The organism is Flavicella sp. IMCC45537, assembly GCF_057197705.1.
On sequence record NZ_CM170067.1, the window covers coordinates 346029 to 403699 of the forward strand.

Sequence of the window (57671 nt, forward strand, 5' to 3'; positions counted from 1 at the left end):
TCTTTTTTGTTTACGATATCTGATTCAGGTGATGAGCCACCAACAGGTCTGATAGAAATAGAAACGGTGTAATCCTCTGCTATTTCTGGTAGTTCGGATAAAGAAATATTTAAAATAGTTGAAGAGTTTTCTGCGGATACATTTTGTTTTGCGTTTCCTAGCCATTTTCCGGTAGGAGAGTTTAATATGGCTACCAAAAGACGATCTTCTAATGTGTTATATTCGATTTCTATTGGAATTGTTAGACTTGGGTTAATCGTGTTCTTAAAGTTTACAAAATTTATGTCTTCTTGAAATAGAGCGGTGTTAATTGTTGCTTTACTCCAAGATTGACCAAAGTGAGCGCACCAGATAACATCTTCATCCACAGGGTCAGGTTTTAAGTCAGTAATGTGATCAGGCCTTCCAATATTGTTGTTTATTTTATACCAAGTTAGTCCGGCATCTCGGGACATATAAGCCCCAGGATTTATGGGGTACGATCCTCTATTTTCATGTTGTAATGGTACATTTACTAGAATAATATTAGAGTTGACCGGAGATACTTCCGTTTGCCATACATAAGGCATGTCAAAAATTTTACTCCAAGTAGTACCGTTGTCTTTACTTACCCAAACTCCACCTGCATTAAGTTCTCCTTCCTCATCTCCACAGGAAATAAAAATATGAGCAGTATTTCTGTCGATGAACACATTGTTTACAGCTTTTATGTTTTCAGGGATGTTTATTTCTGTCCATGTTGAAGCTTTATCGATGGATTTGTATAAGCCTCCATTACCTCCGTTTTTTCCAATATTTAAGGCTGCATAGAGGATATCAGGATTTTTTGGATCCATTTTCAATCGTCTTACGGAAGCATCACTAGGTAAGCCATTATTTTCTATTGTCCAAGTATATCCGCCATCTGTACTTTTGTAAACTCCTGTATCGGTAAAATCCTCTGGCTGCTTAGAGGAAGAAACTTCTGCAATAGGATTTGCTATAGACGTAAAATAAATATTATCAGTATCGTTATAATCTACAAGTAATGAGTATTGAAATAAGTTATCACCAGATATGTCAGTGTCAGGGTACACTAGGGGTTGAGAGATATTGGTCCAGGTTTTACCTGCGTCAATTGATTTTCTAAAATAGCCTCGGTGCGATTGCCTGAATTGTAAAGTGTAAATTATATCTGGGTTCTTAGGGTCCACGGCCACTGTAGCTGTTGAATGTGCTCCTCCTTCATTTACTTGACCTTCTAGTTGTTTTACGGCTATTTTGGTGTCATTCGGATAATCACCTAATGGAGCAGATTCCCATAAGCCATGTTCTCCACTACAAAATAGTTTTCTATCTGTAACTCCTGTTTCGAGTAGCATAAACCTACCTGGTAAATTACTACCCCCTCTACCGATCCAATGTCCACTATCTTCTGTTGTTTCTTTGTCGTCAATTTGTTCCCAGCTGGTTCCGTTATTGGTGGATTTTAAAATTTGTTGATCCAAACAAATGAACACATGTCCTTGAGAGTTGATGTTTAAAAATCGATTCCCCCATGTTTCTTGGTTTCTGTCAATTTCTGGTTGTAAATGCGCAAATTTTGTGTTTACTTCCATGGATACGGAGCGACTATCCCAATAATCTTTGTTTTTTTGTTCAGACCAGTACGGACCTGTTTTCGCACAAGGAAACCATGTGGTACCACCATCTTCGGTTTTCCAGATATCGCCAGGTCCAAAAGACTTATCATGTTTTACGTTGTTACCAATATAAATTTCATTTTTATTTAAGGGATTTACAACAATCCTGTTGTAGTTGGGTAAGATGGAAGTTGGGTAATCTGGGTATTCGGTTTGGATGTATGATTTCTCTTCTTCTAACCAAAAGGCTACTGTTTTATAATATTTATCTCGAGTACTGTGGTTCGTTACTTGTGTTAAATCCAAAGCTAAGTTACCTGTTATGCTAGACCATGAATTTCCGGAATCTGTACTTTTAAAAATTCCACCTGTTGATGAAATTGTGGTTCCAGACGGAGAATAAACTGCTTGCTCAACCAAATACAAAATGAATTCGTTGGTGTCAGGATTGTAATAAGAAGTAAGATCTTTTGGTAGGTTGTTAGGCAAACCGTTGTTTGTACTTTTTGTCCAATTGATTCCTTGGTTATCGCTAATATATAAGCCACTTTTAGCTATGAGTACGATTCTGTTTGTATTGGAGGGGTCTATTACAATTTGTGCAACATCTAAAGTAGAAGGTAAGCCAGCGGTAATTTTTGTCCATGTTTCACCCTTATCTGTACTTTTATAAACGTGACCGTATTCGGCATATTGATAGACATGACCTTGAATATTGTTAACGCTTCTGTGATATTCTTTTACGTCCCAAAAAGTTCCGGCACCTATATACCATATATCATCATCGGTTGGGTCAACTACTAACTTGGAGTGTCTTCCGCCAAAATCAATTGGTTGTAATATCCAATTTTTACCTTTATCTGTAGTTTTTAAAAGGTTTCCTCTTGTGTCAATTGCATATCCAAAGTTTTCATCTTGATGGGAGAAGGTGATATCTCGAACTCTTTTCATGAGTTGGCCTGTTCCGTCACTATCTTTAAGTGTGTTCCAAGTGTCTCCGCCGTCAGGTGTGTAATAGGAATCAAACATATCTGGACTCTGGTACATGTAATTATCATCTGTAGGATGGATCCAGAAATGCTCACAATAACCAGCCATTCCGGGACCGAATTGAACCCAGTTGACAGAATTATGCGAAATAACTTTTTCTGTTCTCAATTTCTCGAAGTAGTCCTCGTCTAATTGAGCATGTATGCTTAAGGAAATAAATAATAATGTGAAAAATACGTTGTAAGTTTTTATGCGTTGCATTGCTTTTTAGTTTGGTTACAACGAATAAAAATATAATTGTCACAATGATTTATGACATATGTGTAAACTTGTTTTCAAAATACATATAAGGTTGTTTTTAGCACATATCTTGTACAGAACAAGTAAATGATTAAATTTAATCTAGTTAAAAAACAAAATTATTAAAAGAATTAACCAGAAGTAAAAACCATCCAATAACTAAAAAAAGACCACCCAAAGGAGTGATTGGACCTAGTAATTTTATCTTTTTGTTTTTGGCTGCGCTCAAGACCAATCCATATATACTGAATGAAAATAAAAAGGTTCCAATAATAAAACTATAGGAAATGTAATTTTCTATAGCCTTATTGAAACTAAATTGAGTTGAAATATATAATAATACAAGTGCGTGATACATTTGGTATTTTACACCTGTTTCAAAGCTTTTAAGCAGATCTTCTGATAATACTTTTTTTAAAGCATGAGCTCCGAAAGCTCCAGAAATAACTGCAAACATTCCGTAAAAGCTTGCAAATAATAAGGTAATATGATTCATAATGGTGTTAATAATAGTTGTGATTAAATTATTTATGAGCTGCAGGATAGCATTGAGCATCCAACTTTATTTTTTGCCCAATCAGGTCGTTTAGAAAACCATTTTTTAAAATTTGGTTGTTCGTCGTATGGTTTTTTTAGTAATTGATATAACTCATTAATTAAAGTGTAATCAGCATTATCTGCAGCATCAATTGCCAATTGAGCCATGTAATTTCTTAAAACATATTTAGGGTTTACAAGATGCATCTTGGTTTTTCTGTCAAGATCACTTATTTTTTCTTTTTTTAATCTAAGAGTGTAATTTTCAATCCATTGAATCCATTTAGATTTATGGGTTTTATTGACTTCAGATAGATCATAAAAAGCATCAGATATTTTTTTTAAGGCTAAATCAGGCGTGTCATTTTTTGATATATTACCTAGGTTTCTAAAAAATATAGTCATATCCGTTTCGGTCAAATGCAATGTGTTTTCAAGCTCAGTAATCAATTGATGGTCTGTATCCATGAGGTTTTCTAGACCAATTTTTGAGCACATCATGTGGTGGTATTTCTTCTCGAAATCTGATTTGTAATTTTCTAAAACAGATTCAAGTGGAGCTGTTTCTTCAATAAGAGGATAAATAGCATTTGCTAATTTTAATAAATTCCATAAGCCCATATTGGCTTGGTTTCCGTACCTGTATCTTTTATTTTGACGATCTGTTGTGTTTGGAGTCCAGTTGTAGTCATAGCCTTCTAACCATCCGTAAGGACCATAATCTATAGTGAGACCAAGAATAGACATATTATCTGTATTCATTACTCCGTGTACAAAACCAACTCGTTGCCAATGAATGATCATGTCAAGTGTTTTATCCGCAACCTCTTTAAAAAAATCGAGATACACAGCCTTAGAAGGTTTTCCTAAATGTGAATAAAATTGGTTGATAGTATAGTCGAGTAGTGTTTTTAATGTGGGAATTTCCTCTCGTGCTGCGAAAATTTCAAAGCTTCCGAAACGAATAAAGGTTGGAGCTACTCTAGAAACTACGGCACCTTTTTCATAAGCCGGATTTCCGTTGTATAAAATATCTCTAAGTACTTTATCTCCGGTTAAGGACAAGCTTAAAGCGCGTGTTGTTGGAACGTTTAGATGAAACATAGCTTCACTACATAAGTATTCTCTAATGGAAGATCTTAAAACAGCTAGCCCATCTGCTGTTCTTGAATAGGGAGTTGGTCCAGCTCCTTTTAGCTGGATTGCCCAGATTGCGTTTTTGTGTTCTATTTCACCTAAGTTGATTGCTCTACCATCCCCTAATTGACCTGCCCAATTTCCAAATTGGTGACCACCATAACACATGGCATAGGGCTGTGTTCCATTAATAATTTTGTTTCCTGTAAATACTTTAAGAAACTCATCTGACATAGCATCTTCTTGAGTTAGGCCTAAAAGCTCCTGAACTTCAGTTGCTGTATGTACGATTTTAGGTGCTTTCGTTTTTATAGGGTTCACAAAAGAAAAGCAAGCGTTTGAGACTTGTCTTCGTGAATTTTCTAAAATAGGATCCGATGGTAACTCTTTGTTAAAGGTGTCTCTTAGGTTCAGCTTCATGTATACAAAGTTACTATATTAGAAGTAATCGAGCCGACTTTGTGTATCTTAAAATAAAAAAGAAGGTCATTGGACCTTCTTTTTTATAATAGGGGGGAGAATTTTAGTTGATTTGAATAATGTCTGGCCTATAGGCTTCAGGCAGTTTTACTGCAGGATCATCATGTGTTTCAATACTATAATTACGCACATCATTGTAAAAAAGAATATAATCTAAACTACATCCTTGCGCTCTTCCCGAAATGGTTAAGGTGTAAGTCTGTCCAGCAGAGAGATAGTAAATGGCTTTGTTTAGCTTTTTAACGCCGTTCACATGACCTTCCATTTTATGAGCCGAACCCCATTTTCTGACACCACGGCCCCAAAATTTATGGTTATGCTTTAAGGCATCAGTGGGAAATACACAGGAGGAAGTAAAAGTTCCAGTTAACTTTATCCATACATCATTTCTTTTATCTCCTTCTTCATGATCGTTTAGTGGTTGGTACATACGCATTACTATTCTGTATTTACCTGTCTTTGGACAAACAAAGTTGTAGGTAAGTGGAGATTTAGCGGAGCCTCCATTGAGGTTGTTTCCTGTAAACTCTAGATAGCCATTGTTTACAGGTGGTACATTTCCGGCGTGATAATTAGGGTCTCCGGGCACACGTTTCACCCATAAGCCTAAATCGGATTTTGTTATTTCTGGTTCAAAAACAATATAATCTTCACCATATTTCACACCATCTTTTGTGTATGGGTATTCGATAGTTTCTGGTTCTTCTTCAGGAGTTTCGTCTTCAATAGGATTGTCTTTAGGTGTTTCTTTATTATCAGTTTCTGAAATGTCAGTATCTGAGTTAGAATTACATGCTTGAATTGTCATGGCTATTAATAATAGCATTAGAAGTTTTGTTTTCATAGGTTCAGTTGTAGTAGTGTTTAGTTAGTTTAAAACTAGTTGTTTAATTCAAGTTGTTGTAGAACCATGGTTTTTAAGGTTAGAACATATGTTTCAGTTGACTCTGATATAATTGTTGTAGAATACTTACTTCTATTAGTACCGGTATATGACAATAATGGATGAAGATCGATGTTGAACATCGTATAATGAATTTATTTTAAGGAATTGACTAATAAGAAAGAATCATATTTGTTTTATGGTAAAAATTAAGGCAAATACTCTTGGTGTATTTTTAGCGATAATTGGGGTGGTGTTGTTTTCGGCAAAGGCAATTATGGTAAAATTAGCCTATCAATATGAAATTGATTCGGTAAGTTTATTGTTACTTCGGATGTTATTTTCGTTGCCCGTTTACATTATTATCGCTTGTGTCACTTTTCGCAGGTCAAAAAATAACATAAAAAAAGCAGATTATTTATGGTTGGTGTTTTTTGGATTTGTAGGGTATTATTTAGCTAGTTATTTTGATTTTGAAGGATTGCAATTTATAAAAGCAGGTTTAGAAAGAATAGTATTATTTGTGTACCCTACTTTAGTGTTAATTATTTCTCGGGTGTTTTTGAAAACTAAAATTTCTAGAATTCAAATCTTTGCAATTTTTCTAACTTATATTGGTGTTCTTACCGCTTTTTCTGGTGAACTTGATATGTCTAGTGAGAACTTGTTTTTAGGGGTTGGATTGATTTTTATGAGTGCGTTAACCTATGCAATGTATTTGGTTGGTAGTGGTTGGTTGATACCCAAGTTTGGAGTGGTACGTTTTACTTCCTATGCGATGATTGTTAGTACTGTTTGTGTTTTGTTTCATTATCTTTTTACCCACGAAATTGATTTATTGGGGTATCCAAATGAAGTATATTATTTAGGAGTTGGCATGGCTATTTTATCAACGATTATTCCTTCATTCATGGTTTCTAAGTCGATTGAACTAATTGGCAGTAATAATTTTTCAATTATAGCAAGTATAGGTCCAATTTCCACAATAGTATTGGCATATATAATTCTGGGAGAAGAATTAACTTTGAGTCAAGTTTTAGGAACTGTAGTAGTTATTTTTGGGGTTTCACTTGTGTCTAAGAAAACAGAAAGATAATTAATTGATGATAAGTTTTTTTGTAGAGCTTCCTTTTTCACTTGTAAGTTGGATATAATAAATTCCTTGGGCAAGATTTTGAGTGTTTAGATCTAATAAATCAGAGTTTTTTTGTGAGGATAGAATACTTATACCTGTAGCGTTATAAATATTTATTTGACCTTTGCTTTCAGAACTAATTTGTATATAATCTTGAGCTGGATTAGGAATTATTTTAAAATCTATTTGTTCCTTTGTGGTGCTAATTGAAGCCGTGTTGTCATTTTCAAAAACAATATCATCAATATATAATAAGGCACTTGAGCTTGAAATATCCTGTCCTCTTAATCGGATAGAAAGTCTATCTCCATCTGTTAAGTTAGTATCTGATGCCGTGGATCTATTGAATGTTTTAGAGATGTTTTGCCAAGCCCCTTTTTGAACATCAGCCAAATCGATATAAATGGTTGTGCTAGGGTTTTTAAGTTGGCAATAGATTCTATCAATTTCTGTATCTGGATCAATCCATATTTTCATCGATATTTTATTGCTTCCAGAAGGTAGATCTAGTGAACCAAACGGTGCATCAGCATAAGTGTTCGTAGCATAAGGAGTTGCTTTTTCAAACCGTAGTGAGATATCTCCACTTGCTGCTTTTTCGTCCTTTAATCTAAAACCAGAATTGGGATTTGTAGACCAGTTTCGGCTGCGACCTTGGTAATAAAAAGGACCTTCGAAGCCTAAAGAATAAAAATCGGGACCAATAATTTCTTTTTGCCAAATTCTAACATAATCAATTTTATATTCGGCATCAGGAGTTAAGTCGGCTAAGGTCGGCATACCATACCATGAAAACACTTCAGAATCAAGCCAAAGTTCTTGTGGATATTGATGTCTCCATTGGTCGTTGGCTTCTAGTTCAGCTCTTGTAGCGGTTCTTAATAATTCTCCTTCAAAATATATTTTTATATAGTCTTCATCCCATTCAAAACCATAAACAAAATAGTCGCTTGCAACTCTAACATCAAGTGTAGATTCTACTTTGTAATTTGTATGATCATCAGCGGCATCAGGATCCCAGCTTATCATATTGGTACGGTATTTTCTTTCTAATTCTTCTGGTCTATTTTCTGGATTTCCAATAGGTCTTTTACCATAATTCTCAGTCATGTCAATTTCAGAGTGGTAGCCAGTTGTCCAGAATGAAGAGGTGACAGGTGCATCGGCTGCAATACATCTTATCTCCATGTACCCATACTTAAAAAAGCGTTCACTTATAATGGCAGCTTGTGTAATTGGTTGGCTTTTGTTCTCTCCTCCATAGGGAATATCTCCTAAAGATTCATTTGCAAATTCAAAATTTGGATCCCATTTAGAGTATAGTATTAATTCGTCGTTGACAACTGATACATTATAGGCTGCAAATTGAGCTGGAGCACGTCCTTTCCATTTATTTCTATAGTCATCGTTTTCTCCAAGAATCCACCATTTGTCCTTGTCTAATGTGTTTCCATCAAATTCATCACTTAAAGCTTCATTTAAAATCCAACCGTCAATGTTTGTTGGATCAGATGTTGGATAGACTTGCCCATATAATAGATTGACAAAATTGGATAATAAAACAAAAATTGTAAGCTTTACCTGGCCTTTTGTGGATATATATTTCATTGTTTTCTTTTAGTATCAAAATAGGGTTAAAATCAAAACAGGTAAAAAGTAACTGATCTGAATTACAAAGTAACTTATTGTGATTCAATTTTTCAGTAACGTTTTTACCTGTTTGTCTGACTATTTTAACCTATTGCTAGAAAGCAATCAAATAATGGATGGCTTTTATTTTTGGATTCCGAATTGATAACTACAAAAAGAATAATACTCTTCTCCCGGGTTTAATAAGGTTGTAGGGTATTCTGATGTATTTGGGGTGTTAGGGAAATGTTGTGTTTCAATACAAAAGGCATCTTGGTTAAGGTACGTTTTGTTTTGTTTTCCTGTTCCACATCCTGTTACCCAATTACCTGTATAGAATTGAGCTCCTGGCTCGTTGGTATAAACGGTCAATGTTCTTTTTGAGATCGGATCAATTGCGAATGCAGCAATTTCTTTTTTATCTTGATTTGCGAAAACAAAGGTGTGGTCATATCCATGTGCCATTTCTAATTGTTTATTAGAATCGTTGATGTTTTGACCTATTGGTTTCAAAGTTCTAAAATCAAAAGGAGTGTTTTCTACATTTTTAGGATTACCGAGTGGAATGGCAGTTTCATCTGTAGGTAAATAACTGTTTGCATTTAACTGTAACAAGTGATTTTTTATAGTTCCAGAACCAGCGCCATTTAGATTAAAGTACGAGTGATTCGTAAGGTTCAAATGAGTTGCTTGGTCTGTTGTTGCTTTGTATTCAATTTCCAATGCATTGTTATCTGTTAGACTATATAAAACAGTAACTTTTAAATTACCTGGGTATCCTTCCTCTCCATCTTTAGAAATATAACTCAATTCTAGTTGAGATTCATTTAGTAATACAGCATCCCAAACTACATGTGAAAAACCTTTTAAACCACCGTGTAAATGGTTTGGACCATTGTTAATAGCTCCATTAAATTCTTTCCCATTCAATTCAAATCTTCCTTCAGCGATTCTGTTTCCGTATCTTCCAATAAGTGCTCCTAGATAAACTTCACTAGGAGGTGTTATATAGGTTTCTAAATTATCATAGCCTAAAACGACATCTTCAAAGTTGCCATTAGCATCGGGAGCCCAAAGAGAAACTACTCTTCCTCCGAAATTGGTGATTTGAGAAGTGAGACCGTTATTGTTAGTCAAGGTAAAAAGTTGCACATTTTTACCATCAATGATTTTTTCAAAATTGTTTGGGTTCACTAAGTTGAGGCTCATTTTTTTATTTTTTTTTTAATAAAGATTTCTTCAAAGGTAGCAGATGAATCACATCTTTTAACCAACAGAGAAACTTCCATGTCTTTTAGCTCTCCATTGATTTTGTAGGTTTGACATGGTTTTTTCGTATCAGTATCGCTTTCGGAAAAGTCTACATCACTTTGCGTTAATAGATACTCCATTTGAATAGAGTCTAAATTATATTGAGTGTAGGCTTTTTTTGCTTGATCAGAAAAAAAACGTTTTTCTTTAACACGAATACTTTTTAAGGTCCTTGCATCAGGTCCATATGGAAATTGTATGTTCTTTTTTTTTGCTAAAAATAGTACAGCAATAACACCTAGCGTTAGTCCGAAAAAGAAATATATGAAGCGATTAGCTATGTTCATAAGATGATTTTAAGGCGCAAAAATACCATTATAAAGCGAAAAACATAAAGAAAAACAGATATTTATAAGATTAACAGATTGATATCATTATAAGGTAAGTTGAACCATTCTCCAACGGCTTTATTCGTTAGAATTCCATGGTAGTAATACATTCCACTTCTTAGCGTTCTTTCTTTTCTAAATGCTTGTTCAAAACCTCCTTCATTGGCAATATGTATTAAAAAAGGTGTTAGAATATTACTTATCGATACAGTTGCTGTTCGAGCATACCTGGAAGGAATATTAGGGACACAATAATGTACAACATCATGTTTGTTAAATGTTGGATGACTATGTGTTGTTACTTCTGAGGTTTCAATACAACCACCACGATCAATACTAACATCAACGATAACGGATCCTGGTTTCATTAATTGAACCATAGCATCTGTTATTACAATCGGGGCTCTAGATTTACCTCTAATAGCTCCAATTAGAACGTCACATCGCATCAATGCTTTTTGTAAAGTTCGAGGTTGCAGGGTAGAAGTGTAAATTGGTTGGTTTAGGCTTTTTTGCAGACATCTTAGTTTGGAGATGGAATTGTCAAAAACTTTCACTGAAGCACCGAGTCCAATGGCTGATTTTGCAGCAAATTCTCCTACGGTACCAGCTCCAATAATAACTACTTCTGCCGGAGGAACTCCTCCGATATTTCCAAGTAGTAATCCGTTCCCTTTGTTTTGAGTACTCATTAACTCTGCTGCAATAAGGATAGAGGCGGTTCCAGCAATTTCACTAAGTGATTGAACTACTGGATACATTCCTTCATGATCTTTAATGAAGTCAAAGGCAATAGCAGTAATTCTTTTGATGGCTAAGGCTTCAAAATATTTTTTTTCCTGCGTTTTTAATTGGAGTGCAGAAACTAAAATAGTCTGCGGTTTGATCATTTCTATTTCCTTAAGTGTAGGAGGTTCAATTTTTAAAATAATATTACAACCAAATACTTCCTTAGGGTTATAAGCGATTTTGGCTCCAGCTTCAGAATAATTTTGATCTGTAAAATTTGCTCCTTCACCAGCACCTGTTTCTACTACGATTCTATGACCACATTGAGTCATTGCCGCCACTGCATCAGGGGTGAGACAAATTCTTTTTTCTTCAAAATAGGTTTCTTTGGGAAGTCCAATAAAAAGTTCTCCTTTTTGTTTTTGAGTTTCAAGTTTTTCTTCTTGCGGCATTAATTCTTCTTTGCTGAATGGGGAAAAATGTTGACTCATATTTATTTGGTACGTAGGTTAGCAGTTTTTTTGCGTTAATTTTCTATACTTATCGTTCTAGAATTGTCATCATTTTTGGTGATGCGTAGCTTAACACTTTCTAAAGGTAATAAATTTTCTAGTACAGAAGGCCATTCAATAAAACACCAAGCGTCATTATATAAATATTCTTCTAGGCCAATGTCATATGCTTCTTCTTCATGATTTATTCTATAGAAGTCAAAGTGGTATAGCTTTTCTTTGCTATTTGTAACGTATTCATTTACTAGAGAAAATGTAGGGGAACTAGCCTCTTCTTCAACACCTAGTTGTTTTGCTAGTTCCTTGATCAATGTTGTTTTGCCCATTCCCATTTCACCGTAAAATAAAAATGTTTTATGTTTTGCATTTTTTAGGATTTCTTGTGCTGTGTCCTTTAAGTTTTCTAGGGTGTATTCTAATTCCATGATGATTTTAAAAGAAAATTATTTTGGTTCAAAGATAGCACATGGAATGATCATTTCCTCTAAAGAAATTCCTCCATGTTGGTAGGTGTTTTTATAATATTTCACAAAATGATTGTAATTATTTGGATATGCAAAAAACAGATCTTCTTTTGCAAATATAAACGAGCTATTCATATGTTGTGTTGGTAGAAAAATATCTTTTGGGTTTTGGACAGCATAAACATCTTTGTCTTCATAGGTTAAGCTTCTACCAGTTTTATACCTAAGATTGGAACTGATGCTTTTAGTTCCGATTACTTTTGTTGGTGTTTTACTATTGATAGTCCCATGATCTGTGGTAATTATTAACTGCATACCCGCTTTTTTTGCTTTTTGAATTGTGCTAAAGATAGGACTGTTTTTAAACCAACTTAGTGTGAGAGATCTATATGCTTTTTCATCACCAGTAAGCTCTTTTATGACATCTAGTTCTGTTCTAGAATGTGATAACATATCCACAAAATTATATACAATCACAGAAAGATCAGTCGCCTTTAAACTATTGAAATTGGAATCTAATTCTTTGGCGCCTTTTAAAGTTGTTATTTTGTTGTAGTCAAATGTAAGTTCTGGTTTTAATCTTTTGATCTGAGCAGCTAGAAAATCTTTTTCGTGCAAGTTTTTACCCCCCTCATCCTCATCATTTTTCCAAAATTCAGGATATTGCTTTTCCATGTCTAATGGAGTCATTCCTGAGAAAAAAGCATTTCGTGCGTATTGCGTTGCTGTGGGTAGGATGCTAAAATAAGGGGTTTCTTTTGTTTTTTTATAGAACGGACTGATATGCGTTTCAATGGATTTCCATTGATCGTACCTAAGGTTGTCAATGACAATTAATAAAGTTCCATTTTTATTGGTCATTTCAGGAAGTATTTCCTCTTTAAAAAGTGTATGAGAAAAAGCTGGCCTGTCATTTTCTGTTAAAAGATCCTGATAGTTTTTTTTAATAAACTTAAAAAACAAGCTATTAGCTTCCTGTTTCTGACTTTCTAAAATACTTAGCATTCCTGAATCACTGATGTTTTCTAACTCCAGCTCCCAATGCAGCAGTTTTTGATACAGTTCAATCCATTCTTCATAAGAGTTAACCATTGCTAAATCCATTGAGATTTTTCTAAACTCCTGTTGGTAATTTGAAGTTGTTTTTTGAGAAATCAATCGAGAGTGATCTAAGTTCTTCTTTAAACTTAACAATATTTGACTAGGGTTAACTGGTTTTATAAGGTAATCTGCAATTTTAGAGCCTATAGCATCTTCCATGATATACTCCTCCTCACTCTTTGTAATCATTATTACCGGCAGATTTGGTTTTGAATTTTTGATCTCTGTCAATGTTTCAATACCTGTCAATCCAGGCATGTTTTCATCTAAGAAAACAATATCATAATTGTTTTCAGCGATTAAATCAATGGCATCCGCTCCATTTGTACATTTTGAAACCTCATAGTTTTTACCTTCTAGAAATAAAATATGAGGTTTTAATAATTCAATTTCGTCATCAACCCAAAGAATATGTATGTTTTTCATTTTTTGCCTTTCGTGTTATTTAAAGCAATCATTTGCAATAGAGCTAATAATTGAATATTTGGTTACTGTTTATTAAAGAATGTTATATTTGTTACAATCAAAAAAACAAAATTTTGAGCGCCAAACAAACAAATAAATTAAAAATATTAAACGACCCAATTTACGGATTTATTGCTATTCCGAATGCATTAATTTTTGATTTAATAGAACACTCTTATTTTCAGCGATTAAGACGGATTTCTCAAATGGGACTTTCTTATTTGGTATACCCTGGAGCGCATCATACGAGATTTCATCACGCAATTGGATGTATGCATTTGATGCAGAGTGCCGTTCAAACGTTGAGGTCTAAAGGTGTAGAAATATCTGAGGAGGAGGCAACAGCTCTTTATATAGCTATTTTATTACATGATATTGGGCATGGTCCATTTTCACATGCACTAGAACATAGTATCGTTACAGGAATTAGTCATGAAGAAATTTCTTTATTTTATATGAAGGAATTAAATAAAGAATTTGAAGGGCAACTAAGTTTAGCTATTGAAGTGTTTGAAGGAAAATATCCAAGAAAATTCATGCATCAATTGATTTCTAGTCAATTGGATATGGATCGATTAGATTACTTGAAACGAGATAGCTTTTACAGTGGGGTTGCTGAAGGAAATATAAATTCTGAACGTCTGATCGCCATGTTATATGTAGTGGATGATGAATTGGTACTGGAAGAAAAAGGAATTTATTCGGCTGAAAAATTTATTGTAGGGAGACGGTTAATGTATTGGCAAGTATACCTACATAAAACAGGTGTAGTTGCAGAAAAAATGCTTGTCAATTTACTGAGGAGAGCGAATGAATTATCGAAAAAAGGAAATTCTTTAAGCGGAAGTAAGGCATTTAGTTTCTTTTTAGAAAATCAAATATCGGAGAATAATTTTGATTTTGATGTACTAAAAACCTTTGCCAAATTAGATGATTATGATATTCTTTCAGCCATAAAAGATTGGATAATTCATGAGGATAAAGTACTATCAAGCTTATCTAAAATGATTATTAATAGAAACCTGCTGAAAATTGAATTGAAAAATGAACCGATTGATGAAGACTATTTCAATTCGGTATTTCAATCGAAACAAATGGAATTAGGATTGTCAGAGGAAGAGTTGAGTTATTTTGTTTTTACAGATTGTGTTCAAAATCAAGCGTATGACTCTTTGAAAAGTAAAATAAATATTTATTTCAAAAAGGGAGACATAAAGGATATTACTGAGGCATCAGATCAATTAAATATTCAAGCCTTGACCAAACCTGTGGTCAAATACTTCATATGTTATCCAAAGAAATAGGATTGGCAGAAACCATATTAATTTTATACTTTTGCAAGCAATGAAATTTACAGCAACGCAAATAGCAGAGTTATTAGAAGGCGATATTGTGGGAGATCCCAATGTTGAGGTTTCTAAACTCGCAAAAATAGAAGAAGGGACAGAGGGAGCTTTGACCTTTTTATCTAATGAAAAATATACCTCTTATATATACACAACAAACGCCTCTTTGGCAATTGTAAATAAGAGTTTTGAGCCAACAAAAGAAATTTCGGCAACTTTAATAAAAGTTGATGATGCTTATGCGGCTTTTACCAAACTGCTTACTTTTTATAACGAAGTAAAGCAGAATAAATCAGGTAAAGAAGAACCGCATTTTGTAAGTGATTCAGCTGAGATAGGAATTAATATTTATTTAGGTGCTTTTGCCTATATAGGAAACAATGTAAAAATAGGAGATGACGTAAAAATTTATCCTCACTGTTACATTGGTGATAATGTTACTATTGAAAGTGGTACGACTTTATTCAGTGGTGTAAAAGTGTACTCAGATTGTAAAATAGGAAATAATTGTAAAATTCATTCAGGTGCTATTATTGGTGCTGATGGTTTTGGGTTTGCTCCAGATGAACATAAAGTATACACGGCTATTCCTCAAATTGGGAATGTAGTTATAGAAGATAATGTAGACATTGGTGCTAATACAACAATTGATAGAGCTACATTGGGATCTACAATTATTAGAAAAGGTGTGAAATTGGATAATTTAATTCAAGTAGCTCACAACTGTGAAATTGATGAGAATACCGTTATCGCGGCGCAAACTGGAATTTCAGGTTCTACTAAAATTGGTAAGAGAACAATGATTGGTGGTCAAGCAGCCTTTGCTGGACATATAAAGATTGGAGATGATGTAGTTGTTTCAGGATTTTCTGGGGTGCGCAAGAATGTAAAGGATAAGGACATTGTTATTGGTTTTCCTGCGTACAATATTCAGAAATGGAATAAGTCATCTGCTATTGTTAGGAACCTACCATCATATGTCGAGAAAATAAACGAATTAGAAAAAGAAATTAAAGCATTAAAAGAAAAATAGAATGCAACGCAACCAACAAACTATAGAAAAAGAAATTACTCTTAAGGGTATTGGATTACATACAGGAAAAGAGGTAACGTTAACTTTTAAACCTGCACCTGAAAATCACGGGTATGCTTTTGTTAGGGTTGACTTAGAAGGTAACCCGAGTATTGAGCCAAAAGCAGAATATGTTACGGATACACAAAGAGGGACTAATTTAGAGAAAAATGGGGTAAGTATAAATACTTCTGAGCATGTTTTAGCGGCAGCTGTAGGATTGGGAGTTACTAATTTAATTATCGAATTAGATGCGTCTGAGCCACCAATTATGGATGGTTCTTCTAAGTTTTTTGTGCAAGCAATTGAGGAAGCGGGTATTGTATCACAAGAAGCTATTGTTGATGAGTATATAGTAAAAGAAATTATCAGTTACCGTGATGAGGAGTCTGGTAGTGAGATAATGATTGTTCCTTCAGAGGAGTACCAAGTAACTACAATGGTTGATTTTGGGACTCAAATTTTAGGTACTCAGAATGCTTCTTTAGAGAAGATGAGTAACTTTAAGTCGGAAATTGCAAATGCACGTACTTTTAGTTTTCTACATGAGTTAGAGATGTTATTGGATAACAACTTGATTAAAGGTGGAGATTTGAATAATGCTATTGTCTATGTTGATAAAGAAATTTCAGACAATACCATGACAAAATTGAAAAAAGCATTCAATAAAGATGCTATTTCAGTTACGGCAAATGGTGTTTTAGATAATTTAACCTTGCATTGGGCAAATGAAGCAGCGAAGCATAAATTGTTAGATGTAATTGGTGATTTAGCTTTGGTAGGAACACCTATAAGAGGGAAAGTAATAGCCAACAAGCCAGGGCATTCAATCAATACTAAATTTGCTAAAAAATTAGCAAACATTATAAAAAAAGAGAAAAGAAATAAGGTGCCTCAATACGATTTGAATACACCTCCTTTGATGGATATTCATAGAATTATGGAGATTCTTCCTCATAGACCTCCTTTTTTATTGATAGATAAAATATTGGAGTTGACGGATACTTATGTGGTGGGTTCTAAGAATGTTTCAATGAATGAACCATTTTTTGTTGGACATTTTCCAGATGCACCGGTGATGCCAGGAGTATTGCAAATTGAAGCAATGGCACAATGTGGGGGTGTTTTAGTATTAAGTACGGTACCAGATCCAGAGAATTATCTTACGTTCTTTATGAAAATGGATAATGTTAAATTTAAACAAAAAGTATTACCAGGTGATACCTTGATTTTTAAAGCCGAATTAATATCTCCTATTAGAAGAGGTATTTGTCATATGCAAGCTTTTGGATATGCAAATAATAAAGTAGTAGTAGAAGCTGAATTAATGGCACAAATCGCAAAAAAACAATAATATGAATCAACCGTTAGCATATATTCATCCTCAAGCAAAAATTGCTAGAAACGTGGTAATTGAACCGTTTTCTACAATTCATAATAATGTTACTATTGGTTCAGGAACTTGGATTGGTTCTAATGTTACCATTATGGAGGGGGCTGTAATTGGTGAGAATTGTAAAATTTTTCCTGGAGCAGTAATTTCTGCAATGCCTCAAGATTTGAAGTATAATGGGGAAGAAACAAAAACAATTATAGGTGATAATGTAACCATAAGAGAATGTGTTACAATCAACAGAGGAACTTCTGACAGATTGAAAACTGTGATTGGTAATAACTGTTTGATCATGGCTTATTGTCACGTTGCACATGATTGTATTGTGGGTAATGATTGTATTTTTTCAAATGGAAGTACTTTAGCTGGGCATGCTAATATTGGAAACAGTGTAATTTTGGCAGGAATGACAGCAATTCATCAGTTTTGTTCTATTGGAGATCATGCTTTTGTAACGGGAGGATCTTTGGTAAGAAAAGATGTACCACCATTTGTGAAGGCAGCAAGAGAACCTTTATCGTACGTTGGTATTAATTCTGTAGGACTAAGACGTAGAGGGTTTACAACTGAGAAAATTAGAGAAATTCAGAATATATACAGAATTTTATTTCAAAGTAAATACAACAACAGCCAAGCGATAAGAATTATTGAGGCTGAAATGGAAGTATCAAACGAGAGAGATGAAATCATAAGGTTCATACAAACTTCACAAAGAGGTATTATGAAAGGATATTTTAATAGTTAAAAGAAAACATATAATGGCATCAACATCAGATATTAAAAATGGATTGTGTATCAAGTATAACAGTGATACGTATAAAATAATTGAGTTCCAACATGTAAAACCAGGAAAAGGACCTGCTTTTGTAAGAACAAAATTAAAAAGTTTAACAACAGGGAAAGTAATTGATAATACCTTCTCTGCAGGTCATAAGATTGAAGAGGTAAGAGTTGAAACTAGAAAGTATCAATACTTATATGCAGAAGGGGATATGTACAACTTTATGAATACAATTGATTACAATCAAATTACTTTGGAAAAAGCGATTTTAGATTCTCCAGGATTGATGAAAGAAGGAGAGGTTGTAACCGTAGTTGTTAGAGCAGAAGATGAATTACCATTAGCTGTAGATATGCCAGCAAATGTAATCTTAGAAGTAACGTATACCGAACCTGGAGTAAAAGGGAATACGGCTACGAATGCTACAAAACCTGCTACTGTTGAAACAGGTGCAACAATTAATGTACCTTTATTTATCAACGAAGGAGACAAGATTAAAATTGAAACGACGAAAGGTACTTACCAAGAGCGTATCAAGGAGTAATTATAGCGGTTAGAAATTACAATAAAACAATCATAAAGGAATCTTACGGTTAACTAATTCTAGTTGAGTAAGGTTCCTTTTTCTTTTAAAAGTAAACAAGATGAAATTCAAAGAACAACAAGAATTGAAAGATATTGCTACAATATTAAATTGTAAATACGTTGGACCTGATTCCTTTCCTGTTTTGGGAATGAATGAAATTCATGTTGTAACGCCAGGAGATATCGTTTTTGTAGATCATCCGAAATATTATGATAAAGCTTTAGAATCAGCAGCGACTGTTGTTTTGATTAATAAAGAGGTAGCTTGTCCAGAAGGAAAAGCACTTTTAATCTCTGAGGATCCTTTTCGAGATTTTAATACATTGACGAAACATTTTAACCCATTTATAGCCAGTACAGCAAGTATAAGCGCATCTTCTGTAATTGGAGAGAATACTGTTATTCAACCAAATGTGTTTATAGGAAATAATGTAATTATTGGAAAGAACTGCCTGATTCATCCGAATGTAGCTATATATGATAATTGTATTCTTGGTGATAATGTAACCATACATAGTGGTACTGTATTGGGTGGAGATGCCTTTTATTACAAGAAAAGAGAAACAGGTTTTGATAAATTAATATCAGGAGGAAGGGTTGTTTTAGAGGATAATGTTGATTTGGGGGCACTTTGTACTTTAGATAGAGGTGTGACTGGTGATACCTTGGTAAAAGAAGGCACAAAAATTGATAATCAAGTTCATATTGGTCACGATACCGTGATAGGGAAACGATGTTTGATCGCTTCTCAAACAGGTATAGCAGGATGTGTGATTGTAGAAGATGAGGTTACTTTATGGGGGCAAGTTGGTGTCACTTCCGGAATTACCATTGGAGAAAAGGCGGTTGTATTAGCACAAACAGGTGTTTCTAAAGGATTAGAAGGAGGGAAAACTTATTTTGGGTCTCCTGTATCTGAAGCAAGAGAAAAGTTAAAAGAAATTGCTGGTATAAGAAAAATACTGAAAGATACTCATATTTAATAGTTACCTTTTGTAAGTAATGATTGATGTATCGAACAAATAGAACAAATTATAGAAAATAAGATTCATGAAGATCGGAATTGTGTGTTATCCTACTTTTGGTGGGAGTGGTGTAGTAGCGACTGAATTAGGAATGGCTTTGGCTCATAAGAACCATGAGGTACATTTTATTACTTACAATCAGCCGGTTCGCTTGGATTTTATTTCTAGTGGTTTGCATTTTCATCAAGTGCAGATTAAAGAATACCCTCTTTTTGAATACCAGCCCTACGAGTTGGCATTATCTGCCAAAATGGTAGAAATTGTTTCAAAATTTGATTTAGAAATATTGCATGTGCATTATGCTATTCCACATGCTTATGCTGCGTTTATGGCGAAGCAGATGCTAAAGGAACAAGGGATAGACATAAAAGTAGTAACAACCTTGCACGGGACTGATATTACTTTGGTGGGGAGCCATCCAAGTTATAAAAAATCAGTAGAATTTAGTATCAATAGTTCTGATGCGGTAACAACCGTTTCTAACAGTTTAAAAAATCAAACGTTAGACTTGTTTGATATTAAAAAGGAAATACATGTCATTTATAATTTTATTGAATTAGAGAAGTACCCAGATATTCTTCATGAAGAATGTCAAAGAAATTCAATAGCAGAAGAAAATGAAAGAATACTTACTCATATAAGTAATTTTAGACCGGTTAAAAGAACTTCTGATGTTGTAGAGATTTTTTATAAAGTTCAAAAAGAAGTACCCTCTAAATTATTATTGGTGGGAGATGGACCAGATTTGCATTCGGCAAGATTGAAGGCCAAAGAATTAGGGATTTATGATAATGTATTAATATTGGGGAATAGTGTGGAATTGGAAAAAATTCTGTGTTATACTGATTTGTTTTTGCTTCCTTCAGAAACAGAAAGTTTTGGATTGGCAGCGCTAGAAGCAATGGCTGCAAAAAGTCCAGTTATTTCAAGTAATTCCGGTGGGTTGCCAGAGGTTAATGTAGATGGGGTGACCGGTTATTTAAGCGATGTAGGAGATGTAGATAGTATGGCTAAAAATGCGATTTATATCCTTAGTGACTCTGAGCGTTTAAAGAAGTTTAAAAATAATGCTTGGTTACATTCTAGGAAATTTGCGATTGATGAAATATTGCCTTCATACGAAAAAATATATGCAGATTTGGATGCGGAAAGAGATAAGTAACTAGTGGTCTCTTTCTAAAATTGCAAGTCCGAATTTTATGGTGTTGTAAGAAAGTTCTTCTTTAAAATATTCGTAATATGTCTTTAAACTTTTGGAGTTTTTAAGGTCAATTTTGGCATTTTCTAAAAGTTCTAATTCTTTGCTATTTACAAATTCATTTAAATCTATATCGTGATTTTCTTGATATAGTTTGATAAAATGTGTTTGAATGGTCATTAAATTAAGTTTTCTTTCTTTTGAAATTTCTTCGGCAGAAAACCCTTTTTTATATAGTTTTAAAGTTTCCAAAAGTGTATCTCCCTTGTTTTTTTTTACTTTCTTTTTTGTAATTGTTTTTTCTTTTTGAAAAGCTATAATTTCTTTGATAAAATCAAATCCAAAATCTTCAAACTTTTTTCGTCCGACACCATCAATGGCTAGGAAGTCCTCATCGGTCATCGGTCTTTCTTTTTCCATTTGTTTCAATGCTGCATCATTAAACACTAAATAGGCTGGAATTTCATGTTCTTGAGCTATTTTCAATCGTAACAAGCGTAATCTTTCAAATAGATCAGTAGTAGATTTTTTCGTTTTAGCAGCTTTAGCAAGCTCCTTTTTAGTCAATGGAACAGGTAGCACTTTTGTTAATCTAACTTTTTCTCCTTCAAAAAGGACGTTCTTTGCAAGTGAACTAAAGTTTAAAGCATTGTTTTGATGAAACGCAATTTCACAATACCCGAGGTTAATTAACTGTATGATGTACTGCTGAACATCTCTCCAGGGTACATCTTTGGCAATTCCATAGGTTTTTAAATTTTGATATCCTTTATCATAAATGACTGCATTTTGAGAACCTCGTAAAAAATCAACTAGAGTTCCGATTGGTTCACTTTCCTTAAGTCTGAAAACTCCAGAGAGTATTTTTTGAGCTATGACAGTTCCATCGAAAAATTCAGGTGGGTTTTTGCAGACATCACAGTTGCCACAGTCTTTTTCAATGAATTCTCCAAAATAACTTAATAAAATTTTTCGTCTGCAGCTCAGTGCTTCTGTATATTGCTGCATTCTTTCTAATTTAGAAAGTTGTACTTCTTTATTTCCTGAGTTTTGGGCAAACTTTTGAAGTTGAATAACATCAGCGTAGCTATAAAATAAAATGGTTTCTGAGTTAACACCATCCCTACCAGCTCTACCAATTTCTTGATAATACCCTTCCATGTTTTTGGGTAAATTATAATGAATTACCCAGCGTACATTAGATTTGTCAATTCCCATTCCAAAAGCAATGGTAGCACAAATTATTTGACTTTTGTCGTAAATGAAATCTTCTTGAATTTGTGCTCTTTCCTCATGTGGTAGTCCCGCATGATAGGCTTTAGCTTTGAATCCGTTTTTAGATAATCTAGCAGCAACTTGTTCAGTAGCCTTTCGGCTTAAACAATATATGATTCCAGAGGTGTTAGGTCGTTCTTTTATGAATTTTACAATTTGAATTATTCTATCCTGAGCACTTCTAACTTCAAGGGAAATATTTGGTCTGTCAAAAGACGCAATATGTCGCTCGGCATGAGGAAGTCCTAATTGATTAAGGATATCTTCTCTTGTGGCTTTATCAGCGGTAGCTGTAAGTGCCACTATAGGAGTTTGAGGGAGTCTTTTCTTTAAAAAACCTAGCTGCGTATAAGCAGGTCTAAAGTCATGCCCCCACGATGAAATGCAATGCGCCTCGTCAATTGCGATTAAGCTAATTTTGATTTCTTGCACTACCATTTCAAAAAAGGCCAAACTTTCTGGAGCTAGGTATAATAATTTAATGGCTCCTTTTTTAAGTTTGTTAATGATAATTTGATTTTCTTCTTCAGTTTGAGAACTGTTTAAAAATGCAGAGGGGATTCCGTTGGCATTTAACCCATCCACCTGATCTTTCATTAAAGCGATTAAGGGAGATATCACTAATGTTACACCTTCTAAGATAAGGGCAGGTAGCTGAAAACAAACAGATTTACCACCACCAGTTGGCATTATGACAAGATTATCGTTACCATCTAGAATGGATGTAATTATTTTTTCTTGATGAGGTCTGAAGTTTTCATAACCAAAATATTCTTTTAAAGTACTGTGTAATAATTCTTTTTGAGACATCGAAAAAATAAACTTTTATAAGCCAACAAATATAGTTTTTTCGTCCCTATTCTTAATTTTTTAGTGCATAATTAAAAAATAATTTTGACTGTTTTTAGCTGTTAAATCTTTTGTATCTTACTTTGAAATAAAGAAAACGTTGCTTGATAGAAAAATAATATTCTTATTGGGAGTTCTGTTTGTTAACCATTCGTTATGTGCTCAGGAGTGGAAAAATTTGAAAGCCTATAACCGTGAGATGGGGTCAACTTTGTTAACAAAGGGATGTTGGTTAAAAGAAGATAGAAAAAAAAATACAGAACGTTGGAAGAAGGCTAACTCTTTTAACCTTCAAGATTCATTAGGATTTAAAAAATATAAAAGTGTTTCTGAAATAAGAGATTTTTACATATGGTTTGATGAGGTTCGGAAAAAAAAAGGCGATGAAATAGAGTGGGTTGGTTATGCTGCAATAGCATCCAAACAGTTGTCAAAAATTGATATTGATATTATTCGATTTTTGGTAGTTAGAAATAAAGAAATTGTTGCATTTATTAAGGCTGGGTCCTTTAGGGTTCTTGAATTTTCGTTTCCATTACTTAAAGAAGTATATAATAGTCCGATTCGAATTCAAAATGATCAGGCGCTTCAATGGGATATCGATTATGGGAGAATTGAGCAATGTGAAATCATAGAACCTCTGTATCATGAACTATCTCCTAAAGCCTTAAAAAAGTTAAACAGAATGGCTGGAGGGAAAGGTATTTATGCTTTTGGTGTCCCAAAAGAAATTCGTTTTGAAGGGACTATTGAAAACTGTGAGAACAGAGTTGAACATATCGAATTGAAAATAAAGCCATTTTACAAAAGCAATTCAAACAGTCAAAGTCCATAAGAACAAAGTATTTTTTGGATTGAATAGTTATAAAATGTAAATGGAATTTAGATCGGCCTTACCTCTTTTTAAAAACTATATTGTTTATAAAATGTGTACTTAGGTTAAAGATTTAATTTAGATAATACATGTACAGTTTTAATAAAACGATTAACATTTGTTTGTTTTATTCTTGTTGAAGTATATAAAGGAGGTGTTTTGTAATAGAATAAACCATACATTGACTATACATCTAAGTTTTATCCTGAGTTATTTTTATTCGCTATTGCGTTTTTACTCCTTTAAATACCATTGTTTACTGGAGTTTTTAAGATGTTTTAGAGTCGTAGGATTTCTTTCTGTAATGTAAGGTTTGTGTAGTGTCGTAATTATAGCTGGAGGTTTCAGCTTTTATTAATTTTGGTTACAACCAAATAAATTAAACCAAAACATAATTATGAAGTATTCTCAATTAAGGTACACAGGTTTCATCTTGTTACTATTTATAAGCTATACTCAAGGTATTTTAACCGCGCAAACTGTAGGAGTCGGAAGTGGTAGTTATACCAAAACTTTTCCTGGAGTAGATGAGGCGGGAAGAAATGGATATCCAAGTGGTGCTCCACAATTAAGTGGTGAAGCTTTAGGAAAACCAGTGCCTACAAATGACTGGTGGTCAACTGTGGTAAAGGAAGATCATGCCTCAAACTTATTTACCTATCCTATGACCTTGAAAACTACTGATGCTGGACTCGTGGTGACTTATATTCCTTGGGGGGTTATTGGTGATTCTGCTCCAATAATTATTGGTCTTACTAATTTAAATACTTCTAAGACTACAGTTTCAGATTATTCTGACTGGACTGTTACTTTAGATTGGACGGATGGTTCAAGAAATATGAAAACCACTGCAGGTATTGCAATGCCTTTTTTGTATTTTGAAAAAGATGCTAGCTCTGAAGTTAGAATTCAAGTGGTTTCAGGTACGACAACGGTTTCAAATGAAATGCTATTAGTTGAAAATGCTAGTCATGGAGCAGACTTTGTTATATATGCACCTGTAGGAAGTCAATGGACTGTTTCAGGAAACGTATATACTTCTACACTAAATGGAAAAAATTACTGGTCCGCAGCAATGCTACCTCAAAACGCAACAAATCTTTCGACTATAGCGAATGAATATAAAAAATATGCCTATGTATTTCCAGTAAATACTGAAGTCAATTGGGATTATAATCCTTCAGAGGGGACGGTTGTGACCGATTTTAGTGTTACTACAGAAGTGAAAGAAGGAACGGATACAAACATGTTGTTAGGTTTGTTACCCCATCAATGGAATAATTTAGCTGTCGGGTCAAACACACCAGAAGAGCATAGTTATGAATCGGTTAGAGGAGAAATCAAGTCTATGAGTGGTAACAATTTTACAGTATCAAACGATTACAGTGGAATTCTACCTACGTTACCATATTTATCTAATTATAGTGATAGTTTTAGTCCTTCTGAATTGTCTGAGAAGATCAGTCAAATTGAAAACGATGCATTGGCTACTTGGACGGATTCTTATAATGAGGGTCAAGTAATGAATCGATTGATTCAAACCGCAAGGATTGCAGATCAAACGGGGGATATAGAAGCGCGTGATAAAATGATTGCAACCATAAAAGAAAGGTTAGAAGATTGGTTGACCTATCAATCTGGAGAAGTGGCGTTTCTGTTTTATTATAACGAAACTTGGTCAGCAATGCTAGGGTATCCTGCAGGTCATGGTCAAGATTCAAATATTAATGATCATCATTTTCATTGGGGGTATTTTATTCATGCTGCTGCATTTATGGAGCAATTTGAACCTGGATGGGCAAATGAATGGGGTGAGTTCATAAATATTTTGGTGAGAGATGCCGCAAGTGCAGATAGAAATGATGATAAATTTCCTTTTTTAAGAAATTTCAGTCCTTATGCAGGCCATTGTTGGGCTAATGGTTTTGCCTCTTTTCCGCAGGGGAACGATCAAGAATCAACCTCAGAGAGCATGCAATTTAATTCTTCATTAATTCACTGGGGAACCATCACTGGTAATGATGAAATTAGAGACTTGGGTGTTTATTTGTATACCACAGAACAAACTGCTATTGAAGAGTATTGGTTTGATATGGAAGAACGTAATTTTAAAGACGATCAATTGTACGGATTGGTTTCTAGGGTTTGGGGTAACTCATATGACAATGGAACTTTTTGGACTTCAGATATTACCGCATCTTATGGAATAGAGTTGTATCCTATGCATGGAGGATCTTTGTATTTAGGTCAAAATCAAGATTACTTACAGAAAATTTGGGATGAACTTCAAGCGAATACAGGTATTTTAAGTACTAATGATACAAATCCAAATTTATGGCACGATACCATATGGAAATATCTATCGTTTTTAGATCCAGAGAGAGCAATTGAACTGTATGATTCTTATCCAGATAGAGTAATGAAGTTCGGCGTTTCGGATGCGCAAACCTATCATTGGATTCATAGTATGAATGCTATGGGGCAATTGAAAAATGAAATAAAAGCCAATTACCCAATCGCAGCTGTTTTTGAAAAAAACGGTGCCAAAACCTATGTAGCTCATAATTATTCAGATCAAGAGTTGGTGGTTTCGTTTTCTGATGGATTTCAGTTGACGGTGGCTCCAAATTCAATGGGAACAAATAAAGATGTTCAAATTACAGGTACCCTTGCTTCAAGCTTTGATAGCGCTTATGCAAATGGAAGTGTTGCATTAACGGTTGAAGTAGGGGCAGGAAATGTTTCTAAAGTTGAGTTTTACGATAATGGTAAATTGATTGGCGAAGATGCTACTGCACCTTATGATATAGAGGCTACAAATTTGAGTTTAGGGAAACATGGAATGTATTCTAAAATTTATGATGGAGCCAATTTTAATGTATCGAATACTGTTGAAGTAATTGTAGGAGAGCAGCAACCATATAGCGGTACCCCATTTTCGATTCCAGGTAGTTTTGAAGCAGGACATTATGATAGTTTTGAAGGTGGAAATGCAAGTGGCATCTCTTATGTTGATGTTTCTACTGTAAATGAAGGGGATTTTAGATTGGATGAAGCGGTAGATGTGGCATCTGTGAATGGAGAAGGAGCCACGATAGGTTGGATTTCATCAGGAGAGTGGGTTGAGTATACAATAGATGTTGAAAGTTCAGGATTTTATGATTTAAGTTTGAGATATGCATCAGGTAATGCCAACGGCGGTGGTGCATTCCATTTAGAGGTGAACGGAACAAAAATCAGTTCTGATATTAATTTGAATTCGACAAGTAATAGCAATTGGTCTACTTTTACTAGTAAAACGGTAAATGCCATTCCGCTATATAAAGGTAAACAAGTACTGAGGTTGAATTTTGACCAGGGAGAATTTAATCTTGGGAAGTTGACATTCTCAAGAACGGGTGATTTAAATTATGCTGCTCCTTATGCAAATGCAGGTGAAAATGTGGTGGTGGTATCTCCTGTTAGTATGGCTACTTTAGATGGCTCTGCTAGTAGTTCTGTTTCAGAGGGAGCAAGTTATTTATGGGAACAAATATATGGACCAACAGTAGTAAGTTTCTCAGATCAAACTAATATGTCTCCTATCATTAACAATTTAGTTGATGGAGTATATAAATTCAGGTTAAAGGTAAACAAAGGAGTGAATGCAGCAACTAGTGATGTGTTGGTGATTGTTTCTGCAACCGGGAATACCAACCCAACCGTAACAATAACATCTCCAGAGGCGGGAACTACCTTTAAACAAGGACAAAATATAGAAATTAATACGTTGGCTAGTGATCTAGAAGGTGAGGTTGTTAAAGTTGAATTTTATGATGGAGAATTAAAATTAGGTGAGGATTTAACAGCTCCATTCGAATTCGTTTTTCAAGAGGCTAGTGTTGGGAGTCATACGATTACAGCAAAAGCGTTTGATCAAGATGGTTTGGAAGGTGTTTCAGAAGCAGTGGTTATTGCTGTTGAAGCTGTTAAATTTTGTGAAGAAACTTCCTCTGAAAGTCAACAAGGTAGTTTTTCAGTAGGTTATAAGGCAACATTTGAATCAGTTGGGGAAACCGTAACAATTTTCTTCGAGTTGTTAGATTTAGACAAGCTAGGAGCTGCTGCTTATCTATGGAAAGAAAGTCCGTTTGAAGAATCGGAAATGGATTATTTAGGGGATGGAGTTTATTCTAAAACAATAGCAGGAGTGAGCAATGGTGAAACCATTAGTTATGCATGTAAGTTTGCTTTTAATGGAGGACAGGCAGTAACAAAATATCTTAGCTATGTGGTAGGTACTGATTGTAGTGGAAATGGTGGCAATGATACAACGGCTCCAACTAACTTTACCGCTAACTCAGCAAGTGTTACTGGTAGTTCAGTGGTTTTAGATGCATTTGCAAATGATGATTCTGGTGTAGTCGTGTATACAGTAAACTACGGAAATAAAGAAGTTGTTGTATCTGCTGAGTCTGGTAAAACTGAGGCGATTACGATCACGGCGTTGAATCCTAATACAGCCTATACTTTTAATGTTTCTGCCGCTGATTTGGCTGGAAATATTGCATCCAATGCTCCCATTGTTGTTTCAGCGACCACATCTGTAGATACAAATACGGATTGTGAAGGACAGAAATCAGGTGCAATTGAAGGAAGTTTTGGTGTTGGGTATAATTATACATTTGAGACCATAGGAAACGATGTTAAGATAACATTTGAATTGTTAGATGATAAAGATGGTGTGATAGCGTTTTTATGGCAAAAAAGTCCTTTTGTTGAAACTCAAATGGATTTGGTTTCTGGAAAAAAGTTCTCCAAAACGATTAGCAATGTTAGCAACGGAACAATTTTGAATTATGCTTGTAAGTTCGCTTTTGCAGGAGGTTTAGCGGTAACGGATTATTTAACGTATGAAGTTGGTCAAGATTGTGAAGATACAGGAGGTGGTTTAGATAGTGATGGTGATGGTGTGGTTGATATTAGCGATTTATGCCCTGGTACTCCGGAAAACACAATGGTAGATGCCAATGGTTGTCCTACTGATTATGAAATTCCATCAAATAATTTTACGATTAAAACTATTGGAGAAGGTTGTGTAGGTAAAGGAAATGGAGTGATTGAAATATCTGCAAATGAAAACTTTAATTATAAAGCTAGTTTGAATTCAGTTCAATACGATTTTGAAGATAATAAATTAATGCTTGAAGATTTGGATCCTGGTGATTATGAAATTTGTATTGAAACCATTGGAATGAATCATACTCAGTGTTTTAATGTAGCAATTGAAGCTGGTGTTTCTGTGGCAGCAAAAAGCGTTACTTCAAATAAATATACGACCATTACGATGCAAAAAGGAACTGCACCTTATCAAGTCTATGTGAACGATGCTATAATTTTGAAAACAGATTTAACCACTTTTACTATTCCAGCGGGTCAAGGGGATATTGTATCTGTGAAAACCGACGCTGATTGTGAAGGGGTATATGAAGAAAAAATTGATTTATACGCTGATATTAAGACCTATCCAAATCCAGTGAAGGGGGAGCTATTTATCTATACACCAAACCTTGAGGATCAAGTACAAGTATATATCTATACCACCTATGGAGCTCTTATGTTTTCAGAGAAAGTTTCTGTGGAAAATCAACGTATCTCATTAAAAGTAGATCATTTATCTAAAGGTGTGTACTATGTGCAGTTGGAATTAGATGAAACGGTTCAATTAAAAATTATTAAAGAATAGATTATGAAAAAAATAATATATATCATTGGGCTAGCTGTTTTGTTTTATAATTGCGGGAAAGAAGATTCAAATAGTGCACCTACAATTCCTGAGCTGGTGTTCCCCAAAAATAATCAAGCATGTACAGATTTAAATCTAATATTGCAATGGGAACCATCGGTTGATTCTGAAGGTGATAAAGTTTCTTATTTATTAGAGGTTTCCAATACAATGTCTTTTTCTCAATTAGTGTATGAAGAGGTGGTTGAAGAAGCAACAAAGCCGATTACTGTAACTGGTGATGCTTTTTATTATTGGAGAGTTCAAGCAAGAGATAATTCTGGTGCATCAAGTGAATATAGTAGTGTTTATAGTTTTTATTCAGAAACAGAAGGAGTTGAAAATCATGTTCCTTTTGCTGCAAATTTGTTAGAGCCTTCTATGAATGGGAATGTTATAGCAGGTGACATTAGATTGCAATGGCAAGCAGAAGATTTAGACGAAAATGAGGTTTTAACTTTTGATGTGTATATGGGAACTTCTCAAAATATGTTACAGAATGAGGCCATGCGTATTTCTAACAATTATTTTGAGGTTAGTTTAACAACGGGGACATATTTCTGGAGAATTGATGTTAGCGATATTGATGGAGCTCAAGCTATTGGACAAGTTTGGAAGTTTACAGTAGAGTAGAGATTAGAATTCACAGTTTCTTGTTTGTTATTTTTATCTTATTTTGCCATAAATAATTCTTTTATGGAAGAACTTAATGAACTATTAAATTTTGAATTGTATGTGTATCAAGAACACTCCTTGACGGTATTTGAGGTGGTCACAGCAATTATTTTGTTTTTTGCTACAAAATTAATTTTGTGGTTGATAAAAAAGGCATTAGATAGAGAAACTAGAGTTCATAATATTGATACAGGTAATTCATTTGCCATGTTTCAAATAATAAAATATTTTATTTGGATTGTAGTGGTGATTTTGATTCTCGAGATTGTTGGAGTTAAAATAAGTGTTTTATTGGCTGGATCTGCGGCATTGTTAGTGGGTATTGGTCTTGGTTTACAGCAAACATTTAATGATATTCTGTCTGGGGTACTGCTACTTTTTGAGAAGTCGGTAAAAGTAGGTGATATTTTAGATATTGATGGAGAGATTGTTATTATAGAAGAGATAGGATTACGTACTTCACAGGCGAAAACAAGAATGAATATTGTAATTCTTATTCCAAATTCTATCATCACAACAAACAAGGTGATCAATTGGAGTAATCAGACAAGAAAAACACAGTTTAGTATTTCTGTTGGGGTTGCATATGGGAGTGATGTGAATTTGGTAATGCAGTTGTTGTGTGATGCCGCTTCTAATCATATTGAGGTTTTAAATGATGGAAGTATTCAAGCTAGATTGTCAAATTTTGGAAATTCCTCTTTAGATTTTACACTGCTATTTTCGAGTGTAAATATATTTGAAATTGAAAGGATAAAAAGTGATATACGAATTGCAATTGAAAAGAAATTCCAAATAAATAACATAAATATTCCTTTTCCTCAGTTGGATGTACATATGAGAAATATGGAATAAATAGAGTAAACAGTTAAATGAAATTATAAAATGCTCATGATTATCTCATGAGCATTTTAATTATCCGTAACAGTTATTTATTGGATTAGTGTTCACCATCATTATAACCTTTTAATGTGCCAGGTAGTGCGGCGTAATTTTAAACTTTTTCAAGCAAGTAGTTTAAAATTGTTTTTATAGATGGAATTTTAGAATAGATTATTTTGTGTAGGTAGCTTAGTATTTTATTCCCAGGTTACTGTAAATAAAATGTAATAGCCAACCTGGACCTACTAGTAAAAATTGCAGATCTTTAAAAAATGATGGTTTTTTACCCTCAACTTTATGCCCATAAAATTGCCCAATCCAAGCAAGAACAAATACGATCAAACTTATTTGCCACAAAGGAAGTTGAATGTAAGTTTCTAAAAATTCACACAAAAAAATGCAAATAATGCTAAACACAAGCATCCCTATGGCTAGTGATTTTGAAAGCGTAACATAATATATGAGTACCAAAAACAAGGAAATAGTGGCCCAATTAGAAAATGTACTAACTCCTATTAGATTGTGTAAGTGTATTTTAGGAATACTGTACAATAATGCAACAATAGACCAAAAAATTAAGGGAACACAGATCCAGTGAATAGCTTTGTTGGTTTTATTTTTGTGACTTTCACCATATTCTTCTAATAGCGCATCAATTTTCCTAGACATAGTAGTAACTATTTATTTTAAAAGTTACTGAATTTCAACCAAAATTAAAAATACTAGGTAAAAGTAGTTTCTGTAATTCTATAGGGGTTTATATCATTCTGGCTTATAAACTCTAATCCAATCAAAACGGGCAGTAGACCTGGCTTCAGAGCGAACAGATGGATCTGTAAGGTAATTGATACCTTGGTTCGCTCTCCATGGCTGTGCAGCGGCACTAATTATTAAAAACATAGGTTTCGTCAATCCATTTCCGTTCGTATGATTTCTAGGATCAATTTCGTTTTTTGGTGTTGTCCTTACTAGTTCACCATCCACATAATATTTTAAAGTCCATGGGTCTTCCCATAAAACCCCATATTCATGAAAATCATCAGCCCAATAAGTTCCTTTTCCGTCTGCGTAATAAGTTTCCGGTCCAGAAGGTTGATAGTCATCAAAAGGGTCTCTGATAAATGTATGATGACTTAAATGTAAACGTTTGGAGAAGTAGTCATTTGTTTTATCTCCATACGCTTCTAAGTTGTCGATTTCTTGAGTTGAATCTTGACTTAACATCCATACTGCAGTGGCTAATGAAGATTCACTAATTTTTGCTCTTACAACCATATACATTGGATATTGTACGGAATTTTTAGAACTGATGCATCCTGTCTTAATAGTCTCACCAACTATTGTGGCTTTGTATATCATTTCACCATTTGTAATCGTTGACTGAGAACCGCTGTATTGAGTCATACCTGGTCCAGTCCAAGCATTTATATAGCCAACTTTCCAATCATTATTAAATTCGTCTGTTTCTTTTCCTTCATAGTTGAACTCATTAGATAACTTTTCTTGCAGTACCCATTTTTTATCATCTGGTAATTCAGGTAGATTGTTATTCTCTTCAGATTGCCCTTCCTCATTATCATCTTCTTCAGTTGGAGTTGATGGCACTTCAGTTTCCGTTTTTACATCATTTTGATGGATGTCGTCATCGCTACTGCATGAGGTCATTATATTGAAAGTAAATATTAGAAGTGAAATTAAGCTGATCATATTGGTTTTCATATTATGATATCTAAGTTTATTAAGGTGTCAAATTTAAAACACTACATCTTTGTGAAATCAGAACTATACTTGATTAAAAATAGACAAAAAATAAAAATGAATCACTAGAAATGTCATGAGTCAACAACAGAAAGCAATAAACTAGACAGTTTTGAAACTATTTTAATATTAGTTTTTGAATAGTCAAAAGTTTTGAAAACGTACTTAATTTTTAGATCCTAAAAGTTGCGCTGTTTTTTTAGTAAAAGGTAAAAGAATACAGGCAATCGCTATATTGAAAAATAAGTGAGCAAAAGCTACTTGATAGGCTAGTGAGTTGGTTAGTGATTCTACTAGTATAACAAAGTAGGAGGAAAGAGGTAAGTATATTATAACTCCAATACTGTTGAATATTAAGTTAGCAACTGCAGTTCTTTTTGCAGCGTGTTGTAAGTTTATAGCGGCCAAAAAAGCGGTACTTGTTGTTCCTATGTTGGAACCTACCACAATGGCAATGGCACCACTAAGATCTAGAACTCCATTCGAACATAAAATAATGGCTAAACCTATAGTGACCGAACTAGATTGACATATTGCTGTAACAAAAGCACCTATGAGAATACCAATTAACGGTATGGTAGCATAGGAAAGTAAGGTTTCCAATAGAGGGCTGTTTTTGATTGGATCAAGGTTTTGACTGATTAGCTCTAAACTAAATAAAATCAGACCTAAATAAAAAATTGGTTTTGAAACTACAGATAGTTTTCCTTTAAAATAGCCTAAAATAAAACCTAAGGCAATTAGAGATACTCCTAAAGCTTCTATCTTAAATGAAACCAACCAGGCGGTTACCGTCGTTCCAATGTTACTCCCAAGTAAAATGGGTAAGGAATTCCCAAATGAAATAACCCCGCTGTCCACAATGCTTATAACAATTGCAACTACGGCGCTACTAGACTGAACTAATGCTGTAGCGGAAAATCCAAAAATAATTCCTTTGAATCTATTTTGAGTAAAACGTTCAATGCTGGTCTGCATTGTACCACTTAAATATTTTAATAGATTTTCAGAAAAACTTTCGAGACTATGTGTGAAAAGACCTATCGCTGCAATTACTGATACCAAAACTTTCCACCAAATTATTTCCATTGCTTTTTTTTATGTTATGGTAAATTTAGAAAAAAGGAAGCAATTATGTTTTTTTGTGTTTATAAAAATAGCGAAAAATAGAAGCATTTTCCATCATGTGGATGAGGAGAATTGAAATCGAACTACAAATAAAAAAACCAACGAACATAGGAAGGGCTGTTGTATCTATATTTCGTCCTATCCATAGTGCTATAGGGACTGCAATTACCGTAGATAAAAAACCTGATAAAGCTGCTCCAATTCCTGCTACATGTCCAATAGGTTCCATAGTAAGTGCCCTTATGTTCCCAAAAATAAACCCAAGACATAGAAATAGAAAAGATAAATAAGAATACAGTATAATAGTATGTGGATTTGGTTGTTGGTAAAATAGGACTACATAAGATAAAGAAACAGTTGAAAATACATACAATGCAAGATTTGAAATTTTTTTCATACCTAGTTTTAAAACTATGCTTCCGTTAAAAAGTGTGGCAAGTCCAAGAAAGAAAGAAATTGCAGCAATGATGTAAACATAAGCATCTGTGAATCCGTATTGGTCCTGAAATATTTGTTTTGAAGCACTCAAAAACACCATAAAACATCCTGTAATGATCCCAGTGATAGCTGTATACAACAGGGTGCTTTTGAATTTGAAAAACTCTTTTGTACCGTTGATAAAAAGCACTTTTGTTAGTTTTAGTCTCTTAGATTTTTTTAAAGTTTCTTCTTGGCGTAGGATAAACCATAACAGGACTATCAAGGCAAAAAGTATTTGAAAATAGAATATTCCTTGCCAATTAAAATAAATTATAATTTGTTGTCCTATGATAGGGGCTATCATTGGAATAAGAATAAAAATTACAGTAACAAAAGACATGATTCTTGCCATATGGTTTCCTGTGTATTTATCTCTTATAATTGAAACACTGATAGTTCTAGGAGCGGAGAGTCCAATTCCTTGAAGTACCCTACCTATGAGCATTGTGGTTAAATCTTTAGAAAATAGGCAAATAATACTCGCAATTATAAAAATTGAAAATCCGTAATAAACAACAGGTTTTCTTCCCAAGCTATCTGAAATTGTACCGAAAATTAGTTGACCGATACCTAAGCCTAGAAAGATCATTGTAATAAGTAACTGCAAGTTTGTGCTGCTAGGATTCCCAATCGAATTTCCTATTTGTGCAAGTCCCGGTAATATAGAATCTATAGACATGGCAACATTTGCCATTAGTAAGGCCATTAATGCAATAAATTCTAATTCTGAATATTTTTTATTTGCCATATAACTTTTTTAGTAGGTTGGTATGGCTTCCATATTAGGTATTTGAAATCCTGTTGCAAAGTTACATTTGTATAGATGGTTAAATGTTAATTTTTTTCAAATGTTTTGAAAAGTATCCTGAGGTTAAGTTGTTAGTGTTTATTTAAAAAAAAAAGAGAAACCAAAGGTTTCTCTTTTAACTAAACTAATCGTATGAAATCAATTACTTTTTCCAGTATGAGTTCATTGCCTTCATTTTTTCTGGACCTACTAGGTCTTTAATTTTTTTAGTTGCTTTTTGTTTAGCTTCCTTAATTTGAGCTTTTTCCTGGTCTTTTGGTAATTTTTGTTTTCTTATGGCTTTGATTTCTTTTGTCTTTTCAGCATTGATTTTATTAGCTTCTACAGTTTCTTGTTCTGTAAAGTTAGCATGCTCTATCGCACCTTGAAAAGTTTTTTTCTCTTGAGAGAATCCACTTACTGCTACAAATAGGAATAAAACAAAGAATACTTGTGTTACTTTTTTCATGTTATAATGTTTATTGGTTATTATTGTAGTACAATATTATTGCTTTTTACGAATAAGGACTTGTTCAAATCGGTTAAGAATTAGAACAGATGTTCAAATTTTTTTTTTTTAAGCTGTTAGTTTTTATCTATCAAAAAAGCCGCTTTGAAGAAAAAAAGCGGCTTTTGCTTGGGACTTGTATACCTATTTTATAATTAATTTAGTCACTATTTTTTTTGTCCCTGTGTTTATTTCAACAAAATACATTCCCTTTTTTAGGTTTTCTGTAGTCACTGTTGAAATAGTATTATTATGGCTACCAAAATAAACTTGTTTTCCGTGGATATCGAAAATTCTAACCGTTGCGTTTGAATTTTCGGGTAATGCAATATTAATTTCACCAATTGACGATGGGTTCGGGTAGATATTAATTTTATCTGATGCTATAATTGGATCGCTGTTTTTGATTATTCCAGTTTTTGCTGAGGTTCCAGAGATGTATTCAAATTTCCACTGCGTCCAGTCCCCAGAATATGTTGTAGGCCTTTGGAGTAAAATTGAATTATCAGAATTTGTTTCTGGTCTAAAGTACATTCCTGTAGTTCTGTTTTGCAAATAGAAATATCCATCTGTAGTATTTGTTTTTTTCCACTGAGTATAGTTTCCAGTATAATTTGTTGGTCTTTGACTCAATGCATCTCCATCGTTCATATCATCAGGTCTAAAATACATTCCCGTCTCTACATTTTTTAAATAAAAGTAATCATCACTCGTTGCAACAGTTGTCCACCTCGTATAATCACCAGTCCAAGATGACGGTACTTGTATTAGGTTGGCACCATCTGTGTTATCGGTTGGACGAATTTTTTTTCCAGTTTGTTTATTTATGATGTAAAATTGTTGATTGTTTTCGGGAGTAGCAGTACTTGTAGGGTACCATTGACCTCGATACCATCCACTACCTAATTCGGATAGCCAAAAAACATTTTCGTTTTGAGGGTCAGTTTTAATGTCTGTTATTCTATCATGATTGGCAAGGTTTTTACTAACTTTAATCCATGTGTTACCTCCATTTCTTGAAATATAAGCTCCTCCGTTAAGAAAATTCTTATGTCTACCTACAGCGGCTACTATAATGTTGCTGTTTTTTTGAGAGACATCAACATGCCAAACTTGAGGCATTTCAAATATTTTTGTCCAGGTAACCGCTTTGTCAGTACTTTTCCAAATACCTCCTTGCGCTGCAGAAGCACTGTAAGTTCCACATGCAATGTAAATATCATTGTTTTTTGAACTAATAAAGACATTGTTTACTGAGGTAATATCCGAAGGGAGGCTGTTGATTTTATTCCATGAACCACCATTGTTATACGATCTATATAAGCCACCCTTTACGCCATTTCTGCCTTGGTTTAATGCGGCATAGACAGTATTGTTATTTGAAGGAAAAAGTGCCATTCGATTCACACTGCAACCGGAAGGTAGTCCGCTGTTTGATAGACTCCAATTTGCTCCTCCATTAGTGCTTTTGTACACTCCAAATTTACCATGATCTAATTTATTAAAACCTCCTACTTCGGTAATTGGATTACTCGTTAGACAAGCAAGCATGTTATTCGGATTAACTTTATCAATTAACAACGAACTCCAATGCATCACATCTTGTGATAAGTTTGAATTCGGGTAATCAATAATTTCACCTGCTGTTTTCCAAGTTTTACCACCATCTGTAGATTTTCTTAAATCATCTCGGAAATTTTGACGGTGTTGAAGTGTAAAAATAATGTCAGGATTATTAGGATGGACTGCTACTGTAGCGGTAGAATGTGCTCCTCCAGGATTCACTTGTCCTTCAAGTTGTTTTACAGCAATAGGTCTTTGGGTAGATTCTGAATTTGCAGATTTCCATAAACCATGCTCACCACTAGCAAACAGTTTTCTACCGGGAATTCCTGTTTCAACAAGCATCATTCGACCGGGCAAATTACTACCACCTCGACCCGTCCAAGCTTTACTGCCAGGACTTGATTCTATATCATCAATTTGTTTCCAGTTGTTTCCATTGTCAGTAGATTTTAATATTTGTTGGTCTAAACTTATAAAGAGGTCACCATTAGAATTGATCGATAAAAACCTACATCCCCAAAGCTCTTCTCTAATATCCATTTCATGTTGAAGATGGGCGAACTTTGTGTTTATAGTTGTCTTTGGTGTTTTTCTAATATTGTTCCAATAATTTTTGTCTGTTTCGTTTTTCCAATAAGAACCAGTTCTAGTTGCAGGAAACCAATTTTTTCCCCCATTTGTTGTTTTCCAAACATCCCCAGGTCCAAAAGAATAATCATGTTTTACATTGTGTGAAATGTAAATTTCTTTTGAGTTTTTTGGGTTTATTACGATTCGGTTGAAGGTTGGTAATATACTTTTAGGGTAGGTATTACTTATGTCGGATTGGTTTATTCCCAACCAATGAGCAACCGTTTTTTTGTAATAGTTTTTTGTTAAATTACTGTTGATTTCTGTTAAGTCAATTGCCAGATCACCAGTAATGGAGGTCCAGCTATCTCCCATATCTTCACTTAGATATATTCCGCCTGTAGAAGTATAGGTGTTACCAGATTTGTAATAATTAGTTTGTTCAATCAAATAATACTTTAAAACATTAGTTGCTTTGTCGTAGTAATAGATCATATCCTTTGGTGCATTATTAGGAAGACCGTTTCTGCTTGAACTCCATGTTTTACCGCCATCTAAACTTTTATAAACACCGGTATTAGCCGCCATTAGTACTTTGTTTGAGTTTTTAGGGTTTACTAAGATTTTACAAACACTTAAAGTAGAAGGAAGTCCTGCTGTTATTTTTTGCCAACTTACTCCTTTGTTGGTAGAGCGGTAAATGTGCCCAGTTACAGCAGTTGACCTTTGTTCCCCTGTTTTATCGGCCTTGGTTCTGTGGTTTCTTTTAACATCCCAAAAGGTTCCGGCTCCAATAAACCAATTGTTGTCGTTTGATGGATCTACAGAGATTTCATTGTGGGCTTTGCCTAATGAAAAACTTTGTTTCTGCCATGTTTTTCCCTTGTCAGTGGTTTTGAATAATCCACCTAGTTCATCGGTAGCAAATCCTAATTTTGCATTTTGTCGAGAGAATTCTATATCATAAGTTCTGCTCATATCTCTTGGGTTCCCATCATAATCTAAAATAGTTTGCCAGGAGTTTCCACCATCGAAAGAGCCATATGCATTGAACATATCAGGTGCCATATGAATTGTAGAGGGATCGGTAGGGTGGCACCAAAAAAACTCGGTATAACCTGAAGTTCCAGGACCGAATTGAGTCCAGACTAACTTTTCTGAAGAGGTGACCCTTTTCGTTTGTAATTTTTGAAAATAGTCTTCATCTAATTGTGCAAACATTGTTGTACTGGAAATAAAGAACAACAAAAGTTTAAATTGTTTGTTTTTTAACATTTGGTTTGGTTTAGTTAATGAAAGTCACAATTTAAGGTGTAAAAGAGCTTTTTTTAGGGGTGTTTTTCCTTTTTTAGAGGTGAGTTGTACAGATTATCACTTTGTCTAGTTTTTGTAATAGTGTGATAAATACAGGGTTTGCAGCTTTTTTAAAGGGGGAATTTAGTTTTGGTTTGTGCCATAAAGATGATTTTATGTGTAGAATGAAAATCATTTGTTGCACAATCTTTTTTTTTAGATTTTGATTTGAAAGTTTACAAACCCTTATTAATATTGAGAATTAACTATTGTTAAGGAGCTATGTTTTTTAATTAAAAATGATGAAAGTTGCCTGATTCATATCTAAGTATAAAAAAATCACTTGTTTATTTGGTTTGAAATTACCCAATAGACAAGTGAATTTTTCTATGAAGATCTTACTTTGATTCAATAAGTTTTTTAATTGAATCAGTTTACATTTGTGTATGAAATAGTTCAGGATGTTGTTTGGGGATGTTTTCTTTCGAATCTCCTATGATCTCTCTAATGTCAATTTCAATTCCTCTAGAAATTGTTGTAATAGGAACATCATTACTCATTCCTTCAAAAGGATTTTCTGAAACATCACCAACACGCTCCATCAACATAAATACCATGAAATGATAATGTTAAAAGGGATGGTAAGCCATACAAAATGTGATGCAATAAAAGTATACATGGGGTTATTTGAGTTTGTTTTAAGTAGTTCTTCTCCAATTTGATCAAATTCATTCATCAATCCAAAGGGAAGTAGTAGTACAAAAATCCACACGAAAAAATTATTAAGGGTTGCGAATTGCCTTGGATAGGGGAAATTTTTTATTCTTTCTGCTTTTCCCTGTAAGGCAAAGAATTCTTCTATTAAATTTTTAAATTCAATATGTCTAAAATCATCAATTAATCCAGCGAGTTTTAGTTCTTTGAAATGGTTTGATTGAAGTTTTAAGCAACCGACTTGTTTGTTCGTCATGCTAAGAACGTCATTGGTTTCACTATCGGATAAATATCCTTGTAATTCCTCCTCTAATGAGAATTCATACTCCCTTACTTTTATACCAGACATATGTTCTTTATCTGAAGTATTCGTATGGGTGGTTTCCCATCCTTTTTTTGATCTTAAAGCGTGTCTTAAGCAGGTCATCCAAGCGATATGTCTTAAAATAATTGCTTTCTTAATTTGAAAAAAATCTTCCTCAGATCTTGGCGTCTCCGTGAATTCATTCGTAAGGAAGTCGTTTAGCATTGTTGCTAATAGCCTCGAGCTGTTGACAATTCCACCGTAAATTTTTCTGGCCTCCCATAACCTCCCGTAAGATGCATTGTTTTTGAAACCACTAATAAATGCCAGTGCGGTACCGATTAAACTAATAGGCAACCAAGGTAGGTGAAGCCAATTCCAATCAAATAGGTCATAAAGGATTACAGGAATTAAAGAAATGGGTATAAAATAATAAATATATCTCCTGGTCCATTTTATTACAGTTGCTACGGGGTATATTTTTTTAGTAAACATAAAGCGAAAATTTTTATTTAAGAAAGGTACTACTATTTAGAAAATAATGTTTTTGATTTGAATGACATTTTTTTGTTATTGATGAATAAGAACAGGCTTACGAGTTTTTTTATTGAAATGTCATATATAAAACAGTGTGCGTTTCATTACTGTTTTCCATTTGTTTATTAGATATATGCTCTGTTTTTTTTAAGTGGTTTATTATTAACCTGTTGAGGTCGTTTCTATCGGGGCTAACTTGCCGAAGATATATTAATTGTTCAATAAATTTAAAATATATATACGTTTGCTGCTTTTAGTTTGATAAACTAAGTATAACTTTTAAAAAAATTACAATGAAAAAAACAATGAAGATCACAGGCCTATTTTTATGTACAACCTTGTTATTAGGTTTGCAGTCTTGCAAAGAAGATGTAATCGAAGAAAATAGTATTACAAAAATTTCAGACCCTACAGTTAAAAGTAATTCTTTAAAAAGAGTTTCAGAAATATGTTTGTTTGATGATTTGAGTTTCCAAAGTAATTCAACGAATCTTGTATCGTGTATTTGGGATTTAGGAGGAGCGGTTGTTATCCTTGAACCCAATATAAATTTTGTTTTTAATGGAGGAGATATAGTTAATGGTACTTTGGTTTTTGATGGTGGAGGATTGGATGGTGCTTTATTGAATTCAACTTTGAATATTGAAGGAAACGTTTCTTTGTTATCAAATGAATATAATTTTGAAGCAGCTAGATGGAATGTTACAGAAGGTATTGTTGAGGATTCAATAGCTAGTAAAAATACCTTACAGATGAATAGGGCTATTGCAACGGTAAAAGGATTGAATGGTAGTTCTATGTATATTGATGATCTTGACGCATTTTTCAATGTAGAAACAGCATTTGCAAATAATGTAAAAATGACTGAAAATTCAATTTTAATACCTTCTAATTTCCATTTGAGACTAGGGGAGATGGCTTATATCAAAGTACAGCCTACCCATATGCCTGCTTATGCTTTGATATCCATGTACGATACGGAGAATTCTTCAATTACTGGCGGGCATCTTGTGGGAGATAGAGCTGCACATGATTACAGTCCTTTTACAAGTGTTTATGGAGTTTCTAGAGATACTCATGAGTTTGGTTATTTGTTAAATATAATTGGCGCTCATGATGCAGTTGTTGAGGGAGTTAAGATGAGTGAAGCTATTGGTGATGGAATCATGGTAAGTCAAAGTAAATTAAGAAATACGGATGGAAGTTTGACAGATGGAAATAGGACTACTGAAAGATTGCTTATTACCGAATGTGAAATATTTAGTGTGAGAAGAAATGGTATTTCTATAACTGATGCATACGAAACTAGGATTGAAAATTGTCATATACATCATGTAGGAATAGGCAATCAACATTATGATAGTTCAGGAAATTTGGTTTACAGTAGTGCAGGTGTAGCTCCTAAATATGGAATTGATCTAGAAGCATATCGTGAACGTACTGCTGATGGTACTTTATTGGAATATCAAAAAGTAGAGGGTGTTGTGATAGATAATTGCGATTTGTATGAGAATGAAGCTGGTGACATTGTTAGTTATTCTGCAAGTTATGTGGTTATAGAAAATAATAGAATGGATAAAAGATTAGGTACGGGACATTCTAATAATGTTGTTGTAAAAAACAATGTATTTGTAAATAGGGAAGCGGCATCTGTAAATGGGATTTTTGCGATAAATGTGAAGTCTAAAAAAATATTGGGAGAAGAAATTGTTCAAAATATCATGGTTTCGGGAAATCAAATTACAGGTTATTATACAGGATTAACCTTGGGTGGAAATAACATTAATGCTGAGAATAATACAATTACGGATTGTAGAAATGGGATTTCTTTAGGAATACTATCTAATGCTTCCGTTTTGAACAATGATATTATTAGCAATTTGGATATCAAATGTTATGGTTTTATTGGATACAAGTCAGAAATATTTAACACGGTGGTTGATGGTGGTCATGTTAGTGTTAGTCATGCATCTATGATTCTTCAAAAAATTAACGAATTTAGTACTACTACAGCTTACGATTTGACGTTTCAGAATTTAACATTGGATTCTAATAAAAGTTACAAATACACACTTATGTATGATAGTAAAAATATTTTATTTAAAGATATAATGAGTAACACAAAATTGTACAAACGTAACTGTACAAACATCGGTAGAGATAATGCTCAGTTTCAAAATTGATGTTTTTTGGATTTCTATTCAGATCCGAACAGCCGTAATTGCTGTTCGGATTTTTTTTGAAGTTTTTTGAATCAATATTTCAAGATGCTTTAGTAAAATATGTTTGTTTTATTACCGTAGTTGTAAGGGATTTCTCCAAATAGAATTTCACAGATGTCTATGATTGTTGTTGGTTTTTAATGTGTTTGTTTACAGTGTTTTATTTGTTTTTAGGGTTAGGGTTTTGCTATTAAAGGTAAGAGTGAAAAAGTCATTAAATGGTATATAAAGTTTTAATCAAGTTTTTTACAAGTCCTTAAAAACATATGTTCTAATTGGAAATTCATTTCGAATGCAAAATGCTTTTTTGTTCTTATATATTTGATGAAAAATATTTTATATGATGATTTCAAAAATTTGTTTAGCATTTGGAGCAGTATTAAGTTTATCTAATATTGCCTGTGCAAAAAATGAGGAGAATAATAATTTAACGACAGATAATGTAAAGCCAACCATTGAATGTGTCGAAAATATAGAGATACAAGTTTCTGAAGGTGTAAATTCGGTAATTGTTAATTATGTAGCACCCAAAGGGTATGACAACAAAGCTGGAGCGGTAACAAATCAAACGGCTGGTTTGAGCTCAGGATCTCAATTTTCAATTGGTACCACTAGAAATGAATTTAGAGTTATAGATAAAGCGGGTAATATTACTTCTTGTAGTTTTGAGGTAATTGTCTCGGTAAAAAAAGAGGGACCTTATGCTGTTCAAAATGGAGTAGGGGTGCCAGACGGAAAGAAATGGGTGAAAGTTGAAGAACTTTCAGATGAGTTTAACGATGCTCACTTTGATGATGATAAATGGCATCGTGATCCAGCAACGGATGGTTTTCGTTGGTATGGTAGGGAACCTGCCTTGTTTGAATCAAAAAATGTTTCAGTTAGTGATGGAAATTTAAATGTAACAACGTTGAAATATGAAACTCCGAAAAGTTTTAGAGGTGTTGATTGGACGCATGGAGGTGCAATTATTAGATCTAAAGTAAAAGCTGAGCCAGGTAGGTATTATGAATGTAGAATGCAGGCTAATAAAACAATTATGTCGTCTACGTTTTGGATTGCAATGCAACAGAATTGTAACAATGGACCGATACGAAAATTAGAATTAGATATTCAAGAATGTGTAGGACGTGTGCATAGTGGAACTCACTCATGGGCAAAAAAATGGGATAATATATATCATTCAAATGCCATTCGTCATAAAAGATCTTGTGATATTAATGAGGAAACAAGAAAATCTGGAGTTAAAAATCTTACAGAAAAAAATCATTCTCGATTTTTTGTATATGGTTGCTGGTGGAAATCGCCAACAGAATTATTGTTTTATTTAGATGGAGAATACATGTATACGGTTACACCTACCACAGATTTTGATATTGCAGGATATATAACAATGGCAATTGAAACCTATGATTGGAATCCAGTTGATGAAACGGGGAGTATTTTTGAAACAGCTTCATGGGATGATAGAACTACAAAATATGACTGGGTGCGTACCTGGGTTTTAGAAGATAAATAGTTCTTTTTAAAAAATTAAAAGCACCTTTGTTTTATTGAATAAAGGTGCTTTTTTTATTTCAGGTTATATCAATAAACAACCTTGTATTTTAATTGTACAAAATCATTTTCAAAGACAGAAACTGATGGATTTACGAGTGTTATATTTTTAGAAGTTTTACCAAACAATGGTTTCCCTTCACCTAGAAGCAAAGGAACTCTTGTAATGGTGATTTCTTCGATGAGCCCTAGATTGATGAAGTTTTGAATTGTTGTTCCACCATCTATATAGGCGTGTTTAAAACCATTTTTTTCTAAGGAATTTGTTAGTTCCAAAAGATTACCGGAGTAATATTCTATTTTACCAGTTAAACTTTCAGGAATCTTTGTAAGTGTGTTGCTTAGAACAATTATTTTTAAATTTCTATAGGGCCATAGTTCTTCAGTAAGATTCATGTTAGCAATTACTTCCATACATTTTCTGCCCATGATAATGCAATCAACGGAGTCTAAGAATTTTCCAAATCCCATATCCGCGTTTTCAGGTTTTAATTGCTTTCCATTTCCTGCAGCATGTAGCCAATCAATATTATCATCTTTGGTGGCAATATAGCCATCTAAACTTGTTGCAATGTATGCAGAGCATTTCATAAATTATTTTTTTAGTTTTTTATAAATTTCAATATTTTGAAAGAGGGTATCGTTAGAAATGTAAGTGTTAATTTGTTTGTAACTATTTTTATTTAATTCAATAGGAATAGAATACGTATTATTGTCGCTTTTCATCGAATTGGACATAGATGTTAACTTTTCGGTAAGGGTATCATTAGAAAAATTATAGGTTCCAAATCCGTGCCATTCATCATTTTTATGTGTTGGACTCACATTCCAAATAACATAGCCATCTAAATATATTTTATGCTGTGTTTTTTTTGTATCAATAATCAGTGTATCCCCATTTGCAGTATGATAAAAATGAGTTAATTCCCAAACCCCTTGCATTGGATCTTGATTTTTATCTTTTTTAATTTCACATGATTCAAATGTAAAAATAAAAATGGAGCTTAAGAAAAAGATAATAATTAAAGCTTTTGCGGAATTGTTTTTAAGGAAACTCATAGCATAATTTTTTAGTTATGTTAAGTTAGGTAATTAAATAATAAGAAGGTGGTTTATTCTATTTTCATTGCATAAAAAAAGCTATCCAAGAAATTTGGATAGCTTTTTTTTTTTGAAATAATAATTTGATTAATTTTTAATAAACTTCAACGTTTTAGAGTTTTCTCCTTTTAGGATCAGAATATAAACTCCACTCGCAAATTGAGAAATATCAACAGTTTGATTATTTACATCATTTGATATTGTTTCTTCTAAAATAATCTGACCATTCAAGCTTAATATCTGAATAGAAGTATAGTTGTCATCTTCATTAAATGAAACCGAAATTTTATCCATAGCAGGATTGGGGTATATATTGGTTAATTTAACTTCTTTTTCTATGTTCGATTGTTTACCGAATTTTGCACTTGTACTACCCCAATTGAAAGTCTCCCAACCTTGTATATCTGGTCCTACTGCAGCTAATGGAGCATCCGTAAGATGTAACCTAGCTTGTACATATTTACCATTTGCGTTGGCTTTTAATGCAACTTTTCCGGTTCCTTGACTCTCCCAAGAAAATTTTTCCCAACTACCAATGTAAGTCTGAAACGCTCTTATAGGACTTCCGCTTACATCAATTCTTGCACTAACATAGGTGTTAGTTGAGTTCGCTTTTAATGCAATTAAACCATTTCCAGCATCTTCAATCGTAAATTTTTCCCAAGCCCCAACTGTATTTCTGTCCGCTTCTAGTGGGTTGTTTGTTACTGATTTCTCTGCACAAACATATTTTCCAGAACCATTATTTGCTTTTAGCCAAATGGTTTGACCGATAGGAGCATCGGAAACATTGTTAGAAACAGGTTTATAAGTTCTCACCCAATCAACGTACATTTTATTTTTATTATTGTTTGCTAAATCACTGTCAGATGCAACAATACCGGCATTTGATCTCCATTCATGATCTTCAGTGTCTAATATCATAAACATTTCCTCACTCATGTTGTATTGAGTTTTATCCAGAATAGCACCCGTGTAATCTTTGTCCTTCATAATAGCATTTTGCCAAGAACCAGACGTAGATTCTACTCCGTCAATAAAGAAACGAACTTCTGTTGGACTTTTCCAATAAACACCATATGTGTGCCAAGTGTCGCTCCATTTACCATTGTTTGGGGCAGGAATATGGTTTTGAGCATTAAAGTCACTAATGATTGAATTATCGTTATTATCTCTATAAAAAACGTGGAAATTCGTTGACATGTTTTTCGCAAACCATTCTGAACTTGCTCCTCCATAAACTTCTAAAACGTCAATTTCTCGTTTTGAGTTTTCACTTAAGAACCAGAAATTAGAGGACAGTTCTAGTTTATTTACCAAAATTCTAGACTCCATATAGACTGGGTATTTTACTTTGGTTTTAGAAGTAATGATTCCAGTGTTTACTTTGTTTGTTCCCGATTTTCTGGATGATCTTAGAATTAAGTTGCCATCAGCAACCCAAGAATGATTGCTAGCCCATTCAGTAAGACCAGGTCCTAGCCAGCCATTGAAATAACCATCCTTCCACTTATTTGTGAAAGCTGTTGTTTTTCCTGTGTAATTAAATTGATCTGAATGAGACTCTAATAGTTCCCATGTTTTTCCTGAGCCTGCAGAAACAGGAATAGGAGTGTTGGACCAATCTTGAGCCATAAGACTCCCGCATCCAAGTAGAAAAATACTACTTAGAGTTTTTAATGTTTGTTTCATATTGATTTAGTTTAGTTGATGGTAAACTTATATAAAACAAGTGTTAATGCTTTGTTTGGTAACTAGATAATACATTGATGAAGACTCAATTTAATCTAGATTTGGCTTTTGATGTTTGGTAGGGAATTTTGAAAGAATGGTAAGGTTCAATTATTGTTTAGCTCTTTTGTGCTGTTTGTTTTACCCAAATAAGTTCGTTTGTGTTGTAACCAATTTCCTTGGCAATTTTTAGATATTTATTCTTTATAGTTTCAGGAATAGTTGTTTCTCTGGAAAGGAACCATAAATATTTTAAGGATCCTCCACCAACTAAAGCATATTTATAATCATCATCGATAGATAGTATATTATATCCACCATAAAATGGTCCAAAAAATGAAACCTTGAGCATTGCTATAGAATCTGCGGTAACAAATTTAGCTTTGCCAATGGCTTGTTTCCATTTCTCTTTTTTTATATCATATCCCTTATTGACCACTTTAATTGTTCCGTTGTTGTTAAGACTATATTCTGCCGTTGTGTTGTTTAAGTTTTTTTCAAATTTAAAATCTAACCGAGCAATTTCATACCATTTTCCTAAATAACGTTCTTTTGAAAATGGTGTTACTGTTTGCGCTGTTTTAGGGATAGTCGAACATGATAGTAATAACCCTAAAATTAAAAGAATAGAAAAATTTTTAAATTTCATTTTTTTGATTGGAAACGGTTTTGGTTTGCGATTATGGGAGTGTAAATAAAAAAAATGTAAAACAGGATTGTAAATTTTATTCTTTAATACTGTCAACGATTAATAGGGTAGGGCCACCCTCTATAGGATAGCCTTGAGCAATTTTTGCAGAGATTGTAATGGTCTTGTTTAAATAATTTTCAAGCTGGATCTTTTCACTTTTAACGACATAACTATTGATACGATGTGTTCCATATTGAAAGGTCGTCATTCCTAATTCTTCTAGTTTACCTGTTACTTTGATAACATCACTTTTTTCATTGTTCTTGGAACAGCTTGGAAGCCCTAATCCAAAAATCAAAATAAATAAAAATAATTTGATGTATTTCATATGGTTCAGATTTATTCACTTGCGGCCTTGAAAGGATTCCATTCGGGAACTACCTCCATTATATTATGTTCTTTGGCATAGGATAAATATAAATTTTTCATATTAATAAATTTTTCAGGCATACTTGCTTCTAAGGGGTTCATTTCAGATGGATCAGAAACAACATCATACAAATGCCATTTACCATCACCAAACATCCCTTTTCTAACTTTTATTACTTTATAATTACCTTGCATTAGATACCCATTTCCAAAAAGTTCAAATGCATACCATTGATCTTCCGATCGTACATGTTTTTTTTGTCCTTCTAAAAATGGTCGAGCACTAACTCCTGATGGTGCTACAATTTCTCTGTCTTTGTATTTTGTTTGTGGGTGCTTGATACCTGCATAATCTAAAATTGTCATTGGTAAATCTTTAACAGAAATTACAGCATTTGAAATATGTCCTGCTTTGCTATAATCGGTTGAAAATGCTCCTGGTGGAACAATCATCATAGGAACTCTAATACCTCCCTCACCGATAAACCATTTCCACCATTGAAGACCACCTGTTGCTGCATTTGCCCAAGAAACCCCAATTGTATGTTCAGAATTAGCGCTACCTATTGCTTCAAAACTTTGATCAAATTGTGTTTCAATCCATTTTGCCATTTCAGGATTTCCTGTTTTCGGATGGGTAGCTTCGAAACCTTCAGGGCCGTTGTCAGTAAGGTATATAATTAAGGTATTGTCAAGCTGCCCAGAGGTTTTTAAATAATTTAAAATTTGTCCAGTTCTGTCATCTTGATCCTCAATCATAGCAGCATAAGTTGCCATTACCTTAGCCTGTATTTCTTTTTCTTTTTGAGATAAACTTTCCCATTTATGGGTAATATCATTAAACAAAGGTTCTGTGGCTGTTTTAGTTATTAACCCCTGTTTTTTTAAACTTTCGTATCGTTCTTTTTTGAGACCTGAAAATCCTAATTTTAAATATTTTTTATAGTGCTTGTCAATTTTATCAGCCGGTGCTTGAATAGGAAAATGTGCTGTTGTAAAAGCCATATATGCAAACCAAGGCTTGTTTTCAGAAGCACCTTCTTTTATGAACTCTAACATTTGATTTGTGTATAGCTCTCCTGAGTATACACCATTTGGCCTTTCAAAATGTTTTCCATTTAGAGTAAAATGTTCTTTTCTTTTTACGTTTAATCCATTTGGATCACTAAAATCTGGTGTCATTGCCCAGTTATTCCAGTGGTTTGAGCCACCTGATAAAATACCAAATTCTTTTGTGAATCCCCATTCTAAAGGGCCGTATCCACCTGCTGCTTCTCCACCTAAATGCCATTTTCCGGATTTATATACTTCGTAGCCGGCATCTTTCATTAATTCAGAAATTGCAACTGCATTTTTAGTTAAATAACCTTCGTAACCCGATTTTCCTTTTGTAGGTGGGTAAAAGGAGTAATCGAAAGAACCTAATCCAATTTCAATATTGTTACAACCAGTCATTAACATCGAGCGAGTAACACTACAAACAGGTGAGGCATGAAAATTTGTAAATCTTACACCAGCTTCTGCAAGTTTGTTCATGTGGGGTGTTTCTATTTCTGATCCATATGAACTTAAGTCTCCGAAACCAATATCATCTCCTACTAACAATAAAATGTTTGGTTTAACCGCCTTAGAAGGAGTGTTTTTTGGGGTACAACTCATTAAAAATGACCCAAAAGCAAATAATACGAGAATATTTTTCATTTTTTTATTTTTTTTAATTAAAAGATACAAAATTTTAGCTGTTATATTGAATTTGAGAAAGGGCAAATTTTCTTTTAAATATCAGGTTTTCTTAAATTCTTTTTTTGATAAATTAATTTCATCACAGAAGATGAAAATTGAATTCCCTTCATCTATTTCAAATTGATAGTAGTGGTGTTAACTCTCACCGCTGCAATGAAAGAAATCTGGTTTGTAGAATCATAAAGTTTGTTTAATTAACGTTATTATAAGGATTACTGTTGTTTTCTGAGCCAATACTGCGTTCTTCCTAGAAGAGAAAAGCCAATAAAACCTCTTACTTTAAGCTTGTTGTCTTCAACTAATTTTAAATAGCATTTGTAGATATCACCAGATTCAGGGTCAAGAATAGTTCCTCCGTCGTACTCATCCTTATTTTCTCTTAGGTTTTCTATGATTACAAGGCCAATTATCGGTTGGTTTTTTTGAGCACCTTCACATTTTTCACACACAGCATTTTCATCTCTAACAAAATTTTTGACGATTTTGGCAAAATAAGATTCGTTCTGTTTATAAATTTCTATGATGGCTTTTTTCTCATTTGTTTTGTCATCATATGTTTCCCATTGTCCGATAATGGTCTGTGCCTGTGATTGAAAAGTTATAGCAAATAGAAGTACAAGAAAGATTGTTTTTTTCATAAGTTAGTTTTTTTCTAAGTTATAAAAAAAATGAAAATTAAACTAATGATGATAAATCCTTTCCTTTTAATTCTTTAAAATTGTATAATTTTTTATCTAGTAAATGTGACGGAAATACATTTGATAATGCATTCATCATGATAGAGCTTCTGTCTGGAAATTCGGATTCCCAATCTGAAATCATCTGTTTTACTTTTTTTCGTTGCAAATTTTCTTGTGAGCCACAAAGGTTGCAAGGGATGATAGGGAAATTCATGTGACTTGCATATGCTTCTATGTCACTTTCTTTGCATAAAGCGAGAGGGCGTAGCACTTCTAAATCCTTTGCGTCATTTAAAAATTTAGGAGGCATCGTTTCAAGTTTTCCTGAGAAGAAAAAATTAAGTAAAAATGTTTCTAGAATATCATCTCTATGATGTCCAAGTGCAATTTTATTACAGCCCAAATCTTTGGCCGCTTCATAGAGTGTTCCTCGCCTTAGTCTCGAGCATAAACTACAGGTGGTTTTCCCTTCTGGAGTTTTCTCCATCACCACTTTATAGGTGTTTTTTTCGATAATTTTAAAAGGGACGTCTAATTTTGTCAAATAGGTAGGTAGAACCTCTTCTGGAAATCCAGGTTGTTTTTGATCTAGATTGACTGCTATAATATCAAAATTAATAGGAGCAACTTTTTGAAAGTGCATTAACATATGGAGAAGGGTGTAACTATCCTTACCGCCCGAGAGACAAACCATTATTTTATCTCCATCTTGAATCATTGAGTATTGCTCTATAGATTCTCCAACTGCCCTGTGAAGTTTTTTTAAAACCGACTTTCTGTTTTCCATGTCGGCAAAAATACTGCTTACAAATAAATAAAACTAATCCGAAAAAATAATTATCAAATACCCCCTATTTAATAGTTATTCGGATTAGTTTTAAAATCTAACTTAACCTTAATTTACGAAAAGTCTTAAAAATGAAACTAATTCGCGTTTAAACAATATTTTTTCCCCCGATCCATATTGTGCGAACTAGTTTCAATATTTATTTTATGTTTTTTTGTGCTCTGCTTATGCTATTCCCATAATGGCGGTATCCTTCGGATTCATTAATTTCAGGAGCTTTACCTTCTTGGAAAAGTAAAATCACATCAGATCCTCCAAATTTGAAGTAACCAAATTCTTCTCCTTTTTCAATCACTGTATCCGGCGTAGCTAACATATGCACAGATGAGATTTGAGACATTCCAACTGGAACTACAGCTACTAAGCCCATGTCTCCATAAGGTGAGTTTCTTGTGTCTAATATCAAGATTCCTCTAGATTGAGAAAATTGATAGCCATTTGCTGTATTACTAGTAGTATTAAATTGTCCGTTGTATTCAATGTTTACATCCAAAGAAGTCAAACCATAAACAGGATAACTTTCTTTTACTAATCCACACACAGGAGAGTGGAATCTGTGGTAAGAATAGGGACCTAAAAAGTAATGAACAAAAGTCCCATTAGCAAAAGAATCTTTGTATTTACTATCTTTTAATAGGTCTGGAATGTTATTGAATATATGAGTTTGTTTTATGGTGATCTCTTCTATTTCGGAATTTGAATTTATAGAGTATTTCTTTTTAAAGGTAGAATCTGCAGGACTCGTAACAATTGAGTTATCCTCTGGGCTATCTATTTTTCGTAATCCAGGATTTAATTCTCTGGCAAAAAAATCGTTAAAGCAATTCCATTTACTATTGGGTCTTCCGTTAATTAAGGAGTCTTGTACGCGGTATTGTGGTGAGAATTTAATGTGCTCTGTTAAAATGACATCATTAAAAGATTCATTAGTGTCTAGGAATGATCCCCAGTTTTCCGAAAAATGAAGTAAAAATTCCGTAAACCATTCAATATTTTCAGATAAAATACCAATTCCAGTTTGTTGGTCTACAAGGAAATAAAAATGACACAAACGATCATATACTTCTTGGCTGTGTGGTGTACCAGGTTTTTTCCAAACTTTAGAGTTACTTTGTTGTGGTACCCATTTTTGGAAACTTTCTAAGTAATTTAAATAAGAAGTTCTGTCTAAAGGCCAGTCTAAAGCATCGAATAAATCCTTATCAAGATTTAAATCAGCCTTAAACTTTGCCATGATTAAGGATTCCTCAATGTAATTCCAGTTGTCAAGTGAAACATTTTTCGTCAAAAAATTAATAGCATCTTGTGACGATTCAATTTGGGTTAATAGTGAATTCATAGTCAGTATAATTGGTAGTTGGTTGAATAAAACGTTGTGAAAAAATCATTTTACCTTTAATTTATGTGAGGTAGTCATAAATTAATTTCCGTCAATAGGCTATGAAAAAAAATATTTCTAAATGAAATGTCAATTCTTTGTTTGAAATTTTTCAAACAGAGTCAAAACATTGTTTCATTTAGAAATATTCGTAATGTTAATAAGTTCCTTTTCATAGCATAGTAAAGATAGGAAATAATTATTCATAAAAACAACAAGTATCTTAAAAAAAAATGCAATTATTTTAACCTGTATTTAATACATTTAATTTTTAAGTTGTTGTTTTGTAGTGTTTTGTGGTGTTTTTAATGGAAAAACACTAACTGATTTTTTATTGCGCAGACTAGCAGTATTTAAGGATACTACTTAATAGTTTTTAAGGATGATTCTTGACTTTCAAATTGTTGAAAAGTTGAGTTGCGACTCTCTTTTGTATAAAATATTTTAGTTAATGTTCTACTTCTACTAAATTAAGATGTTTTTTTAGAACTCCTGATGGCGTTTCACTATTTTCATCAAAAATACGTGTGTCACCAAACAAAATAAAACTATCTCTCGCTCTAGATACTGCAACGTTTAGCATATTAGGTTTGTTATCTCTATCAAAAAATAAAGTTCCTTCGTCTTCATCAGTGTAAACCGAGCTGAATAGTACGATGTTCCGTTCAGCTCCTTGCAAAGCATGTACGGTTCCTAGTTTGATATCATTTATTTTGTATCCTGAGTCGGTTAGCGCTTTGGAAAGTTCGCTTTTCTGACTTGTAAAGGGAGTAATTATTCCTAAAACTTTTTCTACAGATTCTACATTATAAGCCTCTTTAATGGCTTCTTTGTTTTTATTTAGCCAAGAAACAATTGACTTTACTTCAATAAGATTACATCTACTGTTGTATTTTCTTTCACTTACACCCTCAATATGATAGGCCATCATTGAAGGGAAAATTTGATCAGGCTTGGCGGTACCCTTCATAGGTTTTAGGATTCCACCATAGGCAAGTTCATTGCAAAAACCGATAATTTCGTCATTACACCTTCTGTGTTCAAGTAATAAGAGACCTTTTTCTTTTTCAGCTTCCTTAATTAATGGGGTTTCAAACTCACAAGCATTTTGAGCCATTTTCATGATGCTTCCACTTGATGAAAGGAAACCCAGGTTTTCTAAGTAGCTGTTTTCTTCCTTTGACGAAGTGATATTTTGATTACTCAAGTTACCGGCATCAATGCCTGGAGGAATCATCCAAATAGGTTCTATTTGTTTTAAGTCACCTACTACAATCGCTTTACTTGCTAAAGAAAATAATGGAATACTTACCTCTGGAGTTACTTGTCCGGCTTCATCAATAATTAATAAATCCAAGAAATTATAAAGTGGGAGGTACTCAAATATAGGATTTCCTTCTTCGTTCTCACCCTGAAATTGGCTGTAAACAAAATGTGTTGGAGCCATGTAAAAAGTAGCTACAAAACAAGGAGTTAACATCGCTCTTCTTTTCCATTTTTGTTGAATTACTAGTTCCCCTGTTCCTTTCTCGGTGTTTTCCTCTAACATTTCCAGCGTTGCACTAATCCATCTTGCTTCCCAGTAATGAGTTGCCAACAAGAATGCTTTATGCCTTAATGTGATATCAATTTCATCATAGAAAAATCGCTGAGAAAAATCTTTGGTATCCATTTTCTCATATTCATAATTCCACATTTCTTCTTCAGAAACTAAAGGGAACCCTTTGATGTTATTTTGTTCTTTCCATTCTTTTAATCGAGCGAAAGAATTCAACACGCCATTCAGGTCAGAAATTACTTGTTTTATAAAGTTCAAAGCAGATTCTATGTTTTCAAGAATGTCTAACGGGATAATAAATATTTGAGAAGCACCAATTTCTTGTGATTCCGATACCTTAAAAATAGTTGAAATTTGATCTTTAAAATCTAGATCTTTAGATTTGGATTTTAATGCTGTAAGCGATTTTCTCCATTGTTGAATTTTTAAGACATTGACTTGATCTTTTTTGATGTATTGTTGGTCATCAATTAAAACGTTATTGGTTTTATTGATGTATTGAATAAATTCTCTTGAAATATTAACCCCATTGATTAGATTGTCTTCAACAATTGTTATTTCTTCTTGAAGATGGTCGCAGGCATCCTCAAGTGAGTCGGCTTCAAAACCAAAGTAGTCATAGTATTTGTCAAAGAAAAAATTTTCAGCATCATATACAAATGTTTCGTTTTCAAGATCACATAAGGTTCCTTCATGTCCAAATAGATTTCCTTTTAAGAAATTTATATTTTTTAAAGTTTTTTCGCTCTTTGAATTAGAAGGTAGGTAAGTTGCATACCCATGAAAACCTGGGATCCAGCGTTCAGAAAGGTCATCCATAGTACTGACAGAATTTATAAAACTATCAATAATATTTGTTACAGCTTGGTTGTTCGTAGAGCAGGCAAGTATCACTGGGGCTTCTTCACCTTTTATCGCAGATCTAACAACTTCGGTGGCAACTAGACTTTGTAACAACGTAGTTTTTCCTGTCCCAGGAGGGCCGTTTACCGCAGTTACTGAATTGGCTTCTGCTGTGAGGTACGATAACAGTGTTTTTCTTTGACTTATTGAGAGTGGGAATTCATTGGACATTTGCCCTAAATGCAAGTGGTTGTAATTTAAAAAACCATCATCAGTAATTGCAGTTTTTCTTTCTCTATCAATTGGGTCTACTAATTTCTCAATTAATGGAAAATCAATGGTTTCGTTGAGAAGATTTTCATACAAAAAAAGAATACTTTTAGCAGTAGCAATTTTTGAGCTTTTGGCAAAATAAGTTACTTTGTGTCGTGTTGTGTATCCTTCAGCATTAAAATAATTCATGTCGCTAAAAGCAATAGCTTCAAATACATCATTGATATAAGCCCAGTAAATATCCCAAGAAACAAGTTCTTCATCATCTAAAAGAAAAGGTTCTTCCATTTCTCTCGCTTCTTCAACAAGATCCATTTTTGAAAAAATAAAATCGTTTCCTATATCAGCAATAGGAGCTAAATAGTTTCTTACGATTAGCGGAAACATGTCTTTTGGAGCCGTTAATTGACCTGATCTATTCACTCTAGCTCTGATCCAAAAAGGGTGGATTGGAGCAGCTTTAAAATTTGAATTTTGTAATTCCAACTCAAAGGGAGCAATGATGATTTCAGTATCTGTTACTTCGTACCAGTTCGGACTATCTTTTTTAGTGATACCTTTAAGTCTGTTGATTCTTCTTTCTTCAAGATCCAACATTTGTGTTGCATTTTTCTCCTGGATGGTTCCAGTTTCTAGGTTGCAATTAACTTGGTGGTATAAATTTTTGATACGAGCAATATCAACAGCCAAATTTTCACTATCAAATAAACTATTTCGATAGTAATTAAGCCAATTCTTTACGTTATTCATTGATCCTGTTTGGTTTCTATAATTCTATTGTAGCAAAATGAATGCAAGCGAATATATAATTTTCAATAGAAGGAAATAGATAACTTTTTCAGAAGTTATTTACAATTTGAAAGAATGTGACAAAATCTAAGTAGCAAATATAAATAGATAGGGACTAAAGTTTTATTTACAAGCTTGTTATAAATAACTATTTAGAAGCTGCAAAAGTAGTTATGCACTAAGGGATGTTTAAGTATTTATGAGTTTGTAAAGAAATTTTCCATTTAGGGTGTTTCATTACATAATCAATGATTTGAGGAATCATTTTTTCTTTTTTACTCCATTCTGGTTGTAGGTATAATTGACAAGAACTAGAAACTTTTGCTGCTTGTTCTTCTGCAAAAATAAAATCATTTGCGTTGTGAATTATCATTTTAAGTTCATCTGCAGCTTGATGACACTCTTTTAATGGTAGTTTTGTTTTTTTAGGAGATAAACAGAACCAATCCCACGTTCCTGAAAGTTTATAAGCGCCTGAAGTTTCAATATGGGTACGAATTCCTACGGTTCTTAATTTTGAGGTGATATAATCTAGAGACCACATCAAGGGTTCTCCACCAGTAACAACTACCGTTTTAGCATAATTTTTAGCATTAGAAACAATCGTGTCGGTTAAGGTAGGAGGGTGTAAATTAGCATCCCAACTTTCTTTAACATCACACCAATGACAACCTACATCGCAACCACCAATTCTAATAAAATATGCTGCTGTACCGGTATAACCACCTTCCCCTTGAATGGTATAAAATTCTTCCATTAATGGGAGCATTTCTCCAGAGGCAATTAATTCTTTATTGTTTTCCGTACTCATAATCTAAATTTCAGGGTGCAAAGATACTCAATCCAAATAGTTTACAAGCTATCTAGAATAATTATATTTTTATTTGAAATTTATAGTGTA

44 protein-coding genes (1 of these 44 only partly in view) are annotated in these 57671 nt (G+C 33.5%); 14 read left to right on the plus strand and 30 right to left on the minus strand.

Annotated elements, in window-relative coordinates; translation table 11 throughout:
• The 4 genes from AC2DGP_RS01625 to AC2DGP_RS01640 all read right to left on the minus strand — a co-directional run.
• Positions 1 to 2873, minus strand: partial view of a VPS10 domain-containing protein gene (locus tag AC2DGP_RS01625; RefSeq protein ID WP_484491283.1) — the 5' portion only. It extends 253 nt beyond the left edge of the window; the window shows 2873 of its 3126 coding nt (coding positions 1-2873); its start codon is at positions 2871 to 2873; the stop codon falls past the left edge of the window.
• Between the two features lie 145 nt (positions 2874 to 3018).
• Positions 3019 to 3408 carry a DUF423 domain-containing protein gene (locus tag AC2DGP_RS01630; protein WP_484491284.1) on the minus strand — a complete coding sequence of 130 codons (390 nt, stop codon included), beginning with the start codon at positions 3406 to 3408 and terminating at the stop codon, positions 3019 to 3021.
• A gap of 32 nt (positions 3409 to 3440) precedes the next feature.
• Positions 3441 to 5006: a protein adenylyltransferase SelO gene (locus AC2DGP_RS01635; protein ID WP_484491285.1), complete on the minus strand. Its 1566-nt coding sequence runs from the start codon at positions 5004 to 5006 to the stop codon at positions 3441 to 3443.
• A gap of 103 nt (positions 5007 to 5109) precedes the next feature.
• Positions 5110 to 5910 carry a hypothetical protein gene (locus AC2DGP_RS01640; protein ID WP_484491286.1) on the minus strand — a complete coding sequence of 267 codons (801 nt, stop codon included), beginning with the start codon at positions 5908 to 5910 and terminating at the stop codon, positions 5110 to 5112.
• 238 nt (positions 5911 to 6148) lie between these two features.
• On the opposite strand from AC2DGP_RS01640, the gene AC2DGP_RS01645 reads away from it, so the two are divergent.
• Positions 6149 to 7045, plus strand: a complete 897-nt coding sequence (locus AC2DGP_RS01645; RefSeq protein WP_484491287.1) for a DMT family transporter — start codon at positions 6149 to 6151, stop codon at positions 7043 to 7045.
• Here AC2DGP_RS01645 and AC2DGP_RS01650 read toward each other — a convergent pair whose 3' ends face one another.
• The 6 genes from AC2DGP_RS01650 to porX all read right to left on the minus strand — a co-directional run bounded on the left by AC2DGP_RS01650 (position 7046) and on the right by porX (position 13585).
• Positions 7046 to 8692, minus strand: coding sequence for a T9SS type A sorting domain-containing protein (locus AC2DGP_RS01650; RefSeq protein ID WP_484491288.1), 1647 nt, complete (start codon positions 8690 to 8692; stop codon positions 7046 to 7048).
• A 165-nt stretch (positions 8693 to 8857) separates the two neighbouring features.
• Positions 8858 to 9922 (minus strand): aldose epimerase family protein, encoded by a 1065-nt coding sequence (locus AC2DGP_RS01655; RefSeq protein WP_484491289.1) that lies wholly within the window; start codon positions 9920 to 9922, stop codon positions 8858 to 8860.
• Complete coding sequence (locus tag AC2DGP_RS01660) at positions 9919 to 10311, minus strand: DUF4258 domain-containing protein (RefSeq protein ID WP_484491290.1); 393 nt, start codon at positions 10309 to 10311, stop codon at positions 9919 to 9921. Before AC2DGP_RS01660 ends, AC2DGP_RS01655 begins: the two co-directional genes overlap by 4 nt.
• A 62-nt stretch (positions 10312 to 10373) precedes the next feature.
• Positions 10374 to 11573, minus strand: coding sequence for an alanine dehydrogenase (locus AC2DGP_RS01665; RefSeq protein ID WP_484491291.1), 1200 nt, complete (start codon positions 11571 to 11573; stop codon positions 10374 to 10376).
• 35 nt (positions 11574 to 11608) lie between these two features.
• A complete protein-coding gene (gene tsaE / locus AC2DGP_RS01670) occupies positions 11609 to 12019 on the minus strand; it encodes a tRNA (adenosine(37)-N6)-threonylcarbamoyltransferase complex ATPase subunit type 1 TsaE (RefSeq protein WP_484491292.1) in 411 nt (136 codons plus the stop codon).
• 18 nt (positions 12020 to 12037) lie between these two features.
• Positions 12038 to 13585 (minus strand): T9SS response regulator signal transducer PorX, encoded by a 1548-nt coding sequence (gene porX / locus AC2DGP_RS01675; RefSeq protein ID WP_484491293.1) that lies wholly within the window; start codon positions 13583 to 13585, stop codon positions 12038 to 12040.
• A 113-nt stretch (positions 13586 to 13698) separates the two neighbouring features.
• On the opposite strand from porX, the gene AC2DGP_RS01680 reads away from it, so the two are divergent.
• The 7 genes from AC2DGP_RS01680 (at position 13699) to bshA (ending at position 20988) form a co-directional block, all read left to right on the plus strand.
• Positions 13699 to 14928, plus strand: a complete 1230-nt coding sequence (locus AC2DGP_RS01680) for an HD domain-containing protein (RefSeq protein WP_484491294.1) — start codon at positions 13699 to 13701, stop codon at positions 14926 to 14928.
• 40 nt (positions 14929 to 14968) lie between these two features.
• On the plus strand, positions 14969 to 16003 hold the full coding sequence (gene lpxD, locus AC2DGP_RS01685) for a UDP-3-O-(3-hydroxymyristoyl)glucosamine N-acyltransferase (protein ID WP_484491295.1): 1035 nt from the start codon (positions 14969 to 14971) through the stop codon (positions 16001 to 16003).
• A 1-nt stretch (position 16004) separates the two neighbouring features.
• On the plus strand, positions 16005 to 17396 hold the full coding sequence (locus AC2DGP_RS01690; RefSeq protein ID WP_484491296.1) for a bifunctional UDP-3-O-[3-hydroxymyristoyl] N-acetylglucosamine deacetylase/3-hydroxyacyl-ACP dehydratase: 1392 nt from the start codon (positions 16005 to 16007) through the stop codon (positions 17394 to 17396).
• A gap of 1 nt (position 17397) precedes the next feature.
• Positions 17398 to 18180 carry an acyl-ACP--UDP-N-acetylglucosamine O-acyltransferase gene (gene lpxA, locus AC2DGP_RS01695; protein ID WP_484491297.1) on the plus strand — a complete coding sequence of 261 codons (783 nt, stop codon included), beginning with the start codon at positions 17398 to 17400 and terminating at the stop codon, positions 18178 to 18180.
• 13 nt (positions 18181 to 18193) lie between these two features.
• On the plus strand, positions 18194 to 18760 hold the full coding sequence (gene efp, locus AC2DGP_RS01700; RefSeq protein ID WP_484491298.1) for an elongation factor P: 567 nt from the start codon (positions 18194 to 18196) through the stop codon (positions 18758 to 18760).
• 100 nt (positions 18761 to 18860) lie between these two features.
• Positions 18861 to 19784 carry a UDP-3-O-(3-hydroxymyristoyl)glucosamine N-acyltransferase gene (locus tag AC2DGP_RS01705; protein WP_484491299.1) on the plus strand — a complete coding sequence of 308 codons (924 nt, stop codon included), beginning with the start codon at positions 18861 to 18863 and terminating at the stop codon, positions 19782 to 19784.
• A gap of 67 nt (positions 19785 to 19851) precedes the next feature.
• Entirely contained in the window at positions 19852 to 20988 is a 1137-nt protein-coding gene (bshA, locus tag AC2DGP_RS01710; RefSeq protein WP_484491300.1) for an N-acetyl-alpha-D-glucosaminyl L-malate synthase BshA, read from the plus strand.
• Here the strand turns inward: bshA and recQ are convergent, their stop codons facing one another.
• Positions 20989 to 23109, minus strand: a complete 2121-nt coding sequence (gene recQ, locus AC2DGP_RS01715) for a DNA helicase RecQ (RefSeq protein WP_484491301.1) — start codon at positions 23107 to 23109, stop codon at positions 20989 to 20991.
• Positions 23110 to 23326: 217 nt separating this feature from the next.
• Here recQ and AC2DGP_RS01720 point away from each other — a divergent pair, with 217 nt between their 5' ends.
• From AC2DGP_RS01720 to AC2DGP_RS01735, 4 genes are all read left to right on the plus strand, one after another.
• On the plus strand, positions 23327 to 23983 hold the full coding sequence (locus tag AC2DGP_RS01720) for a hypothetical protein (protein ID WP_484491302.1): 657 nt from the start codon (positions 23327 to 23329) through the stop codon (positions 23981 to 23983).
• 436 nt (positions 23984 to 24419) lie between these two features.
• Entirely contained in the window at positions 24420 to 29747 is a 5328-nt protein-coding gene (locus tag AC2DGP_RS01725; protein WP_484491303.1) for a glycosyl hydrolase, read from the plus strand.
• Positions 29748 to 29750: 3 nt separating this feature from the next.
• Positions 29751 to 30419 carry a hypothetical protein gene (locus AC2DGP_RS01730; RefSeq protein WP_484491304.1) on the plus strand — a complete coding sequence of 223 codons (669 nt, stop codon included), beginning with the start codon at positions 29751 to 29753 and terminating at the stop codon, positions 30417 to 30419.
• Between the two features lie 63 nt (positions 30420 to 30482).
• A complete protein-coding gene (locus AC2DGP_RS01735; protein ID WP_484491305.1) occupies positions 30483 to 31316 on the plus strand; it encodes a mechanosensitive ion channel family protein in 834 nt (277 codons plus the stop codon).
• A 216-nt stretch (positions 31317 to 31532) separates the two neighbouring features.
• Here the strand turns inward: AC2DGP_RS01735 and AC2DGP_RS01740 are convergent, their stop codons facing one another.
• The 8 genes from AC2DGP_RS01740 to AC2DGP_RS01775 all read right to left on the minus strand — a co-directional run bounded on the left by AC2DGP_RS01740 (position 31533) and on the right by AC2DGP_RS01775 (position 40946).
• Positions 31533 to 32012 (minus strand): Mpo1 family 2-hydroxy fatty acid dioxygenase, encoded by a 480-nt coding sequence (locus tag AC2DGP_RS01740; protein WP_484491306.1) that lies wholly within the window; start codon positions 32010 to 32012, stop codon positions 31533 to 31535.
• Between the two features lie 93 nt (positions 32013 to 32105).
• Complete coding sequence (locus AC2DGP_RS01745) at positions 32106 to 33062, minus strand: family 16 glycosylhydrolase (protein ID WP_484491307.1); 957 nt, start codon at positions 33060 to 33062, stop codon at positions 32106 to 32108.
• Positions 33063 to 33266: 204 nt separating this feature from the next.
• The gene (locus AC2DGP_RS01750) at positions 33267 to 34190 is read right to left on the minus strand and encodes a Na/Pi cotransporter family protein (RefSeq protein ID WP_484491308.1); all 924 of its coding nucleotides are present in this window, start codon (positions 34188 to 34190) and stop codon (positions 33267 to 33269) included.
• A gap of 43 nt (positions 34191 to 34233) precedes the next feature.
• A complete protein-coding gene (locus tag AC2DGP_RS01755; RefSeq protein ID WP_484491309.1) occupies positions 34234 to 35457 on the minus strand; it encodes a multidrug effflux MFS transporter in 1224 nt (407 codons plus the stop codon).
• Positions 35458 to 35659: 202 nt separating this feature from the next.
• Positions 35660 to 35965, minus strand: a complete 306-nt coding sequence (locus AC2DGP_RS01760) for a hypothetical protein (protein WP_484491310.1) — start codon at positions 35963 to 35965, stop codon at positions 35660 to 35662.
• 183 nt (positions 35966 to 36148) lie between these two features.
• Positions 36149 to 39415 (minus strand): VPS10 domain-containing protein, encoded by a 3267-nt coding sequence (locus AC2DGP_RS01765; protein ID WP_484491311.1) that lies wholly within the window; start codon positions 39413 to 39415, stop codon positions 36149 to 36151.
• 452 nt (positions 39416 to 39867) lie between these two features.
• Entirely contained in the window at positions 39868 to 40050 is a 183-nt protein-coding gene (locus tag AC2DGP_RS01770; RefSeq protein WP_484491312.1) for a hypothetical protein, read from the minus strand.
• Positions 40035 to 40946, minus strand: coding sequence for a bestrophin family protein (locus AC2DGP_RS01775; RefSeq protein ID WP_484491313.1), 912 nt, complete (start codon positions 40944 to 40946; stop codon positions 40035 to 40037). The genes AC2DGP_RS01770 and AC2DGP_RS01775 overlap by 16 nt, the downstream gene beginning before the upstream one ends.
• Before the next feature lie 335 nt (positions 40947 to 41281).
• On the opposite strand from AC2DGP_RS01775, the gene AC2DGP_RS01780 reads away from it, so the two are divergent.
• Together AC2DGP_RS01780 and AC2DGP_RS01785 are read left to right on the plus strand one after the other, a co-directional pair.
• Entirely contained in the window at positions 41282 to 43171 is a 1890-nt protein-coding gene (locus tag AC2DGP_RS01780; RefSeq protein ID WP_484491314.1) for a right-handed parallel beta-helix repeat-containing protein, read from the plus strand.
• 379 nt (positions 43172 to 43550) lie between these two features.
• Positions 43551 to 44729, plus strand: a complete 1179-nt coding sequence (locus AC2DGP_RS01785; RefSeq protein ID WP_484491315.1) for an HYR domain-containing protein — start codon at positions 43551 to 43553, stop codon at positions 44727 to 44729.
• A 68-nt stretch (positions 44730 to 44797) separates the two neighbouring features.
• Here the strand turns inward: AC2DGP_RS01785 and AC2DGP_RS01790 are convergent, their stop codons facing one another.
• The 11 genes from AC2DGP_RS01790 to AC2DGP_RS01840 all read right to left on the minus strand — a co-directional run bounded on the left by AC2DGP_RS01790 (position 44798) and on the right by AC2DGP_RS01840 (position 57581).
• Positions 44798 to 45358 (minus strand): dihydrofolate reductase family protein, encoded by a 561-nt coding sequence (locus tag AC2DGP_RS01790; protein WP_484491316.1) that lies wholly within the window; start codon positions 45356 to 45358, stop codon positions 44798 to 44800.
• A 3-nt stretch (positions 45359 to 45361) separates the two neighbouring features.
• Complete coding sequence (locus AC2DGP_RS01795) at positions 45362 to 45826, minus strand: hypothetical protein (protein ID WP_484491317.1); 465 nt, start codon at positions 45824 to 45826, stop codon at positions 45362 to 45364.
• 129 nt (positions 45827 to 45955) lie between these two features.
• Positions 45956 to 47560: a T9SS type A sorting domain-containing protein gene (locus AC2DGP_RS01800; protein ID WP_484491318.1), complete on the minus strand. Its 1605-nt coding sequence runs from the start codon at positions 47558 to 47560 to the stop codon at positions 45956 to 45958.
• Positions 47561 to 47717: 157 nt separating this feature from the next.
• A complete protein-coding gene (locus AC2DGP_RS01805; protein ID WP_484491319.1) occupies positions 47718 to 48248 on the minus strand; it encodes a lipocalin family protein in 531 nt (176 codons plus the stop codon).
• 76 nt (positions 48249 to 48324) lie between these two features.
• Positions 48325 to 48618: a hypothetical protein gene (locus AC2DGP_RS01810; protein ID WP_484491320.1), complete on the minus strand. Its 294-nt coding sequence runs from the start codon at positions 48616 to 48618 to the stop codon at positions 48325 to 48327.
• A gap of 11 nt (positions 48619 to 48629) precedes the next feature.
• Complete coding sequence (locus tag AC2DGP_RS01815) at positions 48630 to 50360, minus strand: arylsulfatase (protein WP_484491321.1); 1731 nt, start codon at positions 50358 to 50360, stop codon at positions 48630 to 48632.
• Between the two features lie 254 nt (positions 50361 to 50614).
• Positions 50615 to 51040, minus strand: coding sequence for a DUF2147 domain-containing protein (locus AC2DGP_RS01820; RefSeq protein ID WP_484491322.1), 426 nt, complete (start codon positions 51038 to 51040; stop codon positions 50615 to 50617).
• 37 nt (positions 51041 to 51077) lie between these two features.
• The gene (ttcA, locus tag AC2DGP_RS01825; protein ID WP_484491323.1) at positions 51078 to 51869 is read right to left on the minus strand and encodes a tRNA 2-thiocytidine(32) synthetase TtcA; all 792 of its coding nucleotides are present in this window, start codon (positions 51867 to 51869) and stop codon (positions 51078 to 51080) included.
• A 199-nt stretch (positions 51870 to 52068) separates the two neighbouring features.
• Entirely contained in the window at positions 52069 to 53268 is a 1200-nt protein-coding gene (locus AC2DGP_RS01830; RefSeq protein ID WP_484491324.1) for a phosphatidylserine decarboxylase, read from the minus strand.
• Between the two features lie 487 nt (positions 53269 to 53755).
• On the minus strand, positions 53756 to 56731 hold the full coding sequence (locus tag AC2DGP_RS01835; RefSeq protein WP_484491325.1) for a DEAD/DEAH box helicase: 2976 nt from the start codon (positions 56729 to 56731) through the stop codon (positions 53756 to 53758).
• A 217-nt stretch (positions 56732 to 56948) separates the two neighbouring features.
• Positions 56949 to 57581: a 7-carboxy-7-deazaguanine synthase QueE gene (locus tag AC2DGP_RS01840; RefSeq protein WP_484491326.1), complete on the minus strand. Its 633-nt coding sequence runs from the start codon at positions 57579 to 57581 to the stop codon at positions 56949 to 56951.
• Between the last annotated feature and the right edge of the window lie 90 nt (positions 57582 to 57671).

Excerpts from the sequence above, each read along its gene's own strand:
- AC2DGP_RS01815 (WP_484491321.1), bottom strand. The coding sequence starts at position 50,360 with ATGAAAAATATTCTCGTATTATTTGCTTTTGGGTCATTTTTAATGAGT.
- AC2DGP_RS01735 (WP_484491305.1), top strand. The coding sequence starts at position 30,483 with ATGGAAGAACTTAATGAACTATTAAATTTTGAATTGTATGTGTATCAA.
- AC2DGP_RS01830 (WP_484491324.1), bottom strand. The coding sequence starts at position 53,268 with ATGAATTCACTATTAACCCAAATTGAATCGTCACAAGATGCTATTAAT.
- recQ (WP_484491301.1), bottom strand. The coding sequence starts at position 23,109 with ATGTCTCAAAAAGAATTATTACACAGTACTTTAAAAGAATATTTTGGT.
- AC2DGP_RS01800 (WP_484491318.1), bottom strand. The coding sequence starts at position 47,560 with ATGAAACAAACATTAAAAACTCTAAGTAGTATTTTTCTACTTGGATGC.
- AC2DGP_RS01665 (WP_484491291.1), bottom strand. The coding sequence starts at position 11,573 with ATGAGTCAACATTTTTCCCCATTCAGCAAAGAAGAATTAATGCCGCAA.
- AC2DGP_RS01660 (WP_484491290.1), bottom strand. The coding sequence starts at position 10,311 with ATGAACATAGCTAATCGCTTCATATATTTCTTTTTCGGACTAACGCTA.
- AC2DGP_RS01765 (WP_484491311.1), bottom strand. The coding sequence starts at position 39,415 with ATGTTAAAAAACAAACAATTTAAACTTTTGTTGTTCTTTATTTCCAGT.
- AC2DGP_RS01780 (WP_484491314.1), top strand. The coding sequence starts at position 41,282 with ATGAAAAAAACAATGAAGATCACAGGCCTATTTTTATGTACAACCTTG.
- AC2DGP_RS01810 (WP_484491320.1), bottom strand. The coding sequence starts at position 48,618 with ATGAAATACATCAAATTATTTTTATTTATTTTGATTTTTGGATTAGGG.
- AC2DGP_RS01790 (WP_484491316.1), bottom strand. The coding sequence starts at position 45,358 with ATGAAATGCTCTGCATACATTGCAACAAGTTTAGATGGCTATATTGCC.
- AC2DGP_RS01650 (WP_484491288.1), bottom strand. The coding sequence starts at position 8,692 with ATGAAATATATATCCACAAAAGGCCAGGTAAAGCTTACAATTTTTGTT.
- AC2DGP_RS01805 (WP_484491319.1), bottom strand. The coding sequence starts at position 48,248 with ATGAAATTTAAAAATTTTTCTATTCTTTTAATTTTAGGGTTATTACTA.
- AC2DGP_RS01750 (WP_484491308.1), bottom strand. The coding sequence starts at position 34,190 with ATGGAAATAATTTGGTGGAAAGTTTTGGTATCAGTAATTGCAGCGATA.
- AC2DGP_RS01740 (WP_484491306.1), bottom strand. The coding sequence starts at position 32,012 with ATGTCTAGGAAAATTGATGCGCTATTAGAAGAATATGGTGAAAGTCAC.
- AC2DGP_RS01690 (WP_484491296.1), top strand. The coding sequence starts at position 16,005 with ATGCAACGCAACCAACAAACTATAGAAAAAGAAATTACTCTTAAGGGT.
- AC2DGP_RS01770 (WP_484491312.1), bottom strand. The coding sequence starts at position 40,050 with ATGGTATTTATGTTGATGGAGCGTGTTGGTGATGTTTCAGAAAATCCT.
- AC2DGP_RS01635 (WP_484491285.1), bottom strand. The coding sequence starts at position 5,006 with ATGAAGCTGAACCTAAGAGACACCTTTAACAAAGAGTTACCATCGGAT.
- AC2DGP_RS01725 (WP_484491303.1), top strand. The coding sequence starts at position 24,420 with ATGAAGTATTCTCAATTAAGGTACACAGGTTTCATCTTGTTACTATTT.
- AC2DGP_RS01840 (WP_484491326.1), bottom strand. The coding sequence starts at position 57,581 with ATGAGTACGGAAAACAATAAAGAATTAATTGCCTCTGGAGAAATGCTC.
- tsaE (WP_484491292.1), bottom strand. The coding sequence starts at position 12,019 with ATGGAATTAGAATACACCCTAGAAAACTTAAAGGACACAGCACAAGAA.
- AC2DGP_RS01785 (WP_484491315.1), top strand. The coding sequence starts at position 43,551 with ATGATGATTTCAAAAATTTGTTTAGCATTTGGAGCAGTATTAAGTTTA.
- AC2DGP_RS01745 (WP_484491307.1), bottom strand. The coding sequence starts at position 33,062 with ATGAAAACCAATATGATCAGCTTAATTTCACTTCTAATATTTACTTTC.
- AC2DGP_RS01760 (WP_484491310.1), bottom strand. The coding sequence starts at position 35,965 with ATGAAAAAAGTAACACAAGTATTCTTTGTTTTATTCCTATTTGTAGCA.
- efp (WP_484491298.1), top strand. The coding sequence starts at position 18,194 with ATGGCATCAACATCAGATATTAAAAATGGATTGTGTATCAAGTATAAC.
- AC2DGP_RS01820 (WP_484491322.1), bottom strand. The coding sequence starts at position 51,040 with ATGAAAAAAACAATCTTTCTTGTACTTCTATTTGCTATAACTTTTCAA.
- AC2DGP_RS01630 (WP_484491284.1), bottom strand. The coding sequence starts at position 3,408 with ATGAATCATATTACCTTATTATTTGCAAGCTTTTACGGAATGTTTGCA.
- AC2DGP_RS01835 (WP_484491325.1), bottom strand. The coding sequence starts at position 56,731 with ATGAATAACGTAAAGAATTGGCTTAATTACTATCGAAATAGTTTATTT.
- lpxD (WP_484491295.1), top strand. The coding sequence starts at position 14,969 with ATGAAATTTACAGCAACGCAAATAGCAGAGTTATTAGAAGGCGATATT.
- AC2DGP_RS01775 (WP_484491313.1), bottom strand. The coding sequence starts at position 40,946 with ATGTTTACTAAAAAAATATACCCCGTAGCAACTGTAATAAAATGGACC.
- AC2DGP_RS01730 (WP_484491304.1), top strand. The coding sequence starts at position 29,751 with ATGAAAAAAATAATATATATCATTGGGCTAGCTGTTTTGTTTTATAAT.
- AC2DGP_RS01655 (WP_484491289.1), bottom strand. The coding sequence starts at position 9,922 with ATGAGCCTCAACTTAGTGAACCCAAACAATTTTGAAAAAATCATTGAT.
- bshA (WP_484491300.1), top strand. The coding sequence starts at position 19,852 with ATGAAGATCGGAATTGTGTGTTATCCTACTTTTGGTGGGAGTGGTGTA.
- AC2DGP_RS01705 (WP_484491299.1), top strand. The coding sequence starts at position 18,861 with ATGAAATTCAAAGAACAACAAGAATTGAAAGATATTGCTACAATATTA.
- AC2DGP_RS01645 (WP_484491287.1), top strand. The coding sequence starts at position 6,149 with ATGGTAAAAATTAAGGCAAATACTCTTGGTGTATTTTTAGCGATAATT.
- AC2DGP_RS01795 (WP_484491317.1), bottom strand. The coding sequence starts at position 45,826 with ATGAGTTTCCTTAAAAACAATTCCGCAAAAGCTTTAATTATTATCTTT.
- ttcA (WP_484491323.1), bottom strand. The coding sequence starts at position 51,869 with ATGGAAAACAGAAAGTCGGTTTTAAAAAAACTTCACAGGGCAGTTGGA.
- AC2DGP_RS01755 (WP_484491309.1), bottom strand. The coding sequence starts at position 35,457 with ATGGCAAATAAAAAATATTCAGAATTAGAATTTATTGCATTAATGGCC.
- AC2DGP_RS01640 (WP_484491286.1), bottom strand. The coding sequence starts at position 5,910 with ATGAAAACAAAACTTCTAATGCTATTATTAATAGCCATGACAATTCAA.
- porX (WP_484491293.1), bottom strand. The coding sequence starts at position 13,585 with ATGAAAAACATACATATTCTTTGGGTTGATGACGAAATTGAATTATTA.
- lpxA (WP_484491297.1), top strand. The coding sequence starts at position 17,398 with ATGAATCAACCGTTAGCATATATTCATCCTCAAGCAAAAATTGCTAGA.